This is a genomic window from Citrobacter sp. GW821-FHT02E08, from assembly GCF_059421685.1.
The window spans coordinates 1-57,671 of the sequence record NZ_JBWKVL010000018.1 but is presented as its reverse complement, the minus strand read 5'-3'; the positions used below and the strand labels follow the sequence as shown (position 1 = coordinate 57,671).

The 57,671-nt window shown below is 53.3% G+C and carries 55 protein-coding genes and 1 tRNA gene (1 of these 56 running past the window's edge); 24 read left to right on the top strand and 32 right to left on the bottom strand.

The genetic code is table 11. From position 1 onward, the window contains the following. The 5 genes from mglA to folE form a co-directional block, all read right to left on the bottom strand. On the bottom strand, positions 1-1,415 hold the 5' portion of the coding sequence (mglA, locus tag AC07UY_RS19285; RefSeq protein ID WP_203360655.1) for a galactose/methyl galactoside ABC transporter ATP-binding protein MglA. 106 nt of this gene lie to the left of the window's left edge; 1,415 of the gene's 1,521 nt are visible here — the first part of the coding sequence; it begins with the start codon at positions 1,413-1,415; its stop codon lies off the left edge, out of view. Between the two features lie 79 nt (positions 1,416-1,494). Further along, on the bottom strand, positions 1,495-2,493 hold the full coding sequence (gene mglB / locus AC07UY_RS19280) for a galactose/glucose ABC transporter substrate-binding protein MglB (RefSeq protein ID WP_203360654.1): 999 nt from the start codon (positions 2,491-2,493) through the stop codon (positions 1,495-1,497). Between the two features lie 297 nt (positions 2,494-2,790). Further along, the gene (galS, locus tag AC07UY_RS19275) at positions 2,791-3,813 is read right to left on the bottom strand and encodes an HTH-type transcriptional regulator GalS (RefSeq protein WP_203360653.1); all 1,023 of its coding nucleotides are present in this window, start codon (positions 3,811-3,813) and stop codon (positions 2,791-2,793) included. A gap of 149 nt (positions 3,814-3,962) precedes the next feature. Beyond that, positions 3,963-5,120: a DUF418 domain-containing protein YeiB gene (gene yeiB, locus AC07UY_RS19270; protein ID WP_494661282.1), complete on the bottom strand. Its 1,158-nt coding sequence runs from the start codon at positions 5,118-5,120 to the stop codon at positions 3,963-3,965. Positions 5,121-5,134: 14 nt separating this feature from the next. After that, entirely contained in the window at positions 5,135-5,803 is a 669-nt protein-coding gene (folE, locus tag AC07UY_RS19265) for a GTP cyclohydrolase I FolE (protein WP_043000121.1), read from the bottom strand. 329 nt (positions 5,804-6,132) lie between these two features. Between folE and fghA the strand changes: the two genes are divergently transcribed. Both fghA and AC07UY_RS19255 read left to right on the top strand, forming a co-directional pair. Further along, positions 6,133-6,969: an S-formylglutathione hydrolase gene (gene fghA / locus AC07UY_RS19260; protein ID WP_203360651.1), complete on the top strand. Its 837-nt coding sequence runs from the start codon at positions 6,133-6,135 to the stop codon at positions 6,967-6,969. A 284-nt stretch (positions 6,970-7,253) separates the two neighbouring features. Next, positions 7,254-9,239, top strand: coding sequence for a ligand-gated channel protein (locus AC07UY_RS19255; RefSeq protein ID WP_494701770.1), 1,986 nt, complete (start codon positions 7,254-7,256; stop codon positions 9,237-9,239). Between the two features lie 104 nt (positions 9,240-9,343). On the opposite strand, the gene lysP is transcribed toward AC07UY_RS19255, so the two are convergent. Then, positions 9,344-10,813, bottom strand: coding sequence for a lysine-specific permease (lysP, locus tag AC07UY_RS19250; protein ID WP_203360649.1), 1,470 nt, complete (start codon positions 10,811-10,813; stop codon positions 9,344-9,346). Positions 10,814-11,023: 210 nt separating this feature from the next. Between lysP and AC07UY_RS19245 the strand changes: the two genes are divergently transcribed. Next, positions 11,024-11,494, top strand: coding sequence for a hypothetical protein (locus AC07UY_RS19245; RefSeq protein ID WP_494701769.1), 471 nt, complete (start codon positions 11,024-11,026; stop codon positions 11,492-11,494). Next, positions 11,491-11,979 (top strand): hypothetical protein, encoded by a 489-nt coding sequence (locus tag AC07UY_RS19240; RefSeq protein ID WP_494661286.1) that lies wholly within the window; start codon positions 11,491-11,493, stop codon positions 11,977-11,979. The genes AC07UY_RS19245 and AC07UY_RS19240 overlap by 4 nt, the downstream gene beginning before the upstream one ends. Here AC07UY_RS19240 and yieE read toward each other — a convergent pair. Then, on the bottom strand, positions 11,960-12,838 hold the full coding sequence (gene yieE, locus AC07UY_RS19235; protein ID WP_494661287.1) for a DNA-binding transcriptional regulator YeiE: 879 nt from the start codon (positions 12,836-12,838) through the stop codon (positions 11,960-11,962). The genes AC07UY_RS19240 and yieE overlap by 20 nt on opposite strands. 120 nt (positions 12,839-12,958) lie before the next feature. Between yieE and AC07UY_RS19230 the strand changes: the two genes are divergently transcribed. Together AC07UY_RS19230 and nfo are read left to right on the top strand one after the other, a co-directional pair. Continuing rightward, complete coding sequence (locus tag AC07UY_RS19230) at positions 12,959-14,008, top strand: YeiH family protein (protein WP_192612810.1); 1,050 nt, start codon at positions 12,959-12,961, stop codon at positions 14,006-14,008. Positions 14,009-14,087: 79 nt separating this feature from the next. Then, entirely contained in the window at positions 14,088-14,945 is an 858-nt protein-coding gene (gene nfo, locus AC07UY_RS19225; protein ID WP_494661289.1) for a deoxyribonuclease IV, read from the top strand. 75 nt (positions 14,946-15,020) lie between these two features. Here the strand turns inward: nfo and fruA are convergent, their stop codons facing one another. From fruA to fruB, 3 genes are read right to left on the bottom strand one after another with little or no spacing between them, the layout of a single operon-like run. Next, positions 15,021-16,712 carry a PTS fructose transporter subunit IIBC gene (gene fruA / locus AC07UY_RS19220; RefSeq protein WP_494701768.1) on the bottom strand — a complete coding sequence of 564 codons (1,692 nt, stop codon included), beginning with the start codon at positions 16,710-16,712 and terminating at the stop codon, positions 15,021-15,023. A gap of 16 nt (positions 16,713-16,728) precedes the next feature. Then, entirely contained in the window at positions 16,729-17,667 is a 939-nt protein-coding gene (fruK, locus tag AC07UY_RS19215) for a 1-phosphofructokinase (protein WP_192612813.1), read from the bottom strand. After that, entirely contained in the window at positions 17,667-18,797 is a 1,131-nt protein-coding gene (gene fruB, locus AC07UY_RS19210) for a fused PTS fructose transporter subunit IIA/HPr protein (protein WP_494701767.1), read from the bottom strand. The genes fruK and fruB overlap by 1 nt, the downstream gene beginning before the upstream one ends. A gap of 369 nt (positions 18,798-19,166) precedes the next feature. Between fruB and setB the strand changes: the two genes are divergently transcribed. Further along, the gene (setB, locus tag AC07UY_RS19205; RefSeq protein WP_494661292.1) at positions 19,167-20,348 is read left to right on the top strand and encodes a sugar efflux transporter SetB; all 1,182 of its coding nucleotides are present in this window, start codon (positions 19,167-19,169) and stop codon (positions 20,346-20,348) included. Here the strand turns inward: setB and AC07UY_RS19200 are convergent. Further along, positions 20,345-20,599, bottom strand: coding sequence for a YkgJ family cysteine cluster protein (locus tag AC07UY_RS19200; protein ID WP_203361240.1), 255 nt, complete (start codon positions 20,597-20,599; stop codon positions 20,345-20,347). The genes setB and AC07UY_RS19200 overlap by 4 nt on opposite strands. A gap of 153 nt (positions 20,600-20,752) precedes the next feature. On the opposite strand from AC07UY_RS19200, the gene yeiP reads away from it, so the two are divergent. After that, a complete protein-coding gene (gene yeiP, locus AC07UY_RS19195; protein ID WP_203360641.1) occupies positions 20,753-21,325 on the top strand; it encodes an elongation factor P-like protein YeiP in 573 nt (190 codons plus the stop codon). A 66-nt stretch (positions 21,326-21,391) separates the two neighbouring features. Here the strand turns inward: yeiP and uxuA are convergent, their stop codons facing one another. After that, on the bottom strand, positions 21,392-22,582 hold the full coding sequence (gene uxuA, locus AC07UY_RS19190; RefSeq protein WP_494661293.1) for a mannonate dehydratase: 1,191 nt from the start codon (positions 22,580-22,582) through the stop codon (positions 21,392-21,394). 204 nt (positions 22,583-22,786) lie between these two features. On the opposite strand from uxuA, the gene AC07UY_RS19185 reads away from it, so the two are divergent. The 9 genes from AC07UY_RS19185 (at position 22,787) to yejF (ending at position 34,476) form a co-directional block, all read left to right on the top strand. Next, positions 22,787-24,253 carry a mannitol dehydrogenase family protein gene (locus tag AC07UY_RS19185; RefSeq protein WP_494661294.1) on the top strand — a complete coding sequence of 489 codons (1,467 nt, stop codon included), beginning with the start codon at positions 22,787-22,789 and terminating at the stop codon, positions 24,251-24,253. 119 nt (positions 24,254-24,372) lie between these two features. Then, positions 24,373-25,359 carry a CobW family GTP-binding protein gene (locus AC07UY_RS19180; protein WP_494661295.1) on the top strand — a complete coding sequence of 329 codons (987 nt, stop codon included), beginning with the start codon at positions 24,373-24,375 and terminating at the stop codon, positions 25,357-25,359. Between the two features lie 34 nt (positions 25,360-25,393). Continuing rightward, entirely contained in the window at positions 25,394-26,107 is a 714-nt protein-coding gene (locus AC07UY_RS19175; protein ID WP_494661311.1) for a phosphatase PAP2 family protein, read from the top strand. A gap of 417 nt (positions 26,108-26,524) precedes the next feature. Continuing rightward, the gene (gene mepS, locus AC07UY_RS19170) at positions 26,525-27,094 is read left to right on the top strand and encodes a bifunctional murein DD-endopeptidase/murein LD-carboxypeptidase (RefSeq protein WP_203360637.1); all 570 of its coding nucleotides are present in this window, start codon (positions 26,525-26,527) and stop codon (positions 27,092-27,094) included. Positions 27,095-27,283: 189 nt separating this feature from the next. Next, entirely contained in the window at positions 27,284-28,840 is a 1,557-nt protein-coding gene (locus AC07UY_RS19165; RefSeq protein ID WP_494661296.1) for a cyclic di-GMP phosphodiesterase, read from the top strand. Between the two features lie 110 nt (positions 28,841-28,950). Next, positions 28,951-30,765 carry an extracellular solute-binding protein gene (locus AC07UY_RS19160; RefSeq protein WP_494661297.1) on the top strand — a complete coding sequence of 605 codons (1,815 nt, stop codon included), beginning with the start codon at positions 28,951-28,953 and terminating at the stop codon, positions 30,763-30,765. Continuing rightward, positions 30,766-31,860 carry a microcin C ABC transporter permease YejB gene (locus AC07UY_RS19155; RefSeq protein WP_203360634.1) on the top strand — a complete coding sequence of 365 codons (1,095 nt, stop codon included), beginning with the start codon at positions 30,766-30,768 and terminating at the stop codon, positions 31,858-31,860. It abuts the gene before it with no gap. Continuing rightward, positions 31,860-32,885 (top strand): ABC transporter permease, encoded by a 1,026-nt coding sequence (locus AC07UY_RS19150; protein ID WP_494661298.1) that lies wholly within the window; start codon positions 31,860-31,862, stop codon positions 32,883-32,885. Before AC07UY_RS19155 ends, AC07UY_RS19150 begins: the two co-directional genes overlap by 1 nt. Before the next feature lies 1 nt (position 32,886). Then, positions 32,887-34,476, top strand: coding sequence for a microcin C ABC transporter ATP-binding protein YejF (gene yejF, locus AC07UY_RS19145; RefSeq protein ID WP_494701766.1), 1,590 nt, complete (start codon positions 32,887-32,889; stop codon positions 34,474-34,476). Positions 34,477-34,479: 3 nt separating this feature from the next. Here yejF and AC07UY_RS19140 read toward each other — a convergent pair whose 3' ends face one another. The 3 genes from AC07UY_RS19140 to rsuA form a co-directional block, all read right to left on the bottom strand. Then, positions 34,480-34,824: a YejG family protein gene (locus AC07UY_RS19140; protein WP_192612826.1), complete on the bottom strand. Its 345-nt coding sequence runs from the start codon at positions 34,822-34,824 to the stop codon at positions 34,480-34,482. 334 nt (positions 34,825-35,158) lie between these two features. Then, positions 35,159-36,349: a Bcr/CflA family multidrug efflux MFS transporter gene (locus tag AC07UY_RS19135; RefSeq protein ID WP_203360631.1), complete on the bottom strand. Its 1,191-nt coding sequence runs from the start codon at positions 36,347-36,349 to the stop codon at positions 35,159-35,161. Between the two features lie 51 nt (positions 36,350-36,400). Continuing rightward, positions 36,401-37,096: a 16S rRNA pseudouridine(516) synthase RsuA gene (gene rsuA / locus AC07UY_RS19130; RefSeq protein WP_494661300.1), complete on the bottom strand. Its 696-nt coding sequence runs from the start codon at positions 37,094-37,096 to the stop codon at positions 36,401-36,403. 150 nt (positions 37,097-37,246) lie between these two features. Between rsuA and radD the strand changes: the two genes are divergently transcribed. Together radD and rplY are read left to right on the top strand one after the other, a co-directional pair. After that, positions 37,247-39,007: a DNA repair helicase RadD gene (gene radD, locus AC07UY_RS19125; RefSeq protein WP_494701765.1), complete on the top strand. Its 1,761-nt coding sequence runs from the start codon at positions 37,247-37,249 to the stop codon at positions 39,005-39,007. 124 nt (positions 39,008-39,131) lie between these two features. Then, a complete protein-coding gene (gene rplY, locus AC07UY_RS19120; RefSeq protein ID WP_203360628.1) occupies positions 39,132-39,416 on the top strand; it encodes a 50S ribosomal protein L25 in 285 nt (94 codons plus the stop codon). Positions 39,417-39,519: 103 nt separating this feature from the next. Here rplY and yejK read toward each other — a convergent pair whose 3' ends face one another. Beyond that, positions 39,520-40,527 (bottom strand): nucleoid-associated protein YejK, encoded by a 1,008-nt coding sequence (gene yejK, locus AC07UY_RS19115; RefSeq protein WP_192612831.1) that lies wholly within the window; start codon positions 40,525-40,527, stop codon positions 39,520-39,522. A gap of 134 nt (positions 40,528-40,661) precedes the next feature. Between yejK and AC07UY_RS19110 the strand changes: the two genes are divergently transcribed. From AC07UY_RS19110 to narP, 4 genes are all read left to right on the top strand, one after another. Beyond that, entirely contained in the window at positions 40,662-40,889 is a 228-nt protein-coding gene (locus AC07UY_RS19110) for a YejL family protein (RefSeq protein ID WP_162379210.1), read from the top strand. A 31-nt stretch (positions 40,890-40,920) separates the two neighbouring features. Further along, complete coding sequence (gene yejM / locus AC07UY_RS19105; RefSeq protein ID WP_494661302.1) at positions 40,921-42,681, top strand: LPS biosynthesis-modulating metalloenzyme YejM; 1,761 nt, start codon at positions 40,921-40,923, stop codon at positions 42,679-42,681. Positions 42,682-42,754: 73 nt separating this feature from the next. After that, positions 42,755-42,831, top strand: a tRNA-Pro gene (locus tag AC07UY_RS19100). 205 nt (positions 42,832-43,036) lie between these two features. Further along, positions 43,037-43,684, top strand: coding sequence for a nitrate/nitrite response regulator protein NarP (gene narP, locus AC07UY_RS19095; protein WP_494661303.1), 648 nt, complete (start codon positions 43,037-43,039; stop codon positions 43,682-43,684). A gap of 44 nt (positions 43,685-43,728) precedes the next feature. Here the strand turns inward: narP and AC07UY_RS19090 are convergent, their stop codons facing one another. From AC07UY_RS19090 to napF, 15 genes are read right to left on the bottom strand one after another with little or no spacing between them, the layout of a single operon-like run. Continuing rightward, positions 43,729-44,778, bottom strand: a complete 1,050-nt coding sequence (locus AC07UY_RS19090; RefSeq protein ID WP_494661304.1) for a cytochrome c-type biogenesis protein CcmH — start codon at positions 44,776-44,778, stop codon at positions 43,729-43,731. After that, positions 44,775-45,332, bottom strand: a complete 558-nt coding sequence (dsbE, locus tag AC07UY_RS19085; protein ID WP_301698322.1) for a thiol:disulfide interchange protein DsbE — start codon at positions 45,330-45,332, stop codon at positions 44,775-44,777. Before dsbE ends, AC07UY_RS19090 begins: the two co-directional genes overlap by 4 nt. Further along, positions 45,329-47,272: a heme lyase CcmF/NrfE family subunit gene (locus tag AC07UY_RS19080; protein WP_494661305.1), complete on the bottom strand. Its 1,944-nt coding sequence runs from the start codon at positions 47,270-47,272 to the stop codon at positions 45,329-45,331. Before AC07UY_RS19080 ends, dsbE begins: the two co-directional genes overlap by 4 nt. Beyond that, positions 47,269-47,748 carry a cytochrome c maturation protein CcmE gene (gene ccmE / locus AC07UY_RS19075; protein WP_490470286.1) on the bottom strand — a complete coding sequence of 160 codons (480 nt, stop codon included), beginning with the start codon at positions 47,746-47,748 and terminating at the stop codon, positions 47,269-47,271. Before ccmE ends, AC07UY_RS19080 begins: the two co-directional genes overlap by 4 nt. After that, on the bottom strand, positions 47,745-47,957 hold the full coding sequence (ccmD, locus tag AC07UY_RS19070; protein WP_192612838.1) for a heme exporter protein CcmD: 213 nt from the start codon (positions 47,955-47,957) through the stop codon (positions 47,745-47,747). The genes ccmE and ccmD overlap by 4 nt, the downstream gene beginning before the upstream one ends. Continuing rightward, the gene (locus tag AC07UY_RS19065; RefSeq protein ID WP_192612839.1) at positions 47,954-48,691 is read right to left on the bottom strand and encodes a heme ABC transporter permease; all 738 of its coding nucleotides are present in this window, start codon (positions 48,689-48,691) and stop codon (positions 47,954-47,956) included. Before AC07UY_RS19065 ends, ccmD begins: the two co-directional genes overlap by 4 nt. A gap of 41 nt (positions 48,692-48,732) precedes the next feature. Then, on the bottom strand, positions 48,733-49,392 hold the full coding sequence (ccmB, locus tag AC07UY_RS19060; protein ID WP_192612840.1) for a heme exporter protein CcmB: 660 nt from the start codon (positions 49,390-49,392) through the stop codon (positions 48,733-48,735). Then, the gene (ccmA, locus tag AC07UY_RS19055) at positions 49,389-50,015 is read right to left on the bottom strand and encodes a cytochrome c biogenesis heme-transporting ATPase CcmA (protein WP_494661306.1); all 627 of its coding nucleotides are present in this window, start codon (positions 50,013-50,015) and stop codon (positions 49,389-49,391) included. Before ccmA ends, ccmB begins: the two co-directional genes overlap by 4 nt. Positions 50,016-50,029: 14 nt before the next feature. Next, complete coding sequence (napC, locus tag AC07UY_RS19050; protein WP_192612841.1) at positions 50,030-50,632, bottom strand: cytochrome c-type protein NapC; 603 nt, start codon at positions 50,630-50,632, stop codon at positions 50,030-50,032. Between the two features lie 9 nt (positions 50,633-50,641). Further along, the gene (napB, locus tag AC07UY_RS19045) at positions 50,642-51,091 is read right to left on the bottom strand and encodes a nitrate reductase cytochrome c-type subunit (protein WP_192612842.1); all 450 of its coding nucleotides are present in this window, start codon (positions 51,089-51,091) and stop codon (positions 50,642-50,644) included. Further along, positions 51,088-51,951: a quinol dehydrogenase ferredoxin subunit NapH gene (gene napH, locus AC07UY_RS19040; RefSeq protein WP_494661308.1), complete on the bottom strand. Its 864-nt coding sequence runs from the start codon at positions 51,949-51,951 to the stop codon at positions 51,088-51,090. Before napH ends, napB begins: the two co-directional genes overlap by 4 nt. After that, the gene (gene napG / locus AC07UY_RS19035) at positions 51,938-52,633 is read right to left on the bottom strand and encodes a ferredoxin-type protein NapG (protein WP_203360618.1); all 696 of its coding nucleotides are present in this window, start codon (positions 52,631-52,633) and stop codon (positions 51,938-51,940) included. The genes napH and napG overlap by 14 nt, the downstream gene beginning before the upstream one ends. 6 nt (positions 52,634-52,639) lie before the next feature. After that, positions 52,640-55,126: a nitrate reductase catalytic subunit NapA gene (gene napA / locus AC07UY_RS19030; RefSeq protein ID WP_203360617.1), complete on the bottom strand. Its 2,487-nt coding sequence runs from the start codon at positions 55,124-55,126 to the stop codon at positions 52,640-52,642. Then, positions 55,123-55,386, bottom strand: coding sequence for a chaperone NapD (gene napD / locus AC07UY_RS19025; RefSeq protein WP_162379194.1), 264 nt, complete (start codon positions 55,384-55,386; stop codon positions 55,123-55,125). Before napD ends, napA begins: the two co-directional genes overlap by 4 nt. Beyond that, positions 55,376-55,867, bottom strand: coding sequence for a ferredoxin-type protein NapF (napF, locus tag AC07UY_RS19020; RefSeq protein WP_203360616.1), 492 nt, complete (start codon positions 55,865-55,867; stop codon positions 55,376-55,378). Before napF ends, napD begins: the two co-directional genes overlap by 11 nt. Before the next feature lie 409 nt (positions 55,868-56,276). On the opposite strand from napF, the gene eco reads away from it, so the two are divergent. Continuing rightward, positions 56,277-56,774 (top strand): serine protease inhibitor ecotin, encoded by a 498-nt coding sequence (gene eco, locus AC07UY_RS19015; RefSeq protein ID WP_203361236.1) that lies wholly within the window; start codon positions 56,277-56,279, stop codon positions 56,772-56,774. Positions 56,775-57,407: 633 nt separating this feature from the next. Here the strand turns inward: eco and AC07UY_RS19010 are convergent. Next, positions 57,408-57,671 (bottom strand): RHS repeat-associated core domain-containing protein, encoded by a 264-nt coding sequence (locus AC07UY_RS19010; protein ID WP_494701764.1) that lies wholly within the window; start codon positions 57,669-57,671, stop codon positions 57,408-57,410.

Here is a 57,671-nt window from a genome sequence, read left to right as displayed (position 1 = left end):
ATCCCTAACAATTCCGGCATCTCCGAGGAGATGATAATGATTCCCTTCTCTTTCTTCGCCAGCTCCGCGATTAACTGATAAATTTCAAATTTCGCGCCCACATCAATCCCACGCGTAGGTTCGTCCAGCATTAATATTTCTGGCTGAGTTAACAACCAACGGCCAATAATGACCTTTTGCTGGTTTCCGCCCGAAAGAGAACCAATTTGCGTACGGTGGCCCGGCGTTTTTACCCGCATAGAGTCAATGACCCATTGGGTATCACTCTTCATCCGGGAGTTGTCCAACAGACCGACTTTATTTTTGTAATTATGAATATTGGAAATCAAGGAGTTGAAGCCAATATCCAGATAGGCGTAAATACCGGTCGAACGACGCTCTTCCGTCACCAGCGCAAAACCATGGTTAATGGCTTCATTAGCACTGTGGTTGTTAATCTTTTTGCCGTGCAACGTAATGGTGCCAGACGATTTTTCACGGATACCAAACAGCGTTTCAACGATGTCCGTACGTTTTGCCCCGACCAGACCGGCAATCCCCAGGATCTCGCCTTTATGCAGATCAAACGAGATGTCACGGATTGAAGGCTGACGTAACGAGGTCAGATTACGCACTTCCAGAATCACTTCGCCAGGCGTGTTTTCTTTGTCCGGGAAGCGCTGGTTCAGCGAGCGCCCGACCATCATGGCGATAATTTTGTCCATATTCAGCCCTTCCAGCGGTTGTGTCGCAATCCACTGGCCGTCGCGCAAGACAGTGACCTCATCGCATAACTGGAAAATTTCTTCCATTTTATGAGAGATATAGACAATACCGCAGCCGCGATCTTTCAGCTTACGAATAATGGTAAACAGATGATTAACCTCTTTCTCTGTTAATGAAGAGGTCGGTTCATCCATAATCACGATTTTAGCGTTATACGAGAACGCTTTCGCAATTTCGATCATCTGCATTTGTGAAACGGATAACGTCCCCACTCGCGCCCGCGGGTCGATATCAATATCCAGCTCATCAAATATCGCTTTGGTATCGCGATACATTTTGTCCTGATCAACAAACATGCCTTTCGTGGGATAACGCCCCAGCCACATGTTGTCCATCACGGAACGCTGCAACACCAGGTTTAATTCCTGGTGAACCATCGAAATGCCATTCTCCAGCGCTTCTTTGGCAGAATGAAAATCGATTTCTTTGCCCTGAAATAAAATGCTGCCAGAATCTTTTTGATAGATTCCAAAAAGACATTTTAATAATGTTGATTTCCCTGCACCGTTTTCTCCCATTAATGCATGAATGGAATGGGGGCGGACTTTTAAATTGACATTATCAAGTGCCTTAACGCCGGGAAAAGACTTGTTGATGCCGCTCATTTCTAACAAGAATTCGCCTGACGACTGAGTAGTAGTGCTGACCATAATTATACCTTGTTGGCCTCGCAGAGTGCGTTATTAAAGGGCGCAAGAGATTTGCGCCCGAGAAAACGGATAACAACGATTATTTTTTGGTGAACTCAGTCAGATTATCTTTATCAACACCTACGTAAGGAACGCGAACAATTTTGTTCTCAATTTTCCAGTTGGTGCCTTCAGCAGCGGCTTTGCCATCCGCCAGGTTTTTCGCCAGATCGAACGTCGCTTTCGCCTGGTTGTTGGCATCGTTCAGCACGGTACCCGCCAGCGTGCCGGATTTCACCAGAGCCAGCGCTTCAGGCAATGCATCCACACCAAATACCGGTACGCTGGTTTTGTTGTGCGCTTTCAGGGCTTCTACAGCACCCATTGCCATTGCATCGTTGTTGGCGATAACCACTTCAATTTTGTTGGCGTTCGGACCGGACAACCAGGCATCCATTTTATCTTTCGCCTGTGCGGTATCCCACATTGCGGTATCTAACTGCAGCTGCTCGGTTTTGATGCCTTTATCGTTCAGCTCTTTGATAACGTAGGTGGTACGGGCTTCAGCATCCGGGTGGCCCGGCTCGCCTTTCAGCAGAACAAACTGAATTTGGCCATCTTTGTTCAGATCCCAACCCTGATTCGCCTGCCAGTGTTTCGCAATCAGGTCGCCCTGAATAATTCCGGATTCTTTAGAGTCAGTGCCGACGTAATAGGCTTTGTCATAGCTGTCCAGCGCCTTACGGGAAGGTTCTTTGTTGAAGAAGACAACCGGGACATTCTGACCACGCGCTTTCTCAATCACTGTGCCTGCCGCCGCCGGATCAACCAGGTTGATCGCCAGCGCTTTCACGCCTTTCGCCAGCAGAACGTCGATCTGGTCGTTTTGTTTAGACTGATCGTTCTGGGAGTCATTCATCAGCAGCTGTACGTCAGGTGCCGCTTTGGCATCTTGCTCGATCGCCTTACGTACCACGGACATAAAGTTATCGTCATATTTATAGATCGTCACACCAATGCGGGTATCAGCAGCGTGCGCAGCCGCGCCGAATAACATGCTTGCCATCACAGCAGACAGAGTCAACACCTTCTTATTCATGGTATCTCCGGTTTTATTATGCAGGGTAGTACTTGAGAAAAATGCTCGGCAGGGCAGAACGTTAATGAAGTGTTACTGAACGCCGAAGCTCACTTTTAAAAAATCTTTATTCCGTGCCCGGTAACGCTCCAAAAATAGGCTTTAATTATTGTTTAAAGCGCTAACGCAGCGGTAAAACTGATTGCTCACCGTTACATAATAGTTACAGCGCTTGAAACGGTGCCATCATAGCCATCACATTGTTAAGATACTGTGAATTTACTCACATATTGAAAGCGGTTACATACAACGACATTTTTAGTTAGTGATCAGGGCCGCATTCTGTCGCAATGCCACGGAATGCCGACGCACCAGAGTCGGCATAAAACAGTGCGTTGCGGACGCATCTAACGTTCCTGCTGCGCCCTGTAACGCCAGCTCAGTCGCCATTTTTGCCATTGACGCAATCGGGTAGCGCACCGTCGTCAGTTGCGGGTCGGTGTAACGTGCGATGGGAATATCATCAAAACCGATAATCGACAGGTGTAGCGGGATGGCAATACCGTTGTCCTTCAACGCGGTGAGCGCGCCGGCGGCCATGTTGTCGTTGTAAGCAAACACGGCGGTGAGTTGCAGGTTGCGCCCCAAAAGCTCAACCATGGCGGATTCGCCACCCGGCATGTCAGGCGAGCCTGTACCAACCCAACTCTCAGACGGGGTGATCCCCTGCTCTCTCAATGCGGCTAACCACCCTTCTTTCCGCATCGCGTCATCTTCAATACGGTGGCTGGAAGCCAGATAGCCAATGCGTTGATGGCCATTATTAAGCAGCATCCGCGTGGCCATTTTTGCGCCGCTGATATTGTCCAGACAGACGCAGCGGTGGGCATAGCCGGGGATGAGACGGTTGATCAGCACCATGCCGGGGATCTGATCCATAAATTCGCTCAGTTCCCGATCGCTTAGCGCTTTTGAGTGGACAATCAGGGCGTTGCAGCGTTGGCGGATCAACACCTCAATGGCATGCCGTTCTTTTTCAGCCTCGTGGTAACTGTTGCCAATCAGCACATATTTCTGATGCTGCTGAGCAACCAGATCGACCGCTTTTACCAGCGCGCCAAAAAAGGCATCTGAGACATCCATCACCACAACGCCGATGGTGTCGCTCACCTGCGTTGCCAACGCCTGCGCATTTGCATTCGGACGATAACCCAGTGAAGTGACCGCTTTCATGACGGCGTCACGCGTATCAGGACTCACCAACGTACTGTTATTCAGTACACGAGAAACGGTAGCCACAGAGACACCCGCCTGACGTGCCACATCACGAATGGTTATCATATTCACTACCCTGTTTGAAATTGCCGTTGCTCACAGACACCCCCTTTGCAGGCGGCCATTTTGTCAGCGACGCGCGGAGGACTGCGTGAGTAAGGTCACAGGGTTGGAAACGGTTACATGCGTTTTGTTAATGAATGTGATCCAGATCGTTATCTGGATGATCGAGATAATGATGCCCCTGACGCACGTAGGGTCAATTGACGCCACAGCCATTCCACCGGCCCCTGCCGCCAGAAATGGAGCCAAATGACGGAGAAAAGCAGGTTCGCCAGCCACACCGGAACCACAAACAGCAGCAGTTCCAGTCGGTCGAATTTCATAAACAAACCGAAGTGATAAAACAGCGTGGTACAGATCAGCGTCTGCAAGAGGTAATTACTCAGCGCCATTCGCCCTACGCAAGCAATGGCAATAACCAGTTTGCTGCGGCTCAACTGAGGCCAGAAGCCAAACATCAGCGCGGTGTACCCCAGCGTTTGAAACGGCGCGCTCAGCTCTCGCGGCGCCTGTAACAGAAAACCGCACCAACGCCAGGCCCAGTCCAACTGCCATTGCGCGACGATGGCGGGCAGATTAATCAAGACCCCGGCGACAATCAGTAAGGTGCCTGTTCGGCGGTAGTGATGCAGGCTGTACTGACCTTTCAACCAGCCGCTTCGCATTAACGCCGCCCCCAGCAACATCATCCCCGCCAGTTGCCAGCCATACTGCGCCCCCAGCGCCAGCAAACTGTTCGACAGCCCGTCAATTCGATTGCTGATGGCTTCCACTCCCCCGTTCAGCTTCCAGTATTTTTCATACAACAGCGCGGAAGCATCCGGGGTCCAGGCCCGGCTGATCTCATTACCCGAGATCGTTCCCAGCAGCAGCAAAACACCAATCCCAGCCAGATAAAGCACGACGCCGGTATTGAACAGACTCTTCACGGAGGGAGCGTCGCGCACCAGTCGCCAACAAATCAGCCCCACAAGACCGTAGGCCAGCAAAATGTCACCATCCCAGAAAAACAGGGCGTGAATAAATCCTAGCAATACCAGTAGCGTCAGACGTGACTGGATCCAGTGTTTGCCGCGCGGCAGCAACATTTGCAGCCCCGCGCCGAACAACAGTGCAAAGAGTGTGAGAAATTTGGCCTGCGCAAAGAGGTCGAGGACAGCCCAGGTCCAGGCATCCGCAGTGGTAATATCGCCGTACCAGGCGGGATTGAGATACGCGGCCTTTGGCAAACCAAAGGCGCTGATATTGAGAAGCAGAATGCCCAGGATGGCAACGCCACGAACAAAATCCAGCGTGACATTACGCTCCATAGTCTGGGCCTTAATCAGTTGTGGTGACGAACAGCGCGCAGAAACTCCTGGCGGGTATTCTGGCTGGATTTAAACAACCCGCCGAGCGAGGTCGTCGTCGTTGCGCTGGTCGCATCGCGAATTCCACGCGCTTTCACACAGTAATGCACTGCGTCAATCGACACCGCCACATTGTTAGTACCGAGTAACGTTTGCAGCGCCGTCAGAATTTGCTGGGTCAAACGCTCCTGAACCTGCGGGCGTTGGGCAAAAAACTGCACGATACGGTTAATTTTCGACAGGCCAATCACCGACTCTTTCGGGATATATGCCACCGTCGCCTTCCCATCGATGGTCACGAAATGGTGTTCGCAGGTGCTGGTCAGGGTGATATCACGCACCGTTACCATTTCATCGACCTTCATTTTATTTTCAATGACGGTGATTTTGGGGAAGTTGGCGTAATCAAGACCGGAGAAGATCTCATCGACATACATCTTGGCGATGCGGTGAGGCGTCTCCATCAGACTGTCATCGCTCAAATCAAGATTCAATAACTGCATGATCTCAGTCATGTGGCCTGAGATAAGACGTTTGCGCGTTTCGTTATCCATCTCATGCACGGGCGGGCGCAGCGGGGTTTCCAGACCACGCGCAACCAGCGCTTCATGAACCAGGGCCGCTTCTTTACTGAGTGATGACATTTCTTTTTCTCCTGCAGGTGTGGCGCCTCTGCCCTACGTGGGGCAAAGTTTTTAAGCTGTATGACAGCCCAAACATTGTGCGTGAGGCCGCGCACATAATCCAGTATTCGCAGTGATAATTATTGAAATTGACGCTGCCTTTCATCACCTGGATTTTACACGCCTCCCCTGACCGGCAAACCTGATGGCTCACGATGCCTGAGTGTTAATGCAAAGTTGTGTAGATGATGAAGCATGTTAGCTAAATGCGGAAGTGAAAGTTACTCACAGCACAATGAATAATCTGTATTATGGGGAGTTCACAACGCACAACACAACAGGAGCCACGCATGGAAATGCTCGAAGAGCACCGCTGTTTTGAAGGCTGGCAGCAACGCTGGCGGCACGACGCCAGCACGCTGAATTGCGCGATGACATTCAGTATTTTTCTTCCCCCTCCCCGTGATACCGCGCCGCCTCCCGTGCTGTACTGGCTGTCAGGGTTGACCTGCAATGATGAAAACTTCACCACCAAAGCCGGTGCGCAGCGCATCGCGGCAGAACTGGGGATTGTGCTGGTCATGCCAGACACCAGCCCGCGTGGTGAACAGGTCGCCGATGATGAACATTACGATTTGGGCAAAGGCGCCGGATTCTACCTGAATGCGACACAGCAGCCCTGGGCCACGCATTTTCGCATGTATGATTATCTGCGCGATGAACTGCCATTGCTTATCCAGTCGCAATTTAACGTCAGCAGCCGCTGCGCTATCAGCGGACATTCGATGGGCGGACATGGCGCACTCATCATGGCGCTGAAGAATCCCGGTAAATACACCAGCGTTTCCGCTTTTGCGCCCATTGTGAATCCGAGTCGCGTGCCGTGGGGTGAAAAAGCCTTTACCGCGTATTTGGGTGAAGAGAGGACGCAGTGGGCCGAGTGGGATAGCTGTGCGTTAATGCTGGCCAGTAAACCCGAACACGCCATTCCAACGCTGGTGGATCAGGGGGATAACGATCAATTCCTCGCCGATCAGCTCCAGCCTGCGGTACTGGCGGAAGCGGCTCGCCAGACGTCATGGCCAATGACACTGCGCATTCAACCCGGTTACGATCACAGCTATTACTTCATTGCCTCTTTTATTGAGGATCATCTGCGGTTCCACGCACAGCATTTGTTGAAGTAATTTTGGAGGGCGCAAGCCCTCCTTCTCCTCCCGCGTATCTTCATTTTTCCTTCACATTCCCGCCATATTTACATTTATATATCTTATTGATTTAAAACTATTTCAACTCAAACTCACACAAACACAAATGATTCCAATTATCATTTGTGTTTACAAAAAATCATTCTTTTGTACAATTCCCCCGCCTCATCTACGTAAAGAATACTTAAAAGACAAATACATACAGTCGTCGTGGCTTTACACATGACACGCAGTTTTTTTATTCATTTAATGGAATGATACAAATGACCATACCTCACGTTAAGGCCGTAGCTATCGCAGTAAGCGTAGCCAGCCTCCCATCAGTCACCCATGCTGCTGACCAGGACACCGTCGTTGTTACCGCTACGGGATTTGAGCAGAAGATTCAGAACGCCCCCGCCTCCATCTCTGTGATTACCAAACAGCAGATTGAGGATAAAGCCTATCGCGATGTCACCGATGCGCTAAAAGATGTCCCTGGCGTGGTAGTGACTGGCGGCGGGAGCAGTAGCGACATCAGTATTCGCGGCATGGCCTCGCAATACACACTTTTCCTGGTCAACGGCAAGCGAATCAGTACCCGTGGCACGCGACCGAACAGCGATAACGCCGGGATTGAACAAGGCTGGCTGCCCCCACTGGAGTCTATTGAGCGGATTGAGGTGATTCGTGGACCGATGTCATCTCTTTACGGTTCAGACGCGATGGGCGGCGTGATCAACGTGATCACCAAGAAAGTCTCCAATACCAAAGGCTGGACCGGTTCTCTGCATGGCGATGCCACCTTCCAGGAAAACAGTGATTCCGGCGATCTCTTCCAGACAAACGCCTATGCCTCTGGTCCATTAATTGACGGATTGCTGGGTGCTAAAGTGACAGGGTTGCTGTCACGCCGCGCCGAGGATCAGATCGTCAATGGCTTTAATGAGCAGCGCCTGCGCAACGGCGGCCTGACACTTAACTTTACGCCAGATGAAAAAAACGATGTTGATTTCGACATTGCGCGCGAATTGCAGGACCGCGACAGCACGCCGGGTATGTCAATGGCGGAAGTCACCTGCCGTGGCACCACCTGTAAACCCAACACCAAAAGCGAAAACCGCTACGAGCACACCACGTACTCATTAACACACAGCGGTTATTACGATGACTTCAACACCACCAGCTACGTTCAGCAGGAAGAGACCAATAACCCGGGTCGCGAGATGAAGTCTTACAATACGATTTTCAACAACCAGAACCAGATATTCCTCGGCGCACATACTCTGACGCTGGGCGGGCAATACCGTTATGAAAAACTCCGCGATAACGGAAACCAGTTGCAGGCGGCCGATGGCCTGAACAAACTGACGCGCTGGAGCTGGGCGCTGTTTGCTGAAGATGAGTGGGCGGTAACCGACACCTTCACGCTGACCGGCGGCCTGCGAATGGATAAAGATGAAAACTACGGCGACAACTGGACGCCACGCGGCTACGGTGTCTGGCATCTGGCGGAGCAGTGGACCGTGAAAGGTGGCGTTTCTGCGGGCTACCGCGCCCCTGATCTGCGCCAGTCTTCAGCAAGCTGGGGACAGGTCACTGGCGGTGGTCGACTGAATGGCATCATTGTGGGTAACCCGGATCTGAAACCCGAAAAAAGCCTGAGCGAAGAAATCGCCCTGCTGTGGGATAACGGCGATAACCTCAACGCCGGCGTCACCCTGTTCAACACCGATTTCAAAGACAAGATCACCGAAGTTCGCCGCTGCAACAGCAGCGCCGATCCCGCCTGTACTATCGGCGATGAAACCTACGATTTCGTCAGCGATCGTGTCAACGTTGATGAAGCAAACATGCGCGGCGTGGAATCGACGTTTGGCTGGGAGATCACCTCTGATTTGAACTGGACGGCGAACTACACCTATACCGAATCAGAGCAGAAAAGCGGCCAGTTCTCGGGTAAGCCATTGAACAAGATGCCGAAACACATGTTCAACACCACGCTGGACTGGCAGGCAACGCAGGATGTCGGTTTCTGGAGCCGCCTGAACTTCCGCGGTAAAACCTCTGAATACCTGAGCCGTACGTCAATGTCGCAGGGAACGCCCTCTTATACTCAGGTTGATGTGGGCATGCGCTACAACGCCAACAAAAATCTGCTGGTGACCGCTGGGGTATACAACGCGCTGGATAAGCAGATCGATTACGATACCTATGACACGATTCTTGATGGTCGTCGTTATACAGTCGGTTTAACGTACAACTTCTGAGTTCAGTACAACAAAAAACCCCGGCATCTCTGCCGGGGTTTTTTCTTATTCATCGTTGCCGAAGGGCTGCGCAAACACCAAATCCCGCCGACAACTGACTCACACTATTTCTTGAAGCGTTCCGGGAATTGCATTTCGCTGTAACGAACGAAGCGCGTACCTCTGGTCAGTTTGTAGCCGAACCAGATAATCAGGAACAGCGGAATACCTATGTAGGTCGCCGCCACGCCGCCCCAGTCAATGGTGTCTTTCAGGAAGGCTTCGTAGTTCTGGCCCAGCGTAATCGTCAGACACAGCACGAACGCAAAGATCGGCCCCAGCGGGAAGAATCCTGAACGATACGGTAAATCCTTAATATCATGCCCCTGCATCACATAGCCACGACGGAAACGATAGTGACTAATGGCGATCCCCAGCCAGGCGATAAAGCCCGTCATCCCGGACGTGTTCAGCAGCCACAGGTAAACAGTCTGGTTGCCAAACATAGAGGTCAGGAAGCACAGACCCGCAACCACCGTTGTCGCATACAGTGCGTTACGCGGTACCCCACCACGAGAAAGCTTCGCGAAAATACGCGGCGCTTTGCCGTCGCACGCCAGGGTGTAGAGCATACGGGTAGACGCATACATGCCCGAGTTACCCGCCGACAGTACCGCCGTCAGGATCACTGCGTTCATTACCGCTGCCGCAGAGAGCAGACCCGCGTGCTGGAAGACCAGTGTGAACGGGCTGACGCTGATGTCTTTCACGTCGTTACGCAGCAGACTCGGATCAGTGTACGGAATGATCAGGCTGATGATCAGGATGGCGAACACATAGAACAGCAGGATACGCCAGAACACCTGACGCACTGCGCGCGGAATGTTCTTCTCCGGATCTTCTGACTCACCCGCAGCAATACCAATCAGCTCGGTGCCCTGGAAAGAGAAGCCGACGATCATCGCCACGCCTATCATCGCCGCAAAGCCCCCGGCAAACGGCGCATCGCCCGTCGTCCAGTTACTCCAGCCTACCGGCTCTACGCCTTTGAAGATACCGATGATCATCATTACGCCAACCACGATAAAGATAATCACGGTGGTGACTTTGATCAGCGAGAACCAATATTCCGCCTCACCAAATCCGCGCACGGAAATGTAGTTCAGCAAGAAAATGACGCACAGGAACAGCGCACTCCAGATCCAGCCTGGCGTGTCCGGGAACCACCAGCTCATCACCAGTTGCGCCGCCACAAGGTCAACCGCAATGGTTACGGCCCAGTTGTACCAATAGTTCCAGCCCAGCGCGAAGCCAAAGCCTTCTTCTACGTAGTTCTGACCGTAAGTCGAAAACGAACCGGAAACCGGCATATATGCGGCCAGTTCACCAAGACTGGTCATCAGGAAATACACCATCAGGCCAATCAAAATGTAGGAAAACAGCGCGCCGCCTGGGCCCGCCTGAGAAATCGTTGCACCGGATGCAACGAACAAACCTGTACCGATGGAACCACCAATGGCGATCATCGTCAGGTGGCGCGCCTTAAGTTCGCGACGTAACGCGGGCGCTTCTGTGGTTTTAATTTCGGAAACCATGTGAAAATGCTATCCATCCAAAAAATGAGGCGCGATTGTAGCAGACGAATGACATTCCTTCCGGCACAAATGCGCTGTTATAAGAGACCTTCATGATGAGCGGTCAGTTATAAGTAAAGCAGTAATGTCGCAGTAGCACAAAAGCACACGCTGAGAGGCTGTAACTGGACGCAAAATAGGCGGTAACACAGGGAAAGTGGGCTAAAGGAAATGGCTAAAAAGCGAAAAGAGTTGTTCTTGCTGTCTACCGGGATGTCGATTTTCTGTCTCTATCTCTTTGTGTCTGGCCTCTATATCAGTGTCCAGATTGTTGAAGACTGGCGGTTGACACCCGATCACCTAACCGATACCTCCTGTTCTGCTTTCAGCGGTGTCATGTTTTTCGCGGCTTGCATACTGCTGGGAACCTTCACCGACTGGCGTACGAAAAAAAACAATCGGATCCATAACTGCATTTTTTATCTTTCCATTGTGTGTGTACTGCTTTTCCCAATATGGAGTGTAGTCATCACCGGTTTGCGCTTCAGCACGATTTCCCGTTACGACGATAACCCACAACTGGGTGTTTGCGAGATGAAAAGCGCTCGCGGCCATAAGATTGATATCTATGTACCGGATACAAACTGGTGTCGCGTAAATGGCTATGAAGTCAAACGCCCTGCGCCGGAGAAAGCGCCATGAAACCCAGAGAAAAACGCATCGCTCCCGACAAGGAACATAACGTTATGGAGTACGTGACAGCCATTGTTGTGATGCCCTGTCTGACGCTATTTGCGTTGTATCTGTTGCCGGATTATTTCCCGCTACTGTTCTTAACACAGGCGCCAGACTTCATTTCAGTTTCGCTGTTGAAGGCTAACTTCGTCTGCTCAATTCCCGTACTGATGGCTACATGCTGGTTATTTAATCAACAACTCTTTTTCACGCACACTGCAACACTGGCTGAAAAAACGGTATTACGCATTATTCTTGGTCTTACGCTGGCGCTGCTGCTCGTCGCCAACACGCTGATTTTCACCCTGCACTTTACCCTCTTCAGCCCGCAAAATTACGTGCGCTGCTGGGAACCCATGCCGTTCGCCACCTGGTACTACGCGAAAACTGCCGATATCTGCATGCAGCATGGGCTCGCCCCCATCCGGTTTCTTAGCTTTCCGGTTGAATGACGCAATACCGTAAAAAACGCTGCAGCGCATTGGACAAATGTTTCTGTCGATGATGAATCCGCCACAAGATGCGGTTCAAACCCGGTAATGGCACCGGCACTTCGACCAGTTTTCCGCTTTCCAGTTGCTCTTCAATCACCCGACGTGACAGGCAACTTATTCCCAGACCGTGGCGTACGGCATGTTTGATCGCCTCGGAATTGCCCAATTCCATCGCCATCTGGAATCTCGGCAAATGCGATAACAGCAGGTAATCAACAATTTCCCGCGTACCCGAGCCGCGCTCACGCAGGATCCAGGGCGCTGCCGCCAGTTGAGCCAGCGTCACCGGTCCCTGAACCAACGGAGACGTTGGCGCGGCAAATACCACCAGTTCATCTTCCAGCCACGGCTCAGAGATAATTTCCGTACTGTGGCAGGGGCCCTCAATAAGGCCAATGTCCACACGAAAATCCAGTACCGCATTGATAACGTCCTGACTGTTGCCAACACTCAGCTCCAGCGGCAAGTCGGGAAAATCCTGCCGATAGCGGGCAATGACTGCCGGTAAAATGTAGTTACCAATGGTGCTGCTGGCATACACGCGAATGGCGCCATTATCTTCGCGAAACAGCTGCTCAATTTCGACGGTCTGCTCAAGCAACGCCAACGCACGGGGATATAACAGACGCCCGTGCTCGTTAACCACCAGCCGCTTTCCTACCCGGTCAAAGAGCTGAACGCCAAGCTGGCCTTCCAGATCGGTCAGCGCTGCGCTCACGGCAGACTGCGACAACGACAACATCACGGATGCCTGGGTTGTCGAGCCGCTTTTCAGTACTTCGGTAAAGACTTCGAGTTGTCGCAGCGTGATGTGCATCGTCGTTTTCCACCCGGGCAGCGCCTGCTTACCACTTATAAAGATTAATTATAAATATATAATCAATTTTATTTTTAAACCAGTTCGCCGTACTCTTTTCTCCAACTAAAGGAGAAGGTTATGACAGAACTCACCTTACAGAATCATCGTCGTACAGTGTGGCATTTTCTTCCAGGGCTTGCCCTGAGCGCAGTAATCACTGGGGCTGCCCTGTGGGGTGGTTCCATTCCCGCCATCGGGGGGGCCGGATTCAGCGCCCTTACGCTGGCCATTTTGCTGGGAATGGTGATCGGTAATACGGTCTACCCGCAGATCTGGAAACAATGCGACGGCGGCGTACTGTTTGCCAAACAACATTTATTGCGTCTGGGGATCATTCTCTACGGCTTTCGCCTGACCTTTTCGCAGATTGCGGATGTCGGCATCAGCGGCATTGTGATTGACGTATTAACGCTCTCCAGCACCTTTATGCTGGCATGTTTTCTGGGGCAGAAAGTCTTTGGACTGGATCGCCACACCAGTTGGCTGATTGGCGCCGGGAGCAGCATTTGCGGCGCTGCCGCCGTACTGGCGACCGAACCGGTCGTGAAAGCCGAAGCCAGTAAAGTGACCGTCGCTGTTGCAACCGTCGTTATCTTCGGCACGTTGGCTATTTTTCTCTATCCGGCAATGTATCCGCTGCTGGCGCACTGGTTCAGCCCGGAGACGTACGGTATCTATATTGGGTCGACCATGCATGAAGTTGCACAGGTGGTCGCGGCAGGACACGCAATTAACCCGGATGCGGAAAACGCAGCGGTCATTGCGAAAATGCTCCGAGTGATGATGCTGGCGCCGTTCCTTATTCTGCTGGCTGCCCGTGTGAAGCAGTTGTCACCGGCCAGCGGTTCGGAAAAAAGCAAAATCACTATTCCGTGGTTTGCCGTGTTGTTCATTGTGGTTGCCATCTTTAACTCATTCCACCTGTTACCGCAGGCGGTTGTGAGCATGCTGGTGACGCTGGATACCATACTGCTGGCGATGGCGATGGCGGCTCTGGGTCTGACCACCCACGTCAGCGCGTTGAAGAAAGCGGGTGCCAAACCGTTACTGATGGCGCTGGTGCTTTTCATCTGGTTAATCGTCGGCGGTGGCATGATTAACGTTGCGATCCATAGCCTGATGGCATAAACCACTACATCCTCCTCCTGTTAACCCGCTATCATTGGGAAATGCTTTTTCTCCCCTGTGGGGTTAACAGGAGTCTTTCATGAAATATATTGGAGCGCACGTCAGCGCTGCTGGCGGTCTGGCAAATGCCGCGATTCGCGCCGCTGAAATCGAGGCGACGGCATTTGCGCTTTTCACAAAAAATCAGCGTCAATGGCGCGCAGCACCGCTCACGACTGAAACCATTGATGACTTTAAAGCTGCCTGCGAGAAATACCACTTTTCCTCGGCGCAAATCCTCCCGCACGACAGTTATCTGATCAACCTCGGCCACCCGGTCAGCGAAGCGCTGGAAAAATCACGCGATGCTTTTCTTGATGAAATGCAACGTTGCGAACTGCTCGGACTCTCGCTGCTGAACTTCCACCCGGGCAGCCACCTGATGCAGATCCCGGAAGACGAGTGTCTGGCGCGCATTGCGGAATCTATCAATATCGCCCTTTCGCAAACCGAGGGCGTCACCGCGGTGATTGAGAATACGGCAGGCCAGGGCAGTAATCTTGGCTTTAAGTTTGAACATCTTGCCGCCATCATCGATGGCGTGGAAGACAAGTCGCGCGTTGGCGTTTGTATTGATACCTGCCACGCTTTCGCCGCAGGCTACGATCTGCGCAGCGCCGCCGAGTGCGAAAAGACGTTTGCCGAGTTTGAACGCATTGTCGGGTTTAAATACCTGCGCGGCATGCATCTGAATGACGCCAAAAGCACCTTCGGCAGCCGCGTCGACCGCCACCACAGTTTAGGCGAAGGCAACATTGGGCACGATGCGTTCCGTTGGATCATGCAGGACAACCGTTTTGATGGTATTCCACTGGTTCTCGAAACCATCAATCCCGACATTTGGGTACAAGAGATTGCCTGGCTGAAAGCACAACAGACTGAAAAGGCGGTAGCCTAGTTACCATCACGCAATACATAACAAAAAGGGCAGAGAAATCTCTGCCCTTTTTATGCGAGTGTTACGCGAAGGAAATCAGGCGGCTTTTGCGACAGCCTCTGTTTCCGGGCGCTTCAGGAAAGCATATCCCAGACCCGCCACCAGCGTACCTGCAACGATAGCCATCAGATATCCCAGTACCGGCGTAATCGCCCCAGGAATCAGCAGAACAAACAGGCCGCCGTGCGGCGCCATCAGTTTCGCGCCTACCGCCATAGAGATAGCACCAGTCAATGCACCGCCGACGATACAGCATGGCAGAACACGCATCGGATCGCGGGCGGCGAAGGGAATCGCACCTTCAGTGATGAAGCACAGCCCCAACACTAACGCGGCTTTTCCCCCTTCACGCTGGGCCATATCGAACTTACTCCGCGCAACCAGCGTCGCCAGTCCCAGCGCCAGCGGTGGAACCATCCCTGCCGCCATAATCGCCGCCATCGGCGCATAGGTTTGCGTACTGAGCAGGCCAACGCCAAACGCATAGGCCGCCTTGTTAACCGGACCGCCCATATCAGTACACATCATGCCACCCAGGATAGCGCCCAGCAGCACCGCGTTCGCCGTCCCCATCGTTTGTAACCAGTGCGTCAGCCCTTCCAGAATACCGGCAACGGGTTTACCGATGAGGTAGATCATCGCCAGACCAACCACCAGACTGGAAATTAACGGAATGATCAGGATAGGTTTCAGCGCTTCCATGCTCTGCGGAAGCTTCAGCCGGGTGCTAATCAACTTCGCAATGTAACCTGCCAGGAAACCAGCAATGATCCCGCCAATAAAGCCGGAACCGGTGCTCACGGCCAGCATACCGCCGATAAGGCCTGGCGTCAGACCCGGGCGATCCGCAATTGAGAAGGCGATGTACCCAGCGAGAACCGGCACCATCAGTGCGAAAGCCGAACCGCCGCCAATCTGCATCAGCGCCGCCGCCAGCGTCCCTTGTTCTTTAAATGCCTCGATACCAAATGCGAAGGACAACGCAATACACAATCCCCCCGCAACAACCATCGGCAACATATAAGACACGCCAGTCAGCAGGTGACGATACGCCCCCGCCCCTTCTTTCTTGCCTTCCGTTCCTGCCCCCTGAGTATTGCCTGCGGGCTGATACGGCACGGCCTCAGCAACCGCTTTATCCAGTTCCTGCGCTGTTTTTTTCAGCGCCAGACCGGTCGACGTACGGTACATCGGTTTTCCGGCAAACTTGGCAAGATCAACTTCAATATCCGCCGCCACGATCACCAGATCCGCCTGCGCCACCTCTTCCGGGGTGATCGCATTGCCCGCACCAACAGAACCACGGGTTTCAACTTTCACCCACCATCCACGTTTTTTCGCTTCGGTTTCAATGGCTTCTGCCGCCATAAACGTATGGGCGACGCCTGTCGGACACGCGGTCACCGCCACAACCCGTTTCGGACCGCAGGCGGCAACCGCAGGAGCCGCCGCTACCGGCGCGCTGTACGGTTTAGCATGACCTTTCGCTTCGCTCAAAAACAGTTCCGGATGGGCGACAGCGCGTGCGATATCACCCAGCCAGACTTTTTTACCGTTCAGCGCACTGTCATTTGGCACGGTTTCGCCTAAGACGATGGCCAGTTCGGCATCATTCGGATTGTCGATAATTTCCAGTTTTGCTTTACGTGCCGCCGCTCCGAGCAGGGTTTTCGCCATATAAGCGCGAGCCTGGCCAAGATTAGCGTCAATAATCAGCAGCGTTTTCATTCTGCTTCTCCTGCTGTCAATTAAACGGTTGTAAGTCGACCCTCGCCATCATTGCGGCCAACTGAGGACGATCGGTGATGCCCACATTGCTTTGGCTTACGGCCAGGGCAGCAACAGCTGTCGCCAGACGTAACGTATGTTCACTGGACTCGCGCATCAGCAGGCCATAAATCAGACCGCCAACCATCGAATCCCCCGCGCCAACGGTACTCACCACTTCGACAGACGGTGGTTTAGCGATCCACTCACCTGACGCATTTACCCACAACGCCCCTTCCGCCCCCAGCGAAATCACCACGTGAGCGATCCCTTGTTCGCGCAGGGCATGTGCGGCGTCGATGACATCTTTCATTTCTGGCAGCTTACGGCCAGCCCAAATTTCCAGTTCACGGCGGTTGGGTTTTACCAACCAGGGTGCCGCTTTCAGCCCGGCGACTAATGCTTCACGACTACTATCAAAGATAATGCATGGACACTGACTACGCAGACGAGTCATCCAGTCAGTGAATGCCTCAGGGCTGACGCCGGATGGCAGGCTGCCGCTGACGCAAACCATGTCAAACTGACCCAACCAGCTTAGCGAATCATTAACGAAACGTTCCCAATCCGTTGGCGTCACTTCAAAACCGGAGAAGTTGAAATCGGTCACTTCACCGTCTTTTTCGGTCAATTTGACGTTAATGCGGGTACGGCCCTGTACTACCTGAAAACGGTTGGCAATGCCCAGTTCGCTGAACAATTGCTGAAAGCCGTCCTGGTTATCTTTGCCCAGGAAACCGCCGACCGTGACATCGATACCTAAATCCTTCAATACCTTGGCGACATTGATGCCTTTACCCGCCGCATGCAGGCCCGTGGTCTTGACAAGGTTCACTTCGCCTCGTTCAATTTCCGGGCAAAAACCCACCAGGTCATATGCCGGATTCAGGGTGATGGTAGCAACACGTCTGCTCATTATGCGCCCTCCCCAAGACCTGCCGCGATGGCATCGCCAATCGCTTTCAGCGCCTGTTCAGCATCGGCACCCTGGGCGGTAAAACGCAGGCGGTGGCCTTTTTTCACACCTAACGCAACCACTTTCATCAAACTGCGTCCATTCGCCGGTTTTCCGGTTCCATCAAGATTTGTCACGGTAATTTCACTATTAAATTGTTTAATGGTATTGACTAACAGGGTGCCAGGGCGGGCATGTAAGCCGTGCTCATTGCGCACGACAAACTCCGCGTTCAGCACATCATCAGTCAATGCTTCATCGCTGGTCAGCAGCGCCAGCATTGTTGCGGCGTCCGCTTTCAGCAATCGGTCAGCTTTGTTGTCCAACAGCAGATCGCCAAGACGCTTAAGGACCGCGACAGGCTGATCGTCGTTCATCGCGACAGTCACCAGCATGGCCGCCGACTCGCCCTGCACGTCAAATTCACGGGCTGCACGGCTGACGGCGATAGCGCTACGCACATTGCCTGTCGCGCTGTCATTCAGCCAGATCCCCTGTCCCAGGTTCATGGGGTGCTCGTTGATCGTGTTCGCGACAAATGCCGCGTCCACTGCCCCTGCTTCTTTCAGACGCGCCGCATTGAGCGCCTGCAGCGTCAGCAGATCACGAGCCTCGACGTCCAGCATCAGGGTTTCGTTATCAAGCTTCAGCTGTTCACTCTGCTTTTCTCCCATCAGCAATGCGCGCAGCTCGTCAGCCGTCGTGGCTGATTTCAGCTGTTCAGCCACGGAATCATCACTTAGCACGTGCGTCAGTTGCCGCAGTAACCCGAGATGTTCATCGGAGCTGGCGGCAATACCAATCGCCACATAAGCGACCTGCCCTTCTCCCCAGGTCACGCCCTGCGGAAACTGAAACACCTGAACACCGGTTTTCAACACCTGATCGCGTGTATCCGTGGTGCCGTGCGGAATGGCGATACCATTACCGAGGAAGGTGGATGTCTGTTGCTCACGCGCCAGCATGCCGGCAACGTAACCCTCCGCCACATTGCCCGCCTGCACTAATGCGGCGGCAACCTGGCGAATGGCCTCTTCTTTGTTTCCGGCCTGCTTGCCCGGATGAATATCCTGAACAGATAACTGGAACATGATTCTCCTCTCCTGCTGAATTGAAACGATTCAGCCATTATGAGAAAAAAGACGCTGATCTGGTTTATCATGAACAACAAGACAGCGCTGAAACGTTTCAATTAGTCTTGCTCTTTCTGCGTCAGCACGCAAGTAAAGTTACACATTTGATGATAAAAGTTAGATATAAACCACATTTCCATATCCTTGTTGCACGCATTGCTGACGCAAAACCCCACAGCGACCCCCCCATTTCAGCAACGTCAGCACCAGGCATAAAAAGAGTGAAATGCCATTTTGATTTTTCGTGGCGATTTTGATTTAGGTATCTGTTTATTTTTTAACGAGCAGCGTAAACTCCGCGTCTCTTCACATTATTGATATAAAAACATGCATAACACCCCCGTTGCCGCCACCCCGAAAACGTTTGATCTGACGTCGTGGGCGTTTCTGCTCGTCGCTTTTCTCACCGGCATTGCCGGTGCGTTACAGACGCCGACGCTCAGCCTCTTTCTGACTGAAGAAGTTCATGCCCGTCCGGCAATGGTTGGTTTCTTTTTTACCGGGAGCGCGGTGATCGGCATTCTGGTCAGTCAGTTTCTGGCGGGGCGTTCGGATAAGAAAGGCGATCGTAAAAGTCTGATCGTGTTTTGCTGCGCGCTGGGGATGCTGGCCTGTGTGTTGTTCGCCTGGAACCGCAACTACTTTATTCTGCTGTTTGTCGGCGTTTTCCTCAGTAGTTTTGGCTCGACCGCCAACCCGCAAATGTTCGCTCTTGCCCGCGAACATGCCGACAGGACCGGCCGTGAAGCCGTGATGTTCAGCTCCATACTCCGTGCGCAGGTTTCGCTGGCATGGGTGATAGGTCCGCCGCTGGCCTATGCGCTGGCGATGGGATTCAGCTTCACAGTCATGTACCTGAGCGCGGCGGTGGCGTTTATTGTCTGTGGCGTGATGGTATGGCTGTTTTTACCTTCCATGCGCAAAGAAGCGCCCCTTGGGACCGGTGCCCTGGAAGCCCCCCGCCGTAATCGTCGCGATACATTGCTGCTCTTTATTATTTGTACATTAATGTGGGGCACCAACAGTCTCTATATCATTAATATGCCGCTGTTTATCATCAACGAATTGCATCTGCCTGAGAAGCTGGCAGGCATCATGATGGGCACAGCGGCGGGGTTAGAGATCCCGACAATGCTGATTGCAGGATATTTCGCTAAACGACTGGGCAAACGTCTGCTGATGCGTATTGCTATCGTTGCCGGATTCTGCTTTTACGCGGGGATGTTGCTGGCGCACTCCCCTGCGGTGTTGCTCGGCTTGCAATTGCTGAACGCCATTTACATCGGGATACTAGGTGGGATCGGCATGCTCTATTTTCAGGATTTAATGCCGGGACAGGCAGGATCAGCCACCACGCTCTACACCAATACGATTCGTGTCGGCTGGATTATTGCCGGTTCTCTGGCGGGCATTGCGGCAGAACTCTGGAGTTTTCATTCCGTATTTTGGTTCGCCCTGGTAATGATCGTCGTCACAATGGGCTGTCTGCTGCGTATTAAAGATGTTTAAGGCGCCGTAAGCGCTTCCAGCGTGATCAGAAACGTCATCGCCTGCTGCGCTGACTGCCCGCACATTTCTGCACTGGGTTGTAATCCCGCGCAGACTTTGGGGCGCAGCGGAGAAGCAAAAATCTTACAGCGCAGACGGTCGTCAAGCTGAATACAGGGCGTATTCGCTGGCTTGCCGTCAGGCATGCCTGGGATGGGGCTGGAAATCGAAGGGGCCGTGCAACACGCTCCACAATCCGGACGGCATTCCATACTGTTTTCTCTTTTATTAACCACCGGATCGAAGGCAGCGAACAGTATCACCTTTTTTGCACCAGCAAAAGTGTGAATTCCGCTTGCCTGAATGACCGGGCGCGAGTAGTTTGACGCGATATTTTTGACATTCTTTACAACAGGATTTTTTCAATGCCAAGAGCGAACGAAATTAAAAAAGGTATGGTACTGAATTACAATGGCAAGCTGCTGATTGTAAAAGATATTGATATTCAGTCCCCTTCCGCCCGCGGTGCTGCAACACTGTACAAGATGCGTTTTTCCGATGTGCGTACTGGCTTGAAAGTCGAAGAACGTTTCAAGGGCGACGACATCGTGGATACCGTGACCCTGAGCCGTCGCGGCGTTGATTTCTCTTACGTCGATGGCAACGAATACGTGTTCATGGATAAAGAAGACTATACCCCGTATACCTTCACCAAAGATCAGATTGAAGAAGAGCTGCTGTTCGTCCCGGAAGGCGGCATGCCTGATATGCAGGTTCTGACCTGGGATGGACAACTGCTGGCGCTTGAACTGCCGCAGACGGTTGATCTGGAAATTGTTGAAACAGCACCTGGCATTAAAGGCGCTTCAGCAAGTGCCCGCAACAAGCCCGCGACGCTGAGCACGGGTCTGGTGATTCAGGTTCCTGAATACCTGAGCGCCGGAGAAAAAATCCGCATCCATATTGAAGAACGTCGCTATATGGGCCGTGCTGACTGAGTCAGCAGCACCATAAATGCAAAAAAGGGACGGCGCATTCAGCACCGTCCCTTTTTTATTGTTGATTTACAGCAGATCGCGGAACTGCGTTTGTTTCAACGCCAGCTCAACCCCACGAACCTCAGCCAGCCCTTTCAGACGGCCAATCGCGGAGTAACCCGGGTTGGTTTTCTTGTGCAGATCGTCAAGCATCTGATGGCCATGATCCGGGCGCATCGGAATGGGACGCAGATCGCCCGCCTTCTTACGACGCTGTTCTTCCGTCAGAATCGCCGTAACCACGGCAACCATATCGACGTCGCCCTGCAGATGCGCGCCTTCATGGAAGGTTTTCGGATTATCTTCGCGGCACGTGGAACGCAGGTGGGTAAAATGAATACGATCGCCGAAGGTTTCAATCATTTTCACCAGATCGTTGTCAGCACGCACACCGTAAGAACCGGTACACATCGTAAAGCCGTTGTGAATGCTGTCGACCGTCTCTTTCAACCACTGCATGTCCTCAATGGTAGAGACGATACGCGGCAGACCCAGGATCGGGCGCGGCGGATCGTCCGGATGCACCGCCAGGCGCACACCCGCCTCTTCCGCAACCGGTACGATTGCGCGCAGGAATACCGCCATATTGTCACGCAGATCGTCTTTGCTGATGCCATCATATTCCGCCAAACGCGCGCGGAACTGGTCCAGCGTGTAGCCTTCCTCAGCACCCGGTAAACCGGCGATAATATTGCGCGTCAGCTTCTCAATATCCGCTGCGGTCATGGCATTGAAGTACGCCAGCGCCTGGCACTGCTCTTCTTCTGTGTAGTCGGCCTGCGCGCCTTCACGTTTCAGAATGTGCAGTTCAAACGCGGCAAAGGCAATCTGGTCGAAGCGCAACGCTTTAGACCCGTCCGGCAACTGATACTCAAGGTCGGTACGCGTCCAGTCGAGGATCGGCATGAAGTTGTAACACACAGTATCAATCCCGCACGTCGCCAGGTTACGGATACTCTGCTGATAGTTTGCAATCCACGTCTGGTACTGCCCGGAGCGGGTTTTGATGTCTTCGTGTACCGGAATACTTTCCACCACCGACCAGGTCAACCCTTTCTCCGCCAGAATCGCCTGACGCTTTTGAATTTCTTCGACTGGCCACACTTCACCATTCGGAATGTGGTGCAATGCGGTCACAACGCCCGTTGCGCCAGCCTGACGCACATCATCAAGTGATACCGGATCGTTAGGTCCGTACCAACGCCAGGTTTGTTCCATTGCTTCACCTCACAAGTTGTTATACCAAATTAATTTATCTGCATGACGACTACCATACATGCATCTCGCTAATGATCAATACAGCACCCATGATTGATTGATCCAGCTCACACTACCCGGATAAATACGGCATACCAATTTAATTTGTTGTCATATAACTTTACACTGACATTGTTAATTTATGGTTAATCAGGTGTGCGCTTAATGACTACTATTGCTTCCGTTCGACTTCCGGAAAATGTGCTATTGCCACAATACGATCGCCAGCAGTTGCAAACGCGGATCGTCCATTTTGGTTTTGGTGCTTTTCACCGTGCCCATCAGGCGTTATTGACGGACAGGGTCCTTAATTCACACGGCGGAGACTGGGGAATCTGTGAGGTAAGCCTGTTTAGCGGTGATCAATTGATGAGCGATCTGCGCGCGCAAGATCACCTCTATACCGTGCTGGAGAAAGGCGCACACGGCAACCAGGCGATTATTATTGGCGCCGTTAATGAGTGTCTGAACGCAAAACTGGATTCACTCGCCGCGATTATCGAAAAATTTTGTGAACCGCAGGTGGCGATCGTTTCACTGACAATCACCGAAAAAGGCTACTGCATCGATCCGGCGACCGGTTCACTGGACGAGACAAACGCCCGCATTCTCCACGATATGCAGAACCCGTCGGAACCCCACTCGGCACCGGGTATTCTCGTTGAAGCCCTGCATCGCAGACGTGAGCGCGGGCTGAAGCCCTTTACCGTGCTTTCGTGCGATAACATCCCGGACAACGGCCATGTAGTGAAAAACGCCGTGCTGGGCATGGCGGCAAAACGTTCTACAGAACTGGCAAAATGGATTGCGGAACAGGTCAGTTTTCCTGGCACGATGGTGGACAGAATTGTGCCTGCCGCCACCCCCGAATCTCTGGAAGAAATTACCCGCGAACTGGGCGTACCGGATCCCTGCGCAATCAGCTGTGAGCCTTTCATTCAGTGGGTAATCGAAGACAACTTTGTCGCCGGTCGCCCGCAGTGGGAAGCCGCTGGCGTGCAGATGGTGGCGGATGTTCTGCCGTGGGAACAGATGAAATTACGCATGCTGAATGGCAGCCACTCGTTTCTGGCCTATCTCGGTTATCTGGCGGGGTTCCGGCACATCAGCGACTGCATGCAGGACAGCGCATTTCGCGAGGCGGCATACCGTTTGATGATGCAGGAGCAGGCGCCGACATTGCGCATCACGAATGTTTCTCTTGCGCAGTATGCCGACAGCCTGCTCGAACGCTTTGCTAACCCGGCGCTGAAACACAAAACCTGGCAGATCGCGATGGACGGCAGCCAAAAGCTACCTCAACGCATGCTGGAAGGTATTCGCGTGCATTTGGCACGTCAAACTGACTGGCCGTTACTGGCGCTGGGCATCGCTGGCTGGATGCGTTATGTCAGCGGGGTGGACGATGCAGGCGCGCCAATTGATGTTCGCGACCCGATGAGCGAAAAGATCCGCGCCATCGTTGAAAACAGTGACGAGACGCAAAGAGTGGCCGCGTTACTTTCATTACAGGAAATTTTTGCGGCCGACCTCGTGCAGAATCCGCAATTTGTGCAGGCGATTGAACACGCCTGGCAACGTATCGCGCAACAAGGGGCACATCAGGCCATCATCGATACGTTAAAAAATTAACAATTTCTGCCATTAACGCGGGTGATGAGTTTCTTCACCCGCTCTCCTCTTCTCTTTTTCTCTTTTTTTCGCCAGGATGACGGGAAACCGTTAAGGTATCGAATCATTCTGGAGCAGATGTGACCAAAACCAACCTCATTACCGGTTTTCTCGGTAGCGGAAAAACCACTTCCATTCTTCATCTATTAGCGAATAAAGGCCCGGCGGAAAAATGGGCAGTGCTAGTCAATGAGTTTGGCGAAGTCGGCATTGATGGCGCCCTGCTCGCCGACAGCGGAGCGCTGTTGAAAGAGATCCCGGGGGGTTGTATGTGTTGCGTTAACGGTCTGCCAATGCAGGTCGGGCTGAATACCCTTCTGCGTCAGGGCAAACCCGATCGATTGCTGATTGAACCCACAGGGCTTGGACATCCCAAACAGATTCTGGATTTGCTCACCGCCCCCGTCTATGAACCGTGGATTGATCTTCGCGCCACGCTTTGCGTGCTTGATCCACGCCTTTTACTGGATGAAAAAAGCGTGACCAACGAGAACTTTCGCGATCAGTTGGCGGCAGCGGATATCATTGTGGCGAACAAGTCCGATCGCACCACGCCCGAAAGCCAGGCGGCGCTGCACACCTGGTGGCAACAGAACGGCGGCCATCGTCAGTTGATTCATACCGAACAGGGGAAAATAGAGGGCCATTGGCTGGACTTACCCCGGCTAAACCTGGCAGAACTCCCCTCCAGTGCCGCGCACGCCCACCAGCATGCTGACAAAAAGGGGCTTGCGGCGCTGAGTTTACCGGCGCAACAACGCTGGCGTCGTAGCCTGAACAGTGGTCAGGGCCACCAGGCCTGCGGATGGATTTTCGATGCGGATACCGTATTTGACACCATCGGTCTGCTGGAATGGGCTCGCCTTGCGCCTGTTGCACGCGTCAAAGGCGTGATGCGTATAAAAGAAGGATTGGTACGCATTAACCGCCAGGGGGATGACCTGCATATTGAGACGCAAAATGTCGCGCCGCCAGACAGTCGAATTGAGCTTATTACCAGCGTGGATACCGACTGGAATGCGCTACAGACGGCATTGTTGAAGCTTCGTTTAGCCGAAAACACGTAAGGTTGCTCCCGATTTTTTGAACGGCGAAACGATGATGAAAACCCGGTATCCCCTCATATTCCTGCTGAATCTCGCTGGACTGGCGTTGTTTTTATCATGGTATCTGCCTGAAAATCACTGGGTCTGGGCCTCCCTCGACGTCGAGGTCTTTCGTTTTTTCAACCACAAGCTGGGTGAAAATCGCCTATTCCTGTGGGGGGTCGCCATTACCAACAATCGGGCGTTCGACGGCTGTTCACTGCTGGCGATGGGGTGTCTGATGTTGCGCTTTTGGCTGAAAGAGACGCCAGCGGGCCGTCGGCAGATCGTCATTATGGGCCTGGTGATGCTGTTAACTGCCGTCGTGCTAAATCAGCTTGGTCAGACGCTTATTCCGGTTAAACGCGCCAGTCCGACGCTCACATTTGATAATATCTATCGCGTGAGTGAACTGTTGCATATTCCCACCAAGGATGCCTCCAGAGACAGTTTTCCCGGCGATCATGGAATGATGCTGCTTATTTTTTCTGCATTCATGCTGCGATATTTCGGAAAAACCGCAGACATTACCGCCCTTATTATATTTGTGGTTTTTGCATTTCCTCGTGTGATGATTGGCGCCCACTGGCTGACAGATATCGTCGTGGGTTCGCTGACGGTGGTACTGATTGGATTACCGTGGTGGTTAATGACGCCATTAAGCGATCGCGTTATTTTCTTATTTGATCACTACCTCCCCGGCGAAAACAAACAAATTTTAAACAAATAACTCACAGTAATTAACATTATCATCAGGGAATATTCTTATCTCCTGAGAGTGAATCTGGATAATTCATCACTGAAACTATCATCCAAAGGGTCATCACATTCCCGTTATAAATTAGTTAATTGCCTATTTTTTACCCCAACTGTACTTAATTTGTTCAATCCCGTTTTTTCACTTTCCGTATCACTTTTTCTTATAAAAAATCACGTAAATTCGCTCGCAATAGCAGGAGTGATCGGGTAATCTCGAACTCGTTTTGCCTCGCCTGGTCATTATTCTCGTTATGAATAAAATTGTGCGTTCTGCCACAGTTTTGACCTTAAGGAATTGTTTCATCATGCGTAGGTAATTAGTCTCGTCACGTTTGGCATTTTTTATAACGATATTTATCGTTAAGGACTTCAAGGGAAAACAAACAAAATGGTCAGATCTCAACCGATTTTGAGATATATCTTGCGGGGAATTCCCGCGATAGCAGTGGCGATTCTGCTCTCTGCATGTACGACAACGAACACCGCGAAAAATATGCATTCTGAGACGCATGCTGTGGGTAATGGAGATAACTCTTCACTGCAAGCCTCTCAGGATGAATTTGAAAATATGGTTCGTAACCTCGATGTAAAATCGCGGATTATGGATCAGTATGCTGACTGGAAAGGTGTGCGTTACCGCCTTGGCGGCAGCACCAAAAAAGGTATTGATTGTTCCAGCTTTGTACAGCGTACATTCCGCGAACAATTTGGTTTAGAGCTTCCACGCTCAACCTACGAGCAACAGGAGACGGGTAAATCCGTTTCGCGCAGTAATCTGCGCACCGGCGATCTGGTGCTGTTCCGGGCAGGTTCAACAGGTCGTCATGTCGGTATTTACATCGGCAACAACCAGTTTGTTCATGCTTCAACCAGCAGTGGCGTGATTATCTCCAGTATGAACGAGCCTTACTGGAAAAAACGTTACAACGAAGCGCGCCGGGTTCTGAGCCGCAGTTAACCGTTCGTTTGAAAGCTATCCCTTGGCTATCCTGACGAGACACAAAAAAAGCACTGCAGACGCAGTGCTTTTTTTTTGCGCTGTAGTAATGCCCCGCAGAAAAGTATGACTATCACCGGTGTTCCAGGCTATAGTCTTGTAAATCAATTAGTTTAATATTAAGCGGCCCTATCAGGTAAACCAGGAACTATGTTCACAAGCGCCTCCTCGTCCGGTAGAAAAATCCTGTTCACCTGTGTAGCGACGGGGGTTGTGGTCGCCTTGCTCATCAGTAGCCTGCAGTTTTTAATGTCATGGCACAAACGCGAAGTCAAATACGACACGCTGATTTCAGATGTACAACACTACCTGGTGAGCTATTTTGCCGACCTCAAAGCCACCACCGACCAGCTCCAGCCGCTGACCTTAAATTCCTGTCAGCACGTCGCCGCTGATCTGACCTCCCGCGCGGCATTTAGCCTTAACGTGCGCGCCTTTTTGCTCATCAAAGAGAATAAAGCATTCTGCTCCTCAGCCACCGGGCCGATGAACACAGCGCTTAAAGCACTGGTGCCAGCCCTCGACACACGTAAAAAAATCGATATGGCCCTATTGCCTGGCACCCCAATGATGCCGGACAAACCCGCAATGGCGATTTGGTACCAGAATCCGTTGTTACCGGAAAGCGGGGTATTCACCTCACTCAATATCAATCTGACGCCGTACCTGCTGTACACCTCCCGACAGGAAGATTTTGACGGAATCGCACTGATTGTGGGCAATACCGCCCTCTCAACGTTTTCTAGTCATTTAATGACATTAAACGAGCTGACAGACACGCCAACACGTGAGGCCGCGGTGAAAGGCGTCCCCCTGAAGATTCGCCTGTACGGCAACAGCTGGACCTATACCGACTTGTGGTATGCCCTGATGCTTGGGTGTATGGGGGGGATCGTTGCAGGCTTGCTCTGCTACTACATCAACTCTATCCGGATGCGCCCCGGAAAAGAGATTCTGACGGCCATCAAGCGCAATCAGTTTTATGTGGTTTACCAACCCGTCGTAGAGACGAAAACCCTGAAGGTTACCGGTCTGGAAGTGCTCTTACGCTGGCGACATCCGACGGTCGGTGAAATTCCGCCTGATGTCTTCATCCATTATGCAGAAGCGCAGCAATTGATTGTGCCGCTGACGCAACACCTGTTCGAGTTGATTGCCCGCGACGCGCCTACATTGCAAAAAGTACTCCCCGTCGGCGCGAAGTTTGGCATCAATATTGCCCCGGACCATCTGCACAGCGAGAGCTTTAAAGAAGATATTCGCCGCCTGGGTGCGTCCTTACCTCGGCATCATTTTCAGGTAGTACTGGAAATGACCGAACGCGACATGCTCAAACACCAGGAAGCCACGAAACTGTTTGATTGGCTGCATGCTGCAGGATTCGAAATTGCCATTGATGATTTCGGGACAGGCCATAGCGCGCTTATTTATCTGGAACGTTTCACGCTGGACTACCTGAAAATCGATCGGGGCTTCGTCAATGCCATTGGTACGGAAACCGTCACATCTCCGGTGCTGGATGCCGTCCTGACGCTATCTAAGCGCCTGAATATGCTTACTGTTGCAGAAGGCGTTGAAACCCCTGAGCAGGCAAAATGGCTACGCGACCACGGTGTTAATTTCCTCCAGGGATACTGGATAAGCCGACCTTTACCGCTGGACGATTTCTTACTCTGGCTTGCCGTTTCCCCTACACCCAGGTGGTAACGACAGCCTGCTGCGTCGAATGGATTCACAATGCGCGCTACGTCACTTATTATTCAGTCATGACGCTTGCCGGACAGTGGCAGGTGCTGAAAAGAGGAAATCACGCCTAAATGATGACTCGCGTAATCGTGTTGTTTGTCGCCCTGTTGAGTTTCGGCGTTCAGGCTCAGACCATTAAAGAAAGTTACGCCTTTGCCGTATTGGGTGAGCCGAAATACGCCTTCAACTTTGAACACTTTGATTATGTGAATCCCGCCGCACCGAAAGGCGGCCAAATGACGCTGTCTGCCGTTGGCACATTTGATAACTTCAATCGTTACTCGATGCGTGGAAACCCGGGCGTTCGCACCGACTCTCTCTATGACACGCTGTTTACCACCTCGGATGACGAGCCCGGAAGCTACTACCCGCTGGTTGCTGAAAAAGCCCGTTACGCGGACGATTATTCATGGGTGGAAATCGCCATCAATCCGCGCGCACGTTATCATGATGGCTCTCCGATCACCGCCAGCGACGTTGCATTCACCTTTCACAAATTTATGACCGAAGGGGTACCACAGTTCCGTCTGGTGTACAAAGGAACGACCGTCAAAGCCATAGCGCCCCTCACCGTGCGCATTGAGCTCGCCAAACCCGGCAAAGAAGATATGCTCAGTCTGTTTTCTTTACCCATCATGCCGGAAAAATTCTGGAAAAATCACAAACTCAGCGACCCGCTCTCTTCCCCTCCACTCGCCAGCGGCCCGTATCGCATCACCCAGTGGAAAATGGGCCAGTATATTATCTATTCACGCGTTAAAGATTACTGGGCGGCCAGTCTGCCGGTAAACCGCGGGCGCTGGAATCTCGATACCATTCGCTATGACTACTACCTGGATGACAATGTGGCGTTCGAAGCGTTTAAAGCCGGAGCGTTTGACCTGCGACTGGAAAACGATGCTAAAAACTGGGCAACCCGTTACACCGGTAAAAATTTCGCCAATCATTACATCGTCAAAGAAGAACAGAAGAATGAGTCCGCGCAGGACACCCGCTGGCTGGCGTTTAACATTCAGCGCCCGGTGTTTCAGGAAAGGCGTGTGCGTGAAGCCATCACCCTCGCCTTTGATTTTGAATGGATGAATAAGGCATTGTTTTATAATGCCTGGAGCCGCACAAGCAGCTATTTCCAGAATACCGAATATGCCGCCAGCCAGTATCCCGATGCGGATGAGTTAGTCCTGCTCGCCCCGATGAAAAACGATCTGCCGCCAGAAGTCTTCAGCCAGATTTACCATCCTCCTGTGTCACGTGGAGATGGCTACAACCGTGAAAATCTGCTGAAAGCCGGAGAGCTGCTCACTCAGGCGGGATGGATCCTAAAAGGACAACAGCGAATCAGCAGTACCACCGGTAAACCGCTGGCGTTTGAACTGCTGCTTCCGGCGGGGGGAAACAGCCAGTGGGTTCTGCCCTTCCAGCACAATCTGCAACGCCTGGGCATTACGATGGAGATCCGCCAGGTCGACAATTCGCAAATCACCAATCGCATGCGCAGCCGCGACTATGACATGATGCCGCGGTTGTGGCGCGCCATGCCGTGGCCCAGTTCCGATCTGCAAATCTCCTGGGCCTCTGAGTATATTGATTCCAGCTATAACTCTCCCGGCGTGCAGAGCCCGGTGATTGATAAACTGATTGCGCAGATCATTGCCGCGCAAGGCAATAAAGCCAAACTGGTTCCGCTGGGGCGGGCGCTGGATCGGGTATTGACGTGGAATTACTACATGCTGCCCATGTGGTATATGGCAGAAGACAGACTGGCCTGGTGGGACAAATTCTCCCATCCGGCTATCCGTCCCATTTATACCATTGGGCTGGAGACCTGGTGGTATGACGTCAATAAAGCCGCGAAACTTCCGGCGGCCAGACGACAAGGAGAATAAATGGGCGCCTATCTGATTCGACGCTTGTTGCTGGTGATCCCCACGCTCTGGGCCATTATTACCATCAACTTTTTTATCGTGCAGATTGCGCCAGGAGGGCCGGTTGACCAGGCCATTGCCGCGATTGAATTCGGTCAATCAGGCGCATTGCCCGGCACCGGAGGCGAAGGTTTACGCGCCAGCCACGCGCAGACCGGGGTTGGCAATATCAGCGACAGCCAATACCGTGGTGGTCGCGGGCTTGACCCTGAGGTGATTGCCGAAATTACGCGGCGTTACGGCTTTGATAAACCGCTTCACGAACGTTACTTCACCATGTTGTGGAACTACGTTCGTTTTGATTTTGGCGACAGCCTGTTTCGCAGTGCTTCCGTGTTGACGCTCATTAAAGACAGCCTGCCCGTCTCCATCACGTTGGGCTTATGGAGTACGCTCATCATCTATCTGGTGTCGATACCGCTGGGCATCCGTAAAGCGGTCCATAACGGCAGCCGGTTTGATGTGTGGAGCAGCGCCTTTATCATCATCGGCTACGCCATACCTGCGTTCCTGTTCGCCATTCTCTTGATTGTTTTCTTTGCCGGCGGCAGCTACTACGACCTCTTCCCGCTGCGGGGCCTGGTCTCTGCCAATTTTGACTCGCTGCCCTGGTATCAGAAAATCACCGATTATCTCTGGCATATCGCGTTGCCGGTGCTGGCAACAGTGATTGGCGGTTTTGCCGCCCTGACCATGCTAACAAAGAACTCGTTTCTCGATGAGGTTCGCAAACAGTATGTTGTCACGGCGCGCGCCAAAGGCGTCAGCGAAAACAACATTTTGTGGAAGCACGTTTTCCGTAACGCCATGCTGCTGGTCATTGCCGGTTTTCCGGCCACATTTATCAGCATGTTTTTCACCGGCTCACTGCTGATTGAGGTGATGTTCTCATTAAACGGGCTGGGATTACTGGGCTATGAAGCGACCGTGTCCCGTGACTACCCGGTGATGTTTGGCACGTTGTATATTTTCACCCTGATCGGCTTGCTGCTGAACATCCTCAGCGATATCAGCTATACGCTGGTTGATCCACGTATTGATTTTGAGGGACGCTAATGCCGCGATTAAGCCCTGTAAACCAGGCCCGCTGGGCGCGTTTTCGCCACAATCGTCGGGGCTACTGGTCACTGTGGATTTTCCTTGTGCTCTTCAGCCTGAGTTTATGCTCTGAGCTCATTGCCAATGATAAACCGCTGTTGATTCGCTATGACCAGAGCTGGTATTTCCCGCTGGTAAAAAATTACAGTGAAAGCGATTTTGGCGGCCCGTTTGCGACTCAGGCGGACTATCAGGACCCCTGGCTGCAACAGCAGCTTGAGCAGCGGGGTTGGGTTCTGTGGGCACCTGTCAGATTCGGCGCCACCAGCATTAACTTTGCGACCCAACAGCCCTTCCCGTCGCCACCGTCTACGCAAAACTGGCTGGGAACCGATGCCAACGGCGGCGATGTGCTGGCGCGGATCCTGTATGGCACGCGCATCTCCATCTTATTCGGGCTGATGCTCACCCTTTGCTCCAGCATCATGGGGGTTCTGGCCGGTGCCTTGCAGGGATACTACGGGGGAAAAGTCGATCTGTGGGGGCAACGTTTAATCGAAGTCTGGTCTGGAATGCCAACGCTGTTTCTGATTATTCTCCTCTCAAGCGTCGTGCAACCCAATTTTTGGTGGCTGCTGGCGATTACGGTGATCTTTGGCTGGATGAGTCTTGTCGGGGTGGTGCGCGCGGAGTTTTTACGCACCCGCAATTTCGACTACATTCGCGCTGCACAGGCGTTAGGCGTCAGCGATCGCAGTATCATTCTGCGTCATATGCTGCCCAACGCGATGGTCGCCACGCTGACCTTTATCCCCTTCATTTTGTGCAGTTCGATTACGACACTGACATCGCTCGATTTTCTGGGGTTCGGTTTACCGCTGGGATCGCCCTCTCTCGGTGAATTACTCCTGCAAGGCAAAAATAACCTGCAGGCGCCGTGGCTCGGGATCACCGCATTCTTGTCGGTGGCGGTGCTGCTGTCGCTGCTGATTTTTATTGGCGAAGCCGTGCGCGACGCGTTTGATCCCAACAAGGCGGTATAGCATGACGCAACCTCTGTTAGCGATAGATCGTTTATCGGTCGGTTTTAGCAAGCAAGGGATCATACGCACGGTGGTCAACGATGTCTCTCTGTGCGTTGAGGCAGGCGAAACGCTGGCGCTGGTTGGCGAGTCAGGCTCGGGGAAAAGCGTCACCGCGCTGTCTATTTTACGCCTGCTGCCTTCCCCACCCGCCGTGTACCTTGCTGGCGATATTCGTTTTCATGGCGAGTCGCTGCTGACTGCCAGCGAGCACACCCTGCGCGGTGTGCGCGGGAATAAGATTGCCATGATTTTTCAGGAGCCGATGGTGTCACTCAATCCCCTGCACTCCCTGGAAAAGCAGCTCTATGAGGTGCTCTCTTTACACCGGGGGATGCGTCGGGAAGCCGCCAGAGGCGAAATCCTGAGCTGTCTGGATCGCGTCGGCATTCGTCACGCCGCACGGCGGCTCGGAGATTATCCCCACCAGCTCTCCGGCGGCGAGCGTCAGCGCGTGATGATCGCCATGGCGCTATTAACCCGACCGGAGCTGCTGATTGCCGATGAACCGACTACGGCGCTGGACGTCTCGGTACAGGCGCAAATCCTGCAGCTGTTACGTGAATTGCAGCGCGAGTTGAATATGGGAATGCTGTTTATTACCCATAATCTGAGCATTGTGAAGAAGCTGGCCGACACCATCGCCGTTATGCAAAACGGTCAATGCGTGGAGCAAAACCGCGCACAACCGTTGCTCAATGCCCCGACCCATCCGTACACGCAAAAATTATTAAACAGCGAGCCGTCTGGCGATCCGGTGCCGTTATCCGCCCAACAGACACCGCTGCTCGAAGTCAGTCAACTCCGCGTCGCCTTCCCGATTCGTAAAGGAATTCTAAAACGCGTTATCGACCAAAACGAAGTGGTGAAAAACGTCAGTTTCAGTCTGCAACCCGGCGAAACGCTGGGACTGGTGGGTGAATCCGGCTCTGGCAAAAGTACCACCGGTCTGGCGCTGTTGCGGCTAATCGCCTCGCAGGGTCGCATTGTGTTTGATGGTCAGCCGTTGCATAGCTTAAGCCGCCGTCAGCTTTTACCGGTGCGTCACCGCATTCAGGTGGTTTTTCAGGATCCGAACTCATCCCTGAATCCACGGCTAAGCGTGTTGCAAATTATCGAAGAAGGGTTACGCGTCCACCAGCCAGCGCTTTCAGCGCAACAACGCGAACAGCAGGTCATATCGGTGATGGCGGAGGTCGGTCTGGACGGCGAAACCCGTCATCGCTACCCCGCAGAGTTTTCCGGCGGCCAACGTCAGCGAATTGCTATCGCCAGGGCGTTAATTTTAAAACCCTCGCTGATCATTCTCGACGAACCCACTTCTTCACTGGATAAGACTGTCCAGGCGCAAATCCTGGCGCTATTGAAGTCGCTGCAGCAAAAGCATCGCCTGGCCTATATTTTCATTAGCCACGACTTGCACGTTGTGCGCGCATTGTGCCATCAGGTTATTGTGCTGCGACAAGGAGAAGTTGTAGAGCAAGGGCCATGCGAGCAGGTGTTTACCGCACCGCAGCAAGCGTATACGCGTCAGTTGCTCGCGCTAAGCTGACGCTCAAAATGGATTGTTGTTTGAAAAAGGCTCGGCAATGGCAACACCAAAATTTTTCAGGCGACAGGTCGCGGCGAACTCATCCTGACGGTTAACGAACAGGCACGGTTCGCCTTCGCATTCCAGTACAGAACAAGGGACTTCAATATCGCTCAGCGCCTGACTGAGTTTATGCATCACCGGCCACGCGCTGTCGCCATCCGGGCTCAGCAATTTAAGCGCCACCAGGCTGTTTTCGGTGCTCTGGCCATTCTGCGGAATCGGTTCAACTTTCGAACCTGCAAAACCCGCTGACCAACGATAGTTCTGTGGCAAGCGATGAACGATTGAGAGCTGTAATGTATTCACTTTTATTCCCCGGAAGCACAATAACTTCACAATTTGTTTACATCCATTTTAACACATCATTGACAACCCGTCCTTAAACGGATCGAAAACGCCGGTATCCACGACTCGTGCGGCTTATACTGCCGATTGTTAAAATATTATTGACCGGTGCGGACAGATTTGCGGGCTATATTTACCCGTTTCTGCGATCTAACTCAACCTTTTTAACTACAATGATGTGACTTTTTACATAAATTGATTTTACATAAAATAAACATCTTTGGGTTGAATGAGCGATTTGAGGTTGATGTACATCAACAAAGGGAGCCTTACAGCTCCCATGTTGTGCATTTTATCACCTTTTTTTCGGGCGACTCGCGTAGAGGTAGAAGAGGATCGAGCCGGTTGCACAAAATGCAATTGACCAAATCATCGGCCAGGCCGAGTTAAATGTCGCCAGCGACAGCAGTGCGCCAACAATAGCGCCGATGCCGAAACGGAAAGTCCCCGCCAGTGAAGAGGCGGTTCCCGCCATGTGGGGGAATTCATCCAGAATGACGGCCATCGCGTTGGATGACACCATCGAAACACATCCCACAAACGCTGCGACCCCCACGACCAGCGCCCAGAAACCGAACCCAAACAGCGCGCTCAAAACCAGCCAACCCGCCATCACAAACTGGATCCATAACCCGGTACGGAACATGTTTAATGCCCCGACCCGGCGCACGAATCGGCTATTAATAATCGTCATCACAAACAAGAACACGATGTTCAGCGCGAAGTAATAGCCAAAATGTTGTGGAGAGACGTGATTTACCTCGATGTAGACAAACGGCCCGGCGCTGAGGAAGGAGAACATCCCTGCAAAACTAAAGCCGCTGGCCAGCATGTAACTCAGCACGCGTTTATGACGAAATAGCGAGGCAAAGTTCCCCATGGTCGTGCGCAGACGGAAAGGCTGACGGCGCTCAACGGGAAGCGTCTCTTTAATCAGCGTGAAGATCATGACGGACGCCAGAATCGCCGCCACCGCCAGGATCCAAAAGATGTAGTGCCAGCTCAACCACACCAGCACCCACCCGCCGACAATCGGCGCCATCAACGGCGCAATGGTGGTGACCAGCATGACAAACGACATCATGCGCGAGAACTCTTCTTTCGGGTAGATGTCGCGCATCAGAGCATTGATCACCACGCTCGCCGCTGCCGCCGCCAGACCGTGGAAGAAACGCATGACAATCAGTTGATCAATGGTTTGCGCCAGCGCGCAGGCCACCGCCGCCGCTGCAAAGATCAGCGTCCCTCCGAGGATCACCGGTTTACGCCCAAGGCTGTCCGCCATTGGGCCGTAGATCAACTGCCCCACCGCGAACCCCAGAATATAGGTACTGAGCGTCATCTGCGCGCTACCTGCCGGCACGCCAAACTGTTCGGAGATAACCGGCAGCGCAGGGAGATACATATCAATCGACAATGGCATCAGCATGGCCAGCAGGCCAAGGATAAAGACAATGGCAAATGATGAGTGCTGTCGGGTGGTCACAAAGAGACTCCTGAATTTAGTTAGCTGGAGGTTAAAACCTGGCCACAAGGTTTAGCCAACGCTGGCAATTTCTGCTTCTGTCAGAGGGCGGTATTCACCCGGCTCCAGATCAGCATCCAGTACGATCGCGCCGATACGTTCACGGTGCAGTTCCACAACGTGATTTCCGACAGCGGCAAACATACGTTTTACCTGGTGATAGCGCCCCTCACTGATCGTCAAACGCACCTGCGTTGGCGTGATCACCTCAAGCATCGCAGGTTTAGTGAGATCTTTCTCATTATGTAGCTGAACGCCTTGTGCAAATTGTGCGGCAGTCTCCTCTGCCACCGGTGATTCCAGCGTCACCAGGTAGGTTTTTTCGCAATGATGACGTGGGGATGTGATCCGATGCGACCACTGTCCATCATCCGTCATCAGCACCAGTCCGGTGGTATCAATGTCCAGACGCCCCGCCGCATGCAATTTATGCGCAACCGGTTCATCAAGAAAATAGAGCACGGTCGGATGATCCGGATCTTCCGTCGAGCAGACATATCCCTGAGGTTTATTCAGCATGAAGTAGCGCGGTCCATTTTGCTGAACCAGCGAATTGCCGTCATATTCTACGGCATGTTCTGGCAGCAGTTTAAACGCGGTATTTCTGATGATTTCGCCATCCACGGTAACGCGGTGAGCACGGATTTCGCGCCCGGCAATAGCACGGCTGACGCCGAGTTGCTGAGCGATAAATTTATCAAGTCGCATGAGAGTGATTTTGCCTGTAATAATACGGAAATCGAGCGTTTCGCCCGAGAATTGAAGCCGTTATCCGCTCAGTATAACGGGGTCTATACTTCGCTCAAAGGAAATGATTCATGGCATACTAAACGCGGGATTCATTATCGCAGCGAGACCATGATTTTTACACTTCGTCCTTATCAGAAAGAAGCCGTGGATGCCACGCTCAACCATTTTCGCCACCATCGCTCCCCTGCGGTAATTGTCTTGCCAACCGGCGCAGGTAAAAGCCTGGTAATCGCTGAGCTGGCGCGCGTAGCGCGTGGACGCGTTCTGGTGCTGGCGCATGTAAAAGAACTGGTCGCACAAAACCACGCAAAATATTGTGCGTTGGGTCTGGAGGCCGATATCTTCGCCGCCGGATTAAAACGTAAAGAAAGCCACGGCAAAGTGGTCTTCGGCAGCGTACAGTCAGTCGCCCGCAATCTGGGCCATTTTCAGGGTGAATTTTCCCTGCTGATCGTCGATGAATGCCATCGTATTGGCGACGATGAAGAGAGCCAGTATCAGCAAATCCTCGCCCACCTGAGTCAGGTCAATCCCCAGCTTCGTCTGCTCGGTTTGACGGCCACGCCATTTCGCCTGGGCAAAGGCTGGATTTACCGTTTCCATTACCATGGCATGGTACGCGGCAACGAAAACGCGATTTTTCGCGACTGTATTTACGAACTGCCGCTGCGCTACATGATCAAACACGGCTATCTGACACCGCCGGAGCGCCTGGACATGCCGGTCGTGCAGTATGATTTCAGCCGTTTGCAGGCACAGAGTAATGGCCTCTTTAGCGAAGCCGACCTCAATCACGAGCTAAAAAAACAGCAACGAATAACGCCGCATATCATCAGTCAGATAGTTGAGTTCGCCCAGACACGCAAAGGGGTGATGATTTTCGCCGCCACCGTTGAACATGCGAAAGAGATTGTTGGCTTGCTGCCCCGCGATGACGCCGCACTGATCGTTGGCGACACGCCGGGCGCTGAACGCGACGTGTTGATTGAAGACTTCAAAGCGCAGCGCTTTCGGTTTCTGGTTAACGTTGCGGTGCTGACGACCGGTTTTGACGCCCCGCATGTCGATCTCATCGCCATTTTGCGCCCGACGGAGTCCGTCAGCCTTTATCAGCAAATCGTAGGACGCGGCCTGCGCCTGTCACCCGGGAAAACCGACTGTCTGATTCTTGATTATGCCGGTAATCCTCATGACTTATACGCGCCGGAAGTTGGCGCGCCGAAAGGGAAAAGCGACAACGTGCCCGTCCAGGTCTTCTGCCCTACCTGTGGTTTTGCCAATACATTCTGGGGCAAAACCACCGCCGACGGCACGCTGATTGAGCACTTTGGTCGGCGCTGCCAGGGGTGGTTTGAAGACGATGAGGGTCATCGTGAACAGTGCGATTTTCGCTTCCGCTTTAAAAACTGCCCACAATGCAACGCGGAAAACGACATTGCGGCACGTCGCTGCCGCGAGTGCGATACCGTACTTGTCGACCCAGACGATATGCTAAAGGCCGCGCTAAAACTCAAAGATGCGCTGGTGCTGCGCTGTAGCGGCATGGCAATCCAACACGGACAGGATGAAAAAGGCGAATGGCTGAAAATCACCTATTACGATGAGGACGGTGCCGACGTCAGCGAGCGCTTTCGCTTGCAGACGCCCGCTCAGCGCACCGCGTTTGAGCAGCTCTTCATTCGCCCTCACACCCGCACGCCAGGCGTTCCGTTACGCTGGATCACCGCCGCAGATATTCTCGCGCAACAACCGCTGTTGCGGCATCCCGACTTTGTCGTCGCACGCATGAAAGGCCAGTACTGGCAGGTACGTGAAAAGGTCTTTGACTACGAAGGACGCTTCCGCCGGGCACATGAATTACGCGGATAATCGTACTTTTGATTGATGTAACGGGCATTTGAGTATAGAATTCCGCCCGCTTTTGCATACGCAAAGCAGATCACTTACCTGTTGCTGGGTCGCCTGTAGCAGGAATTATTTAAGAGAGATTTAAATGTTTACTATCAATGCTGAAGTACGTAAAGAGCAGGGTAAGGGTGCGAGCCGCCGCCTGCGTGCCGCTAACAAGTTCCCGGCAATCATCTACGGTGGCGCAGAAGCCCCGATTGCTATCGAACTGGATCACGATTCAATCATGAACATGCAAGCTAAAGCTGAATTTTACAGCGAAGTTCTGACCATCGTTGTTGACGGTAAAGAAGTTAAAGTTAAAGCTCAAGCTGTACAGCGTCACGCTTACAAGCCGAAGCTGTCTCACATCGACTTCGTTCGCGCGTAATCGCCAACAAGTTGAAGAAAAACCCCGCCTCGGCGGGGTTTTTTGTTTCTGTCATTTATTGATCCGTATGCCTGATGAGCGCAGCGCCAGCAGGCATATTCGATCAATTTCCGCCTGACGTCCGGCGTTGCAGCTGATCGCGCAGATTCGGCGGCGTGCCTTTGATGGTTAAGGTGTCGGTCGCCGGATCCCAGAAAATGCGCTCGCCTAACAGCATGGCGTCAAAGTTAATGGTTAACCCGCCGCCGCTGCCGGCGTATTTAGTTAACTGGCGTAATGTACTGCGATCGGCCGGGAAACTCTCTTCCAGCTCATAGCCTTTATCCGCCGTAAACTCGCTGAAGCTTACTTCACTAACACCAGCAAGTTCTTTCGACAGCGACTCGAGCTCAATTTCTTCGCCCGCCTGTAGCTGCTCGTTGCAGTAGCTGTACACCTGCTGACGCACATTCTGGCGCTCTGATTTATCCAGTTGCGCTTCCGCGGTGAAGTCATCTACCGCCTGCAGCAAACCCCTGTTCTGCGCTTTCGCGTTCAGCCCTTCACTCGCACCGAGGAAATCCATAAAGAAATCGGCAACCTTGCGCCCTACCCGACCTTTCAGGAAGGTCAGATATCGCGTGGATTCCGGATTGGTTTCCCACTCGGTTAAATCAATACGCGCCACGATATCCGCATGATTGATGTCCAGGTAGTGCGTCGGGTTAATGTCCAGGTTTTCATTCACACGCATGCTGCTTAAGTTGTTCAGCACCGCGACCAGCAGATACTCCACCGCCAGATAGCGATAGTGGCAGAAAAGCACAATACCGCCGTCAGCAAACGGATACTTCGCCAGCTCATCACGTAAACGACCGGTTGCCGCACGGCTGAAGGCAAGAAAATCTTCCTCGCCCTGACGCTGTAACCGCAGCGTTTGCGCCAGTTCGCTCTCTTCGCTGAACAGGCCATACGCTTTGTTTTTCGCGCTATAGACCCGGTGCAGTTCAGCCACCATCTCGACAACGGTGGTTGTCGGTTCCAGTAATGAATCGCGCAGGACCAGCTCAAGGTTTTGCTCATCACGCTTGATAAGCTGGTGCAGGGCAATCTGGTTGATATCCAGACTCATGATAAACTCTCCTTTAAGACCGGGCGGTATTCAACCACCTGATGGTCAGTGACGCAATAGAAGATAAAAAAGCAGAAAAAAAACTGTTGCTACGGTAATATGTTGCCCTTTCATGAACAAACTGATGTCGATTTATGCCACAACATTCCCGCTACAGTGACGAACACGTTGAACAATTACTGAGTGAACTGCTCAACGTACTGGAAAAACATAAGGCGCCGACCGACCTTTCCCTGATGGTATTGGGAAACATGGTGACGAACCTGATTAACACCAGCATTGCCCCGGCCCAACGCCAGGCGATTGCAGACTCTTTTGCCCGTGCCCTGAAGTCCTCGGTTAACGAAGACAAAGCGCACTAAGAACCGGCTCCGGGGAAAATAACGACAGGTTATGGTAACTCATCGTCAGCGCTACCGTGAAAAAGTCTCTCAGATGGTTAGCTGGGGGCACTGGTTTGCTCTGTTCAACATTCTGTTGGCCATGGTGCTTGGCAGTCGTTACCTGTTTGTCGCAGACTGGCCGACAACGCTTGCGGGTCGTATCTACTCCTACCTGAGTATTGTCGGGCATTTCAGTTTTCTGGTGTTTGCCACCTATCTGCTGATTCTGTTTCCCCTGACGTTTATCGTCATGTCCCAGCGGCTGATGCGCTTCTTATCAGCCATACTGGCGACAGCGGGCATGACGCTGCTGTTGATCGACAGCGAAGTCTTCACCCGTTTCCACCTGCATCTTAATCCCATTGTCTGGGAACTGGTCATTAACCCAGACCAGAACGAGATGGCGCGTGACTGGCAGTTGATGTTTATCAGCGTGCCCATTATTCTGCTAATCGAAATGCTGTTCGCGACCTGGAGCTGGCAGAAACTGCGCAGCCTGACGCGTCGTCGCCATTTTGCCAGGCCGCTTGCCGCCTTCCTTTTTGTCTCGTTTATTGCTTCGCACATGGTGTACATCTGGGCCGATGCCAACTTTTATCGCCCGATCACCATGCAGCGCGCAAACCTACCGCTCTCTTATCCGATGACGGCGCGCCGCTTTCTTGAGAAACACGGTTTGTTGGATGCGCAAGAGTATCAGCGTCGCCTGGTAGAACAGGGAAATCCGGAAGCGGTATCCGTACAATATCCATTGAGCGATCTGCAATACCGTGACATGGGGACTGGGCAAAACGTTTTGTTGATTACCGTGGATGGTCTGAACTATTCCCGTTATGAAAAACAGATGCCTGCGCTTGCCCGTTTTGCAGAACAGAGTATTTCGTTCACCCGTCATATGAGTTCGGGCAACACCTCGGATAACGGTATTTTTGGTCTGTTCTATGGCGTATCCCCCAGCTATATGGACGGTATTTTGTCGACCAGAACGCCAGCAGCCCTGATTTCAGCACTGAATCAGCAAGGCTATCAGTTAGGCTTATTCTCGTCCGACGGATTTACCAGCCCTCTCTATCGCCAGGCGCTGCTGTCAGATTTCTCTATGCCGACGGTTCAGACGCAGTCTGATGCACAAACGGCGAGTCAGTGGATTAGCTGGCTGAGTCGCTACGCCCAGGAAGATAACCGCTGGTTCTCGTGGGTCTCCTTCAATGGCACCAATATTGATGACAGTAACCAGAAGAATTTTGCGAAACGGTATGCCCGTGCCGCGGAAAATGTCGATGCACAAATTAACCGTGTGCTTACCGCGCTACAAGACGCCGGTAAACTGAACAACACGGTGGTGATCATTACTGCGGGTCGTGGTGTGCCTCTGACTCAGGAAGAGAACAATTTTGACTGGTCCCGCGGACATCTGCAGGTACCGCTTGTCATCCACTGGCCAGGAACGCCAGCGCAGCGTATTAATAGCCTGACTGACCATACCGACCTCATGACGACATTGATGCAACGGTTACTGCACGTAAGCACGCCAGCTAACGAGTACTCTCAGGGGCAGGATCTTTTCAATGCGACACGCCGCCATTACTGGGTAACGGCTGCCGACGGAAGCACGTTGGCGGTGACCACGCCGGGAATGACGCTGGTGCTGAAAAATAACGGCAACTATCAAACGTACGATCTGCGTGGTGAAAAGATAAAAGACCAGAAACCACAGCTAAGTCTGTTGTTGCAGGTGCTGACGGATGAGAAACGATTCATTGCTAACTGATTAATTATAAATCAGTTAGCAAGACATCCCCTTGCATTCGTGGTGGAAAGCGGTAGTATTAGCACCCACGAGTCGGCACGTAGCGCAGCCTGGTAGCGCACTGTCATGGGGTGTCAGGGGTCGGAGGTTCAAATCCTCTCGTGCCGACCAAAATTCCCCAAGAAAACCAGCCTTTTACGGCTGGTTTTCTTATGTCTGACGTTTATCTCTTCCCGCAAAGCCCTTTCAGTCACGCAGGTTTTACTACGTACCCATGCACAAATTAGGGTAAAATTTACGCTCTCATCAGCGCGACGAATCTGGAAAACTGACACGCTGAAAACAATAATGATTCTAATAATCTCAGGAGAACAGCATGCCTGAAGCAACCCCTTTTCAGGTGCTCATTGTGGATGATCATCCGCTTATGCGGCGGGGCATTCGTCAATTACTGGAGCTGGATAGCGCATTTAACGTCGTTGCTGAAGCGGGCGATGGCGCGAGCGCTATCGATCTGGCGAACCGTCTTGACGTCGATTTGATCCTGCTTGATCTGAATATGAAAGGCATGAGTGGGCTGGATACCCTGAACGCGTTGCGTCGCGATGGCGTCACCGCGCAAATCATCATTCTCACTGTATCTGACTCTGCCAGCGACGTTTACGCGTTGATTGACGCAGGTGCTGATGGTTATTTGCTGAAAGACAGCGACCCTGAAGTTCTGCTGGATGCTATTCGCAAGGGTGCGAACGGCGGCAACGTCTTCAGCGATCGCGTCAGTGAGTACCTGCGTGAACGGGAAATGTTTGGCGCTGAAGAAGATCCCTTCAGTATGCTGACTGAGCGTGAACTGGATGTTCTGCATGAACTTGCTCAGGGGCTGTCTAATAAGCAAATTGCCGCTGTGCTGAACATCTCAGAACAGACCGTAAAGGTGCATATTCGCAATCTGTTGCGTAAGCTCAACGTGCGTTCACGCGTCGCGGCAACGATTCTGTTTCTGCAAACACGCGGCCTGCATTAAAGAGCAGCATGCCGGATAACGCTGCTTATCCGGCAATCCGCCGATTACTCTGCCTGGGGCGACAGTTGCTGCATCGCCTGTTTAATACTGCGTTCAAGCACCGCCCTGCGCGTATCGTTGGCAGGCAGTAATTTCAGCATCATCTCCCAGGCCGCCACCGCCTCACCATACCGCTGCTGCTCAAAAGCATTAAACGCATACATGCTCAGCACGCGGACGTTAGCATGGTCGCTTCTCACCAACTGGCGCAGCAACTCGCCCCCCTGACGATTATCATCAGGATCGGAAGAGCGCGTTAACGCTTCTGCATAACCCAGCGCCGCGTCACTGTTTTTAGGATCCAGCCGGTAGGCGTTGGCATAGGCTTGCGTCGCCGTGCTGGCGTTTCCCAACACCATGCCGATGCGCCCAAGCATAATCCAGCCTTCGGTATTACCCTCATCGCTTTGCAGGCGAGTACGTAAGCCCAGCGCCAGACGCGTCATCTCTTCTTCATTGAGCGGCTGAGCTTTCGGATCCAGCGCACGTTCTAGCAGAGCTGGCGTTTGTGCGGTGGCCTGTTGCCAGATTTTCACCTGTGCATAATTGCCGGTCTGATAATAACTGACCGCCCCTACGACAATGGCAATCACAATCCCAGGAATGTAGATACCAAACCCGGCACGCTTCTCTCCAGTGGGGAGTTCGTCAGGAAATGCTTCCCGTTTCAATCGTACACGGCGACGCGAACGGGCAAAAATAATCCAGCCACCCGCACCGATAGCCACTGCCGGCAGTACCCACAGCAGCAGGGTCAGCGGGGTTAACGGTGGATCGTAGGTGACGAAATTACCGTAACGCGCCACCATATAATCGACGATCTCTTTCTGGCTTTTACCTTCCTGCATAAGCTCGTACACTTTTTGCCGCAGGTCGGTGGCAATCATCGAGTTGGAATCGGCAATGCTGTTGTTCTGGCATTTCGGGCAACGCAATTGTTCGGTGAGCTGACGGAATTGCTGCTCCTGCGCCTCATCCTTAAACTGCATCACATCAATGGTGGCCAGCGCCGAACCGGAGATCACCAGCATCAGCACCCCCAATAAAAATCTCATTGCGCGGCCTCCTTGCTGTATTTTTCCCACAGCGGCTTGATTTCGCTTTCCCACACCCGCGCGTTAAGATCGCCCGCATGACGGTAGCGAATGATCCCCTTACCGTCGATCAGGAATGTTTCTGGCGCACCATACACCCCCAGATCGAGGCCAAGCATACCGTCACCATCAAACAGACTTAGCGCGTAAGGGTTGCCCAGTTCTTTCAACCAGACGATCGCTTTCTGGCGGTCATCTTTATAGTTCAGCCCCACCACCCGGATGCCCTGCGCCGAAAGCTGATTCAGATACTGATGTTCCGCACGACAGGTCGGGCACCAGGTCGCCCAGACGTTAAGCAATACCGGTTTACCCTGCGTTAATACGTCCGCCTGATAATGCTGACCGGGATTCTCCAGCGATTCCAGCCGGAAAGTCGGTACCGGTTTGCCAATCAGCGCCGACTCCAGATTGGTCGGATCGTCACCCTCCGCATTACGCGCCAGTTGCCATAACAGCGCCGCGGCGATGACGAGGAAAATAACAAAAGGTATCAACAGTACGTTGCGCTTCATACAGCCTCCGGCGCGGTGTTACGCGAGCAAGCGCGCTTACGATAACGCGGGTCAAACAGACAGAAAAGCCCGCCCAGCGCCATCAGCAACCCACCCGCCCATATCCAACGAATAAACGGTTTGTAATACAGCCGCACAGCCCATGCGCCATTTTCCAGCTCTTCACCCAGCGCGGCGTACAAATCACGGGTGATCCCGCCATCAATCGCCGCTTCCGTCATCATCGAGCGGCTGCTGTTGTAAAAACGTTTCTCTGCATGGAGCGTCGCTTCCGCTTTGCCCTCTCGCGTCACATCAATGAGGGCTACACCACCGCGATAATTTGGCCCGGTTACCTCTTTCACTTCACGGAACGTAAAGCGATATTCGTGAATATCCACGCTATCACCCGCCTTCATGCGCACATCACGTTCAACGCTGTAGTTCTGGCTAAAGGCAATCCCCACCAGCGTGACCGCCAGTCCGACATGACCGGCCACCATTCCCCAATGGCTGAAGCTCATTTTTGTGCCGCGCGAGATACGCAGCGCCACTTCCGCCATTGCCAGCACAAAAACCCAGCTTGCCATTGCCAGTCCGACGACCGTCATCGCGACAATTTTGTTCTCAAACAGCCACGGTAGCAGTAGTGACAGCACCAGGGTGGTGACAAAGGCGATAATAAGTAACATCTTGATTTTACGCGGTCTGTCACGGCCCCAGCGAACCAGCGGCCCGATCCCCAGCAGCAGCGCGAATGGCGCCATCAGCCAGGTAAACATGGTATTGAAGAACGGTTCTCCGATGGAAATGCTGCCCAGCCCTAACTGTTTATGCACCAGCGGCAGCAGCGTACCCAATAACACCACCAGCATGGCGGCAATAAGCAGCACGTTGTTGCCCAGCAGCAGTGACTCGCGCGACCACAGGGCGTTATTTACCCGCGAGCGCACCTTGTGTCCGCGCGTGGCGAACAGCAGCAGCGAGCCGCCAATCACCAGCACCATAAAGGCGAGGATGAACATCCCGCGGGAAGGATCGGAGGCAAACGCGTGAACAGAGACCAGTACGCCTGAGCGCACCAGGAAAGTCCCCAGCAGACAAAGCGAGAAAGCGCAGATCGAGAGCAACAGCGTCCAGGCTTTAAAACTGGCGCGCTGTTCCGTCACCGCCAGCGAATGCATCAGCGCGGTGCCCACCAGCCACGGCATAAATGAGGCGTTTTCTACCGGATCCCAGAACCACCAACCGCCCCAGCCCAGTTCGTAATACGCCCACGCGGAGCCCAGCACAATGCCGAGCGTCAGGAAAACCCACGCGGCCAGCGTCCAGGGGCGGGAGAAGCGAGCAAAAGTGCTGTCCAGACGCCCGCTCATCAACGAGGCGATAGCAAAAGCAAACGCTACCGAGAAACCCACGTAGCCCATATATAACAGCGGTGGATGGAAAATGAGGCCCGGGTCCTGCAACAGCGGGTTTAGATCGCGCCCTTCAATGGGGAAGTCCGGTAATGTACGGGCGAAAGGATTCGAGGTGAACAGAATAAACAGCAGAAAACCGACGCTAACCATGCCCATAACCGCCAGCACGCGAGCGACGATATCCAGCGGCATCCGCTGGCTGAACAGCGCCACCGCAAACGTCCAGCCGCTCATCAACAACACCCACAGCAGCAGCGAACCTTCATGCGCGCCCCAGGTGGCCGCCACCCGATACCAGACCGGCAGTTGGGTGTTGGAATTACTGGCCACGTAGGTCACGGTAAAATCGTTCACCACGAACGCATTCACCAGCACCATGAAAGCGCCCATGACGCAAATAAACAGGAGCCATGCGAAAGGTCGCGATGACGCCATCATCCGCACATCACCGCGCGCCACACCCCACAGCGGGTAAATCGAGAGCAATAACGCCACGCCAAGCGCCAGGCACAGCAGCGCGTTGCCAATCTCAGGCATCATGATGCTTTATCCTTGTAGACGCTTTCCGGGCGGCGATGGTTTTCCTGCATCGCTTTTTCAACCTCTGGCGGCGTGTAGTTTTCATCATGTTTGGCCAGCACCTCTTTTGCCTGAACATGATTGTTTGCCCCCAACGTTCCCTGTACCACGACCCCCTGCCCTTCGCGGAACAGATCCGGCAGAATGCCTTCGTATGTAACATCCACCACGCCTTCGGCGTCATAAATGCTGAAGTTAACTTTGAGCGAATCCGGGGCGCGTTTCACACTTCCCGGCATGACCATTCCGCCGACACGCAAGCGCTGGCCAACCTCCGGCAACTGTTGCGTTTCACGCTTGCCGTAAATAATCTCGCCCGGCGTGTAAAACAGGTCGATGTTGGAACGCAGCGCATACAGCACCAGCGTGATGGTCAGCGCCAGACCGCCCAGTACGGCAACGGCTATCCACAACCGATTTTTACGTCGAATATTCACGCGACCTCCTGTTGCGTCCGCACCGCCTGCATTCGGGCTTCGCGCGCGTTCTGTTGCGCCACGCCGCGTAAAATCGCCCGGTGTTGTAAGACGGTATGTAGCACCAGTCCCCCCAGCGAAATCAGCGTCATCACTACCGCCAGCCAGACATAAAAGGCGTAACCGCCCATCGCGAAGAAATCACTCCAGGATGCAAATGCGCTGGTCATTGGCGGCCTCTTTTTAATATCAGTTCGCTCACCCACGGGCGGCGTTTTTCCATCATCAGAATCAGGTTGCGCATACGCATCAACGCCAGAGTCATAAACAGCAGCAGATAACCCACAATCGCCAGACGAAGCGGGGAACGCATCGCCGGATCAATACTTTGTTGCATGCGCGTCGAACCTTGATGCAGCGTGTTCCACCACTCCACCGAGTAATGAATAATCGGTAAGTTAACCACGCCAATCAGTACCAAAATACCTGCCGCACGCCCGGCCAGACGGCGATCGTCAAACGCATGCCACAGCGCAATAACACCAACATAGAGAAACAGCAGCACCAGCTCTGAGGTGAGTCGGGCATCCCATACCCACCAGGTTCCCCACATCGGTTTGCCCCATGCGGAACCGGTGACCAGCGCAATAAAGGTAAACACGGCACCAATCGGCGCCATCGCAGCCACCGCCAGGTTGGCCATTTTCATCTGCCAGACCAGGCCGATAAACGCGGCAACCGCCATTGAGGCATAGATCCCCATCGACCAGATCGCCGCAGGCACATGCAGATAAATAATCCGGTAGCTCTGTCCCTGCTGATAATCCGCCGGAGCAAAGCCGAATCCCCAGATCCATCCCGTCGCCAGGGCCACCACGGTGGCGATAGCCAGCCACGGAACAAAATAGCCACAGATCTGATAGAGCCGTGGCGGGATCGCAAGTTGATGAAGTGTTTTCCACATAATTCAGTCACCAGACTCAAACAAAACAGAGAAAAACTGCGTTACTGCATACTGATGCGTAACGCTGCCGCCGTCGCAAAAGGACTTAACGTCGCACTGCCTGCCAGCAGCGCGCCGAGGATCGCCATGTATCCCTCAACAGGTAAATGCATGGATGCCGCATCCATCGCGGCGGTTGCAAAAATTAATAATGGGATCGTCAGCGGCAGCACCAGCACGCTCAGCAGCACGCCGCCGCGCTTGAGTCCTACCGTCAGCCCCACCCCCGGTGCGCCGAGAAAGCTCAGCGTCGGCGTCCCCAGCAGTAACGTCAGCGCCATGATTTTCCAGCCGTAGATGTCCATTCCCAACAGCAACGCCACCAGGGGGGAGAGGATCAGCAACGGAAGTCCCGTCACCATCCAGTGCGCCATCACTTTGGCCAGCACCACCGCCGGTAACGGCAACGGCAGCAGCATCAGCTGTTCAAGGCTGCCATCCTGTAAGTCGTCGCGGAATAAGCGCTCCAGCGCCAACAGCGAAGAGAGCAACGCAGCCACCCAAATAATGCCAGGCGCAATGCGCGCCAGCAGCTGCGGCTCCGGGCCAATACTCAACGGGAACAGGGTGATGACGATCAGAAAGAACCATAATGGATTGGCAATTTCCGCACTATGACGGAACGCAACCCGCAGTTCGAGACGGAAAATTCGCCACATCATTGCCCTACCCTCTCACCGGTCAGCGCAATACGGCGGATCCTGTCGGTGTCGACATTCATCGGCTGATGGGTGGTCAGAATCACAATCCCACCCTGCCCGGTATGATGCGCCATCCGCTGCGTCAGGCGTTCCACGCCGTTCACATCAATGGCGGTAAAAGGTTCGTCGAGGATCCAGAGTTTGGCCCGGGTGAGCCAGAGACGCGCCAGCGCGACGCGGCGCTGCTGTCCGGCAGAAAGTTGATTAACGGGAATGTCTTCGTAGCCAGCCAGTCCGGCCTGCGCGAGAGCTTCCAGGCACTGTGCGACATCGCCATCCTGATGAAAAAAACGCAGGTTTTCCAACGCCGAAAGCCGGGTTTTGATCCCCGGCTGATGTCCGATCCACAGCAGATCCTGATGATAGCTGTCCCGCACGTTGCGTAATGGTTGCTCTTGCCAGTAGACCTCCCCGGCATCAGGGCGAGCCAGCCCGGTAAGCAAGCGCAGGAGCGTGGTTTTCCCTGCACCGTTGCCTCCGGTAATTTGTACCCATTCCCCGGCCTTCACGCGAAACGACAGTCCGCTGAACAAAATTCTGTCGTCTCGCTCGCAGAGGAGTTCTCTGGCTTCAAGTATTCCCACTCATCAACATCCTGTTAAAAGCCTGGTTTAACGTCGCGCATATCCGGGAGTTTATGCGCTATACCTTTGTGACAATCGATACAGGTTTGCCCTTCTTTCACGGCCTGGTCGTGCATTTTAGCCGCAACGCCTTTCTGGGCCGTTAAATCCATAAACTCGAAGTTGTGGCAATTGCGACACTCTTGCGAGTTGTTGTCTTTCATCCGCCGCCACTCATTTTGCGCCATGGTCAGTCGGTGATCTTCAAACTTCTGCGGGGTGTCGATGAGACCAAATGCCTTTGCATACAGCTCTTTACTGGCCTTGATCTTACGGATCATTTTCGGACCCCACTCGTGTGGGACGTGGCAATCAGGACACGTTGCCCGCACGCCGCTGCGGTTGTTGTAGTGTACGGTTTCCATATACTCCTGATAAACCGTATTACGCATTTCGTGGCAGCTAATGCAGAACTCTTCGGTGTTGGCTTTTTCCATACCGGTGTTGAAACCGCCCCAGAAAATAATGCCGCCGACAAAACCGATTAACAGTAACGTGCCCAGCGCCAGACGGCTGGGTCGACGCCACCATTGCCAGACGCGCTTAATGACACCCGGTTTACGGTTAGAATTTTCCATAATGACCTCTTATTTCCCGTAACCTTTCGAGGGCGTAAACGTATTTTCAACAATCGGCGCTGCGTCTGCCTGCGGTACGTGGCACTGCAAACAGAAATAGCGGCGCGGCGCGACTTCACCTGATACTTTGCCGTCGCTATCCATAAAGTGCGTCGGGCTGATACGCGGCGCCCCCGTGGTGCGATAGCTTTCTACACCGTGACATTGCAGACAGCGGTTGGTGTTGGTGGTTACCTGGTATCCGTCCACGCTGTGTGGAACCATAGGGGGCTGATTGACATAGTTCAGCGGCAGGCGTTCCTGCTCTTTAGGCATACGAATCGCCCCTTCCTGCGTCCCAGACACTTCTGGCGACTGGCTCAGATCTACTCCGTTTGCTGCCCAAACCGCACTACTGACCACCAGGGCCAGCCCGGCCGTCCACTGACACAGCGCTTTAATCAGGTCATGGCTTTTCATGATTTCGCTCCCGAACTCCATCGTGTTGTTATTGTAAAAACGTCCTCAGAACAGACATCCACGCAACGACCGCAGGTCATGCAGTCGCGGCTGGTGACCTGCACCGGGCTTTGCTCATCCAGCACCGGCGCACGTAGCACATGCGGTTCCGGGCAAACATGAAAACAATCCATACAGCGGTTACATTTCTGTCTGTCTTTCGCCGCAACGGTCAGCGCGCCTTTGCTTCCCAGCACGCCATACAGTGCGCCTAAAGGGCAGAGATGCCCGCACCAGCCGTGTTCAACGACCAGTAAATCAAATAAAAACAGAGCGATAATCAGCAGTGCGCCACTACCAAATCCCATCACCAGGCTTCGTCCCAGCAGAGAAACCGGGTTAATCCATTCCCACAGTAGCGTTCCCGTCAGAGCCGATCCGACCAGCACCACAACCAGAAGCACGTACCGTATATGACGAGGAAGGCTCGCGGACTGATTCAGGTCAAACCTTCTGCGTAGCCAGTTAGCTAAATCGGTAACGGGGTTCAGAGGGCAGACCCAACTGCAAAATAATCGCTTTCCAGCAAAGGCATACAGCACCGTAATGATCACCGCCCCGGTCAGCGCAACCGTGGCGGGCAAATGTCCGCTGGCCAGGCTTTGCAAGGCTATCAGCGGGTCGGTCAACGGGATGGCGTCGAACAGCAAACTGCTGCTGTAGTTGCCGTGGAGGATCCACACGCCCAACCACGGGCCGCTCAGAAACATTCCCAGCACCAGCAGTTGACTCACGCGACGGAAAACCAACCAGCGATGACTGCGCCACCAGCCTTTTTTCACCCGGGCTTCACGTCCGGCATCACGTTTACGATTTGCCATCGTTCCCCTCCAGCCAGCCGAAGCGGTAGTGGTGACCCAACTCCCCTTTCGCCAGCGACAGCGGCAATACTTTTATTGCCGGTTGCTCCAGGACACAGACTTTTTCGCACTTACCGCAGCCCGTGCAGGCGTCGCTGTGAACGGTAGGAAGGAAACGCGCATGCTTGCCTGTGCGCATATTGCGCTCCAGTTCCAGGGTGATCGCCTCATCGATTTTCGGGCATTCGCGATAGCAGACGTCGCAACGCAATCCCTGAAAGTTGAGGCAGTTTTCCTGGTCCAGCAATACCGCCAGCCCCATGCGGGAATCATCAATTGAGCGAATCTCCCGGTCCAGTGCCCCACTCGGGCACACTTTGGCGCACGGAATGTCTTCACACATTTCGCAGGGGATATCGCGGGCGACGAAATACGGCGTCCCGGCGGCCAGCCCGGAGGCCAGCGTCGCCAGTTTTAGCGTGTCATACGGACACGCCTGAACGCACTGCCCGCACCGCACACAGGCGCTGGCAAACGCGTTTTCAGCAATGGCGCCCGGTGGTCGCAACCGCACGCCCGTTGCGCGTGCGGTTTGCTGCTGTAACCCCAGCACCACGCCAACAGCAGCCAACCCGCCCGCTGCGCGAACCATATCGCGCAGAAAGCGGCGGCGGCCATTTTGCGATTTCGCTGACCGGGACATACCGAATTACACCTTCGCCAGTTTCACTGCGCACTTCTTGAAATCCGTCTCTTTGGAGAGAGGATCCGTCGCATCCAGCGTCAGGTTATTCACCAACTGTGCGGCATCGAAGAACGGCATATACACCAGTCCCTGCGGCGGACGGTTACGTCCACGCGTTTCGACAATCGAGATCACCTCACCACGACGGGAGACGACTTTCACTTTGTCACCGCGACGCAGGTCACGGGCTTTCGCATCCAGCGGATGAATGAACAGCACCGACTCCGGGAACGCACGGTGCAACTCAGGCACACGACGCGTCATACTGCCGGTGTGCCAGTGTTCCAGCACACGACCAGTAGAAAGCCACAGGTCGTACTCTTTATCCGGCGCTTCCGCCGCAGGCTCAAACGGCAGCGCGAAGATCACCGCTTTGCCATCCGGCTTGCCATAAAACTTGTAGCCTTCACCCGCTTTCACATACGGATCGTGACCTTCGCTGTAACGCCACAGCGTCTCTTTCCCGTCGACTACCGGCCAGCGTATACCGCGTGCTTTGTGATAATCATCGAACGGGGCGAGATCGTGACCGTGTCCGCGACCAAACCAGGCGTACTCTTCAAACAACCCTTTTTGCAGGTAGAAACCCAGCTCGCGGGATTCATCGTTGAGTTGATCTTCTGCCAGCTCTGTCAGTGGGAATTTGCTTACCGCGGGGGTAGCGAACAGCACGTCATACAACGTTTTACCGCGCAGTTCCGGTTTCTGCGCCAGCAGCGCTTCCGGCCAGACCTCTTCGGTTTTGAAACGACGTGCGAACTGTACCAGTTGCCACAGGTCAGATTTCGCTTCACCCGGCGCTTTAATCTGCTGACGCCAGAACTGAGTACGGCGCTCGGCGTTGCCATAAGCCCCTTCTTTTTCGACCCACATCGCCGTCGGCAGGATCAGGTCAGCAGCCAGCGCGCTGACGGTCGGGTAAGGATCGGAGACGATGATGAAGTTACGCGGATCGCGCCAGCCCGGCATACGCTCTTCGTTGATGTTCGGTCCGGCCTGCATGTTGTTGGTACACATCGTCCAGTAGACGTTCAGCTTGCCGTCTTTCAACGCACGGTCCTGCGCCACCGCGTGCAAACCGATTTTGGCCGGAATGGTGCCCGCCGGGATCTGCCAGTGTTTCTCACAGATATCACGGTGTTTCTCATTGGTCACCACCATATCCGCAGGCAGACGGTGGGAGAAGGTCCCCACTTCACGGGCGGTACCACAGGCAGAAGGCTGACCGGTCAGAGAGAACGGACCGCAGCCAGGTTGCGAAATTTTTCCGGTCAGCAGGTGCAGGTTGTAGACCAGGTTGTTGGCCCACACGCCGCGCGTGTGCTGGTTAAAGCCCATCGTCCAGTAGGAGATGACTTTCTTCTTCGGATCGGCATACAGCTGCGCCAGTTGTTCCAGCTGATCTTTCGGCACGCCGGTCATTTCAGCGGTTTTCTCCAGCGTGTACTCCGCGACGAACGCTTTGTACTCGTCAAAGCTAATCGGCTCAGAGGCGTCGGAACCCGGGTTTTTCGCCGCTTTCTCCAGCGGATGGGTAGGACGCAAACCGTAGCCGATGTCCGTCGCCCCTTTGCGCAAGTTGACGTGTTTGCTGAAGAAATCCTGATTAATGGCGTCGTTCTGAATAATGTAATTCGCGATGTAGTTGAGGATCACCAGATCGGTTTGCGGTGTGAACACCATACCGTTATCGGCCAGCTCAAAACTACGATGCTGGAAGGTGGAGAGCACGGCCACGCTCACATTGGGATCGGACAAACGACGGTTGGTAATGCGCGACCACAGAATCGGGTGCATCTCCGCCATATTGGCGCCCCAAAGCACAAACGCGTCGGCCTGTTCGATATCGTCATAGCAGCCCATCGGCTCATCCATACCGAAGGTACGCATAAAGCCCACCACCGCCGACGCCATGCAGTGACGCGCATTCGGATCGATGTTATTAGAGCGGAAACCGGCTTTGAACAGTTTCGCCGCCGCGTAACCTTCCCAGACGGTCCACTGACCGGAACCAAACATGCCTATCGCTTCTGGCCCTTTCTCTTTCAGAGAGGTTTTGAATTTCTCTTCCATGATGTCAAAGGCCTGGTCCCAGCTAATCGGGGTAAACTCGCCTTCTTTATTGTACTTGCCGTCTTTCATACGCAGCATCGGCTGCGTTAAACGATCTTTTCCGTACATGATTTTCGGCAGAAAGTAGCCCTTGATGCAGTTAAGCCCGCGGTTAACCGGCGCTTCAGGATCACCCTGACACGCGACAACGCGCCCCTGCTGAGTCCCCACCAGCACGCCGCAGCCCGTTCCGCAAAAACGGCACGGCGCTTTGTCCCACTTGATGGCTTCCTGCTGACCGACCACGGCGCGGGCAACGCCCGGCACGCTTAGCCCGGCAGCCGCCGCAGCGGCCGCAACGGCGTTAGCTTTCATAAAGCTACGACGACTGAGTTTCATGGTGTTTCCTCACCTTGCTCATCCTGCTGGTGATAAACCAGCGACACCGCCAGCACGCCTGCAACGTTGCGTACCGACTCAATTGTTTGCATCAGCGTTTCGCTGTGTTCTGCTTCTACCACCACGATCAGCTGACCGCTTTCCACATCGCTGAGGGCGACTTCACAGCCAGAAAACTGCTGTAATTGCGCGCTGATATCGGTGATATGCTGGCTTTTCGCCTGAACGACCAGGCTACAAACCTGCCAGTTAGTGTGCATGGTTGTACTCCGCATTAATGGCTGACACTGGGCAGCTGGCGACACACGCCCCGCATCCACTGCATGCCTGATTGTTAAGTTGCGGTTGATAAATGCCCGACAGCGTGGGGCGAAACGTGATAGCCATAGGTTCACAGCTATCCTGACAGCGATGACACTCAACAGACTGATATGCCAGGCAATCTTGCCCAAGGGTAAAATTCAGATCCCAGGCCCTGGTGTGGCGCGGAAGAAAAAGAGATTCGGTACAGGCTTGCGCGCAGGCATAACAAAAGCTGCACTCGCCCTGTTTGAAATTTACGCTCGGGTAGCCGCCCTGGCCTCGCTGCAGGATGCCGTTCTCACATGCCTGAATGCAGGCGTCACAACGGATACAATGTGCCAGAAAGTGTGAGACTTCCCCGCTCCACGGCGGACAGATCCCGTTGCTGGCTTTGCGCCAGGCGCCTGTCAATATGCCGCGACGGGATAAATCAACCATGACATTGTCCTTCCATAACGACGCTTACTCAGGAGAGTGAACGACAATAAAAACCGCATTTTTTATGAGTCGTTATTTTTACGTGTACGATATTTCAGGATGTGATCGAGGTGCATACCCCGATGGGGGTAAATGCTGTTGCCGGATCAAAAGAGTGTCGGATTGCCGTGAGGTAATGTGCTTTTGCTCACATTTCAGTAGGTTATCTTTCAACCACCAGCCGTAAACACAAAAACAGAGATTTATCTTATTTAAATTATTCATATCAGCATATAAATCTGGATTATGAATAAACCACTCATCAATACACTTAAAATATAAGTAAATTTAGATTAATAAGAATTGTGAATGTGTTACGCTGCGCGAAATCGTTCATAAGCGAGAAAAAGGAAATAGTGTGAACAATAAAATGAAGACCCTCGTTCCTGCGGTACTGTTGGCCGCTTTCGCCAGTACTTCTGCATTGGCAACCACGCAAGAGACGAATTCTCAGCCACTGGAAAAAGTCGCGCCGTATCCTAAGGCCGAGAAAGGTATGAAACGTCAGGTTATCCAACTCACGCCTGAGCAGGATGAATCTACCCTCAAAGTAGAACTGTTGATTGGTCAAACGCTGGAAGTGGATTGCAACCAACATCGTCTTGGCGGCCAACTGGAAAGCAAAACCCTGGAAGGCTGGGGCTACAACTACTACGTTGTCGATAAAGTCACGGGCCCTGCTTCAACCATGATGGCCTGCCCGGAAGGCAAGAAAGAGAAAAAATTCGTCACCGCCTATTTGGGTGATGCCGGGATGCTGCGCTACAACAGCAAACTGCCTATCGTGGTCTATACCCCTGAAAACGTGGAAGTGAAATACCGTATCTGGAAAGCGGACGAAAACGTTCAGAACGCGGTAGCGCGTTAATGCGTTTGTCTCAGAGATAAAAAAAACCTGCCGAGGCGTAACACCGTTCGGTTAAGCAAAATGATCGGTTGAACGATCCTGCAGGCAGACGACAATAGCCCTATCAATTATTTTCTGATGGGGCTTTTTTATGCTTTCTGATCTGGCTTGATGAGTGAACGGTAATGGCTTTCTGCATCAGCCTGTCGCCGTCTCAGCCGTAGATCGTGGTGTCACTCTGGTGGTTGCACACCTCCGTTTTGCTGATACGTCTGCCGAACGGGTCGTAGCTGTAGGTCGCACGGATGATGGCTCCCGACGGCGTCTATTTCTCGTAGCCCGTTAACCGGTGCAGCAGATCGTAGTGGTAAAATATTTCTCCCGCTCATTGCTCTTTTTAATCAGGTTGCCCCACGCATCGTACTCATACTACCAGACGGCGTCTTTTGCCGGCCGGTTGTCGAATTGCTGTCGTCCTTCCCCGTCCACCCGGTTGCCCGCCGGGTCATACCGGTATACCGCGCTGAGACCCGGCTGTACCGCACTGATTAAACGTCCGTTTTCATCGTAGCCGTACTGACGCTCTGCACCGGTGCCGGTGAGTTGCCCCTGGATGTCGTACCGGTAGTCCAGAGTCTCACTGTCGGTGACGCGTTACGCAAGCTGTCCTGCTGCCGTATAGTGTTGCTGCTCCCGGTTAGACCCGAACATCCGCTCCGCTTCCCGGTGGCGTCTGTCCCGCGTCAGCCCTAACGGATCCTGAGTGATATATCTTCCCTGCTGCGGATCATCGTACCGGTGCCGGTTATAGTGCACCCCCGACTCCTCGTCATACCTCTGGCCAGGTAGTCTCTTGTCAGAAAAAGATCCGCCCGTGCTTGCATCGGGGAGGTGTCCATATAAGCTATTTAGCCGCAA

Bases quoted from the DNA above. Each gene is read 5' to 3' on its own strand.
- yejF (WP_494701766.1), top strand. From the start codon at position 32,887: ATGACGCAACCTCTGTTAGCGATAGATCGTTTATCGGTCGGTTTTAGC.
- folE (WP_043000121.1), bottom strand. From the start codon at position 5,803: ATGTCATCACTCAGTAAAGAAGCGGCCCTGGTTCATGAAGCGCTGGTT.
- napF (WP_203360616.1), bottom strand. From the start codon at position 55,867: ATGGTTGATTTATCCCGTCGCGGCATATTGACAGGCGCCTGGCGCAAA.
- mglB (WP_203360654.1), bottom strand. From the start codon at position 2,493: ATGAATAAGAAGGTGTTGACTCTGTCTGCTGTGATGGCAAGCATGTTA.
- setB (WP_494661292.1), top strand. From the start codon at position 19,167: ATGCATAACACCCCCGTTGCCGCCACCCCGAAAACGTTTGATCTGACG.
- napG (WP_203360618.1), bottom strand. From the start codon at position 52,633: ATGTCCCGGTCAGCGAAATCGCAAAATGGCCGCCGCCGCTTTCTGCGC.
- rsuA (WP_494661300.1), bottom strand. From the start codon at position 37,096: ATGCGACTTGATAAATTTATCGCTCAGCAACTCGGCGTCAGCCGTGCT.
- AC07UY_RS19090 (WP_494661304.1), bottom strand. From the start codon at position 44,778: ATGAGATTTTTATTGGGGGTGCTGATGCTGGTGATCTCCGGTTCGGCG.
- dsbE (WP_301698322.1), bottom strand. From the start codon at position 45,332: ATGAAGCGCAACGTACTGTTGATACCTTTTGTTATTTTCCTCGTCATC.
- napH (WP_494661308.1), bottom strand. From the start codon at position 51,951: ATGGCAAATCGTAAACGTGATGCCGGACGTGAAGCCCGGGTGAAAAAA.
- lysP (WP_203360649.1), bottom strand. From the start codon at position 10,813: ATGGTTTCCGAAATTAAAACCACAGAAGCGCCCGCGTTACGTCGCGAA.
- uxuA (WP_494661293.1), bottom strand. From the start codon at position 22,582: ATGGAACAAACCTGGCGTTGGTACGGACCTAACGATCCGGTATCACTT.
- AC07UY_RS19230 (WP_192612810.1), top strand. From the start codon at position 12,959: ATGACAGAACTCACCTTACAGAATCATCGTCGTACAGTGTGGCATTTT.
- AC07UY_RS19155 (WP_203360634.1), top strand. From the start codon at position 30,766: ATGGGCGCCTATCTGATTCGACGCTTGTTGCTGGTGATCCCCACGCTC.
- AC07UY_RS19175 (WP_494661311.1), top strand. From the start codon at position 25,394: ATGAAAACCCGGTATCCCCTCATATTCCTGCTGAATCTCGCTGGACTG.
- yejK (WP_192612831.1), bottom strand. From the start codon at position 40,527: ATGAGTCTGGATATCAACCAGATTGCCCTGCACCAGCTTATCAAGCGT.
- ccmD (WP_192612838.1), bottom strand. From the start codon at position 47,957: ATGACCAGCGCATTTGCATCCTGGAGTGATTTCTTCGCGATGGGCGGT.
- nfo (WP_494661289.1), top strand. From the start codon at position 14,088: ATGAAATATATTGGAGCGCACGTCAGCGCTGCTGGCGGTCTGGCAAAT.
- AC07UY_RS19255 (WP_494701770.1), top strand. From the start codon at position 7,254: ATGACCATACCTCACGTTAAGGCCGTAGCTATCGCAGTAAGCGTAGCC.
- AC07UY_RS19165 (WP_494661296.1), top strand. From the start codon at position 27,284: ATGTTCACAAGCGCCTCCTCGTCCGGTAGAAAAATCCTGTTCACCTGT.
- fghA (WP_203360651.1), top strand. From the start codon at position 6,133: ATGGAAATGCTCGAAGAGCACCGCTGTTTTGAAGGCTGGCAGCAACGC.
- radD (WP_494701765.1), top strand. From the start codon at position 37,247: ATGATTTTTACACTTCGTCCTTATCAGAAAGAAGCCGTGGATGCCACG.
- ccmB (WP_192612840.1), bottom strand. From the start codon at position 49,392: ATGATGTGGCGAATTTTCCGTCTCGAACTGCGGGTTGCGTTCCGTCAT.
- narP (WP_494661303.1), top strand. From the start codon at position 43,037: ATGCCTGAAGCAACCCCTTTTCAGGTGCTCATTGTGGATGATCATCCG.
- fruB (WP_494701767.1), bottom strand. From the start codon at position 18,797: ATGTTCCAGTTATCTGTTCAGGATATTCATCCGGGCAAGCAGGCCGGA.
- napC (WP_192612841.1), bottom strand. From the start codon at position 50,632: ATGGAAAATTCTAACCGTAAACCGGGTGTCATTAAGCGCGTCTGGCAA.
- AC07UY_RS19065 (WP_192612839.1), bottom strand. From the start codon at position 48,691: ATGTGGAAAACACTTCATCAACTTGCGATCCCGCCACGGCTCTATCAG.
- napA (WP_203360617.1), bottom strand. From the start codon at position 55,126: ATGAAACTCAGTCGTCGTAGCTTTATGAAAGCTAACGCCGTTGCGGCC.
- mepS (WP_203360637.1), top strand. From the start codon at position 26,525: ATGGTCAGATCTCAACCGATTTTGAGATATATCTTGCGGGGAATTCCC.
- yeiB (WP_494661282.1), bottom strand. From the start codon at position 5,120: ATGGAGCGTAATGTCACGCTGGATTTTGTTCGTGGCGTTGCCATCCTG.
- eco (WP_203361236.1), top strand. From the start codon at position 56,277: ATGAAGACCCTCGTTCCTGCGGTACTGTTGGCCGCTTTCGCCAGTACT.
- yejM (WP_494661302.1), top strand. From the start codon at position 40,921: ATGGTAACTCATCGTCAGCGCTACCGTGAAAAAGTCTCTCAGATGGTT.
- rplY (WP_203360628.1), top strand. From the start codon at position 39,132: ATGTTTACTATCAATGCTGAAGTACGTAAAGAGCAGGGTAAGGGTGCG.
- AC07UY_RS19110 (WP_162379210.1), top strand. From the start codon at position 40,662: ATGCCACAACATTCCCGCTACAGTGACGAACACGTTGAACAATTACTG.
- galS (WP_203360653.1), bottom strand. From the start codon at position 3,813: ATGATAACCATTCGTGATGTGGCACGTCAGGCGGGTGTCTCTGTGGCT.
- AC07UY_RS19185 (WP_494661294.1), top strand. From the start codon at position 22,787: ATGACTACTATTGCTTCCGTTCGACTTCCGGAAAATGTGCTATTGCCA.
- fruK (WP_192612813.1), bottom strand. From the start codon at position 17,667: ATGAGCAGACGTGTTGCTACCATCACCCTGAATCCGGCATATGACCTG.
- AC07UY_RS19150 (WP_494661298.1), top strand. From the start codon at position 31,860: ATGCCGCGATTAAGCCCTGTAAACCAGGCCCGCTGGGCGCGTTTTCGC.
- napB (WP_192612842.1), bottom strand. From the start codon at position 51,091: ATGAAAAGCCATGACCTGATTAAAGCGCTGTGTCAGTGGACGGCCGGG.
- AC07UY_RS19200 (WP_203361240.1), bottom strand. From the start codon at position 20,599: ATGGAATGCCGTCCGGATTGTGGAGCGTGTTGCACGGCCCCTTCGATT.
- yieE (WP_494661287.1), bottom strand. From the start codon at position 12,838: ATGCACATCACGCTGCGACAACTCGAAGTCTTTACCGAAGTACTGAAA.
- napD (WP_162379194.1), bottom strand. From the start codon at position 55,386: ATGCACACTAACTGGCAGGTTTGTAGCCTGGTCGTTCAGGCGAAAAGC.
- AC07UY_RS19160 (WP_494661297.1), top strand. From the start codon at position 28,951: ATGATGACTCGCGTAATCGTGTTGTTTGTCGCCCTGTTGAGTTTCGGC.
- yeiP (WP_203360641.1), top strand. From the start codon at position 20,753: ATGCCAAGAGCGAACGAAATTAAAAAAGGTATGGTACTGAATTACAAT.
- AC07UY_RS19245 (WP_494701769.1), top strand. From the start codon at position 11,024: ATGGCTAAAAAGCGAAAAGAGTTGTTCTTGCTGTCTACCGGGATGTCG.
- AC07UY_RS19240 (WP_494661286.1), top strand. From the start codon at position 11,491: ATGAAACCCAGAGAAAAACGCATCGCTCCCGACAAGGAACATAACGTT.
- AC07UY_RS19080 (WP_494661305.1), bottom strand. From the start codon at position 47,272: ATGATGCCTGAGATTGGCAACGCGCTGCTGTGCCTGGCGCTTGGCGTG.
- fruA (WP_494701768.1), bottom strand. From the start codon at position 16,712: ATGAAAACGCTGCTGATTATTGACGCTAATCTTGGCCAGGCTCGCGCT.